The 57671-nt window shown below is 56.4% G+C and carries 48 protein-coding genes and 1 pseudogene (2 of these 49 running past the window's edge); 36 read left to right on the top strand and 13 right to left on the bottom strand.

Translation table 11 applies throughout. From position 1 onward, the window contains the following. Nucleotides 1-103 carry the 3' end of a lysophospholipid acyltransferase family protein gene (locus tag H8F21_RS01795; protein WP_203477085.1) on the top strand. The gene continues 668 nt to the left of window position 1, outside the view, so the window shows 103 of its 771 coding nt (coding positions 669-771); the start codon falls outside the window, past its left edge; the stop codon is at nt 101-103. A gap of 172 nt (nt 104-275) precedes the next feature. Here the strand turns inward: H8F21_RS01795 and H8F21_RS01790 are convergent, their stop codons facing one another. Next, complete coding sequence (locus H8F21_RS01790; RefSeq protein ID WP_203477087.1) at nt 276-1898, bottom strand: MFS transporter; 1623 nt, start codon at nt 1896-1898, stop codon at nt 276-278. Between the two features lie 102 nt (nt 1899-2000). Continuing rightward, nucleotides 2001-3650 (bottom strand): GMC family oxidoreductase, encoded by a 1650-nt coding sequence (locus H8F21_RS01785; RefSeq protein ID WP_203477089.1) that lies wholly within the window; start codon nt 3648-3650, stop codon nt 2001-2003. 137 nt (nt 3651-3787) lie between these two features. On the opposite strand from H8F21_RS01785, the gene H8F21_RS01780 reads away from it, so the two are divergent. Continuing rightward, nucleotides 3788-4675: a LysR family transcriptional regulator gene (locus H8F21_RS01780; RefSeq protein WP_203477091.1), complete on the top strand. Its 888-nt coding sequence runs from the start codon at nt 3788-3790 to the stop codon at nt 4673-4675. Between the two features lie 5 nt (nt 4676-4680). On the opposite strand, the gene H8F21_RS01775 is transcribed toward H8F21_RS01780, so the two are convergent. Genes H8F21_RS01775 through H8F21_RS01765 form a run of 3 tightly spaced genes read right to left on the bottom strand, consistent with a single transcriptional unit; the run spans nt 4681 to nt 7689 of the window. Continuing rightward, nucleotides 4681-5499 (bottom strand): sulfite exporter TauE/SafE family protein, encoded by an 819-nt coding sequence (locus tag H8F21_RS01775; RefSeq protein WP_203477092.1) that lies wholly within the window; start codon nt 5497-5499, stop codon nt 4681-4683. Continuing rightward, the gene (locus tag H8F21_RS01770) at nt 5496-6767 is read right to left on the bottom strand and encodes an NAD(P)/FAD-dependent oxidoreductase (protein WP_203477093.1); all 1272 of its coding nucleotides are present in this window, start codon (nt 6765-6767) and stop codon (nt 5496-5498) included. The genes H8F21_RS01775 and H8F21_RS01770 overlap by 4 nt, the downstream gene beginning before the upstream one ends. Nucleotides 6768-6804: 37 nt before the next feature. Next, nucleotides 6805-7689, bottom strand: a complete 885-nt coding sequence (locus H8F21_RS01765) for an MBL fold metallo-hydrolase (protein ID WP_203477095.1) — start codon at nt 7687-7689, stop codon at nt 6805-6807. A 248-nt stretch (nt 7690-7937) separates the two neighbouring features. Here H8F21_RS01765 and H8F21_RS01760 point away from each other — a divergent pair, with 248 nt between their 5' ends. The 3 genes from H8F21_RS01760 to H8F21_RS01750 all read left to right on the top strand — a co-directional run bounded on the left by H8F21_RS01760 (nt 7938) and on the right by H8F21_RS01750 (nt 11919). Next, nucleotides 7938-9254 carry a sigma-54 interaction domain-containing protein gene (locus H8F21_RS01760; RefSeq protein ID WP_203477097.1) on the top strand — a complete coding sequence of 439 codons (1317 nt, stop codon included), beginning with the start codon at nt 7938-7940 and terminating at the stop codon, nt 9252-9254. Between the two features lie 236 nt (nt 9255-9490). Next, nucleotides 9491-11014, top strand: a complete 1524-nt coding sequence (locus H8F21_RS01755; protein ID WP_203477098.1) for a DUF3300 domain-containing protein — start codon at nt 9491-9493, stop codon at nt 11012-11014. 14 nt (nt 11015-11028) lie between these two features. Beyond that, nucleotides 11029-11919, top strand: a complete 891-nt coding sequence (locus H8F21_RS01750; protein ID WP_203477103.1) for a DUF2950 domain-containing protein — start codon at nt 11029-11031, stop codon at nt 11917-11919. Between the two features lie 139 nt (nt 11920-12058). On the opposite strand, the gene gyrB is transcribed toward H8F21_RS01750, so the two are convergent. The 4 genes from gyrB to dnaA are packed head-to-tail and all read right to left on the bottom strand — an operon-like array spanning nt 12059 to nt 18261. Then, complete coding sequence (gyrB, locus tag H8F21_RS01745) at nt 12059-14476, bottom strand: DNA topoisomerase (ATP-hydrolyzing) subunit B (RefSeq protein WP_203477105.1); 2418 nt, start codon at nt 14474-14476, stop codon at nt 12059-12061. Nucleotides 14477-14480: 4 nt separating this feature from the next. Continuing rightward, nucleotides 14481-15584, bottom strand: coding sequence for a DNA replication/repair protein RecF (gene recF, locus H8F21_RS01740; RefSeq protein ID WP_203477106.1), 1104 nt, complete (start codon nt 15582-15584; stop codon nt 14481-14483). 19 nt (nt 15585-15603) lie between these two features. Further along, a complete protein-coding gene (dnaN, locus tag H8F21_RS01735) occupies nt 15604-16707 on the bottom strand; it encodes a DNA polymerase III subunit beta (protein WP_136473823.1) in 1104 nt (367 codons plus the stop codon). Nucleotides 16708-16746: 39 nt separating this feature from the next. Further along, a complete protein-coding gene (gene dnaA, locus H8F21_RS01730; protein WP_203477107.1) occupies nt 16747-18261 on the bottom strand; it encodes a chromosomal replication initiator protein DnaA in 1515 nt (504 codons plus the stop codon). Between the two features lie 580 nt (nt 18262-18841). On the opposite strand from dnaA, the gene rpmH reads away from it, so the two are divergent. From rpmH to H8F21_RS29910, 24 genes and pseudogenes are all read left to right on the top strand, one after another. Next, nucleotides 18842-18976 carry a 50S ribosomal protein L34 gene (gene rpmH / locus H8F21_RS01725; protein WP_002551315.1) on the top strand — a complete coding sequence of 45 codons (135 nt, stop codon included), beginning with the start codon at nt 18842-18844 and terminating at the stop codon, nt 18974-18976. Nucleotides 18977-18989: 13 nt separating this feature from the next. Further along, nucleotides 18990-19394 (top strand): ribonuclease P protein component, encoded by a 405-nt coding sequence (gene rnpA, locus H8F21_RS01720; RefSeq protein WP_045186563.1) that lies wholly within the window; start codon nt 18990-18992, stop codon nt 19392-19394. Further along, the gene (yidD, locus tag H8F21_RS01715; protein WP_082071379.1) at nt 19387-19632 is read left to right on the top strand and encodes a membrane protein insertion efficiency factor YidD; all 246 of its coding nucleotides are present in this window, start codon (nt 19387-19389) and stop codon (nt 19630-19632) included. The genes rnpA and yidD overlap by 8 nt, the downstream gene beginning before the upstream one ends. A gap of 2 nt (nt 19633-19634) precedes the next feature. Next, nucleotides 19635-21317, top strand: coding sequence for a membrane protein insertase YidC (gene yidC, locus H8F21_RS01710; protein ID WP_203477109.1), 1683 nt, complete (start codon nt 19635-19637; stop codon nt 21315-21317). 84 nt (nt 21318-21401) lie between these two features. Beyond that, nucleotides 21402-22772, top strand: coding sequence for a tRNA uridine-5-carboxymethylaminomethyl(34) synthesis GTPase MnmE (gene mnmE, locus H8F21_RS01705; protein WP_203477111.1), 1371 nt, complete (start codon nt 21402-21404; stop codon nt 22770-22772). Between the two features lie 515 nt (nt 22773-23287). Further along, nucleotides 23288-25180, top strand: a complete 1893-nt coding sequence (gene mnmG / locus H8F21_RS01700) for a tRNA uridine-5-carboxymethylaminomethyl(34) synthesis enzyme MnmG (protein ID WP_203477112.1) — start codon at nt 23288-23290, stop codon at nt 25178-25180. Continuing rightward, a complete protein-coding gene (gene rsmG / locus H8F21_RS01695) occupies nt 25177-25821 on the top strand; it encodes a 16S rRNA (guanine(527)-N(7))-methyltransferase RsmG (protein ID WP_203477113.1) in 645 nt (214 codons plus the stop codon). Before mnmG ends, rsmG begins: the two co-directional genes overlap by 4 nt. 18 nt (nt 25822-25839) lie before the next feature. Then, complete coding sequence (locus H8F21_RS01690) at nt 25840-26631, top strand: ParA family protein (protein ID WP_045186348.1); 792 nt, start codon at nt 25840-25842, stop codon at nt 26629-26631. 9 nt (nt 26632-26640) lie between these two features. Beyond that, nucleotides 26641-27513, top strand: a complete 873-nt coding sequence (locus H8F21_RS01685; protein ID WP_203477116.1) for a ParB/RepB/Spo0J family partition protein — start codon at nt 26641-26643, stop codon at nt 27511-27513. Nucleotides 27514-27662: 149 nt separating this feature from the next. Beyond that, complete coding sequence (locus H8F21_RS01680) at nt 27663-28070, top strand: F0F1 ATP synthase subunit I (protein ID WP_203477117.1); 408 nt, start codon at nt 27663-27665, stop codon at nt 28068-28070. A gap of 16 nt (nt 28071-28086) precedes the next feature. Next, nucleotides 28087-28956 carry a F0F1 ATP synthase subunit A gene (atpB, locus tag H8F21_RS01675; RefSeq protein WP_136478847.1) on the top strand — a complete coding sequence of 290 codons (870 nt, stop codon included), beginning with the start codon at nt 28087-28089 and terminating at the stop codon, nt 28954-28956. A 143-nt stretch (nt 28957-29099) separates the two neighbouring features. Continuing rightward, the gene (gene atpE, locus H8F21_RS01670) at nt 29100-29357 is read left to right on the top strand and encodes a F0F1 ATP synthase subunit C (RefSeq protein ID WP_002555987.1); all 258 of its coding nucleotides are present in this window, start codon (nt 29100-29102) and stop codon (nt 29355-29357) included. Between the two features lie 57 nt (nt 29358-29414). After that, nucleotides 29415-29885 carry a F0F1 ATP synthase subunit B gene (locus H8F21_RS01665; RefSeq protein ID WP_136478846.1) on the top strand — a complete coding sequence of 157 codons (471 nt, stop codon included), beginning with the start codon at nt 29415-29417 and terminating at the stop codon, nt 29883-29885. 12 nt (nt 29886-29897) lie between these two features. Beyond that, nucleotides 29898-30434, top strand: coding sequence for a F0F1 ATP synthase subunit delta (locus H8F21_RS01660; RefSeq protein WP_136478845.1), 537 nt, complete (start codon nt 29898-29900; stop codon nt 30432-30434). 21 nt (nt 30435-30455) lie between these two features. Further along, entirely contained in the window at nt 30456-32000 is a 1545-nt protein-coding gene (gene atpA, locus H8F21_RS01655) for a F0F1 ATP synthase subunit alpha (protein ID WP_136478844.1), read from the top strand. A gap of 50 nt (nt 32001-32050) precedes the next feature. Beyond that, entirely contained in the window at nt 32051-32911 is an 861-nt protein-coding gene (atpG, locus tag H8F21_RS01650) for a F0F1 ATP synthase subunit gamma (RefSeq protein ID WP_136478843.1), read from the top strand. Nucleotides 32912-32938: 27 nt separating this feature from the next. Then, nucleotides 32939-34315, top strand: a complete 1377-nt coding sequence (gene atpD, locus H8F21_RS01645; protein ID WP_203477119.1) for a F0F1 ATP synthase subunit beta — start codon at nt 32939-32941, stop codon at nt 34313-34315. A gap of 44 nt (nt 34316-34359) precedes the next feature. Next, on the top strand, nt 34360-34779 hold the full coding sequence (locus H8F21_RS01640) for a F0F1 ATP synthase subunit epsilon (protein WP_045186333.1): 420 nt from the start codon (nt 34360-34362) through the stop codon (nt 34777-34779). A 123-nt stretch (nt 34780-34902) separates the two neighbouring features. After that, nucleotides 34903-36270, top strand: a complete 1368-nt coding sequence (gene glmU / locus H8F21_RS01635; protein WP_203477121.1) for a bifunctional UDP-N-acetylglucosamine diphosphorylase/glucosamine-1-phosphate N-acetyltransferase GlmU — start codon at nt 34903-34905, stop codon at nt 36268-36270. A 186-nt stretch (nt 36271-36456) separates the two neighbouring features. Next, nucleotides 36457-37236: a DeoR/GlpR family DNA-binding transcription regulator gene (locus H8F21_RS01630; protein WP_136478840.1), complete on the top strand. Its 780-nt coding sequence runs from the start codon at nt 36457-36459 to the stop codon at nt 37234-37236. After that, nucleotides 37236-39071, top strand: coding sequence for a glutamine--fructose-6-phosphate transaminase (isomerizing) (gene glmS, locus H8F21_RS01625; RefSeq protein WP_203477123.1), 1836 nt, complete (start codon nt 37236-37238; stop codon nt 39069-39071). The genes H8F21_RS01630 and glmS overlap by 1 nt, the downstream gene beginning before the upstream one ends. Before the next feature lie 448 nt (nt 39072-39519). Continuing rightward, nucleotides 39520-39858, top strand: a complete 339-nt coding sequence (locus H8F21_RS01620; RefSeq protein ID WP_203541764.1) for a hypothetical protein — start codon at nt 39520-39522, stop codon at nt 39856-39858. 412 nt (nt 39859-40270) lie between these two features. Continuing rightward, nucleotides 40271-41287: pseudogene (locus H8F21_RS29915) on the top strand (cache domain-containing protein); the annotation flags it as partial. A 93-nt stretch (nt 41288-41380) separates the two neighbouring features. Then, nucleotides 41381-42145, top strand: coding sequence for a methyl-accepting chemotaxis protein (locus tag H8F21_RS29910; protein WP_413243025.1), 765 nt, complete (start codon nt 41381-41383; stop codon nt 42143-42145). A 215-nt stretch (nt 42146-42360) separates the two neighbouring features. On the opposite strand, the gene H8F21_RS01610 is transcribed toward H8F21_RS29910, so the two are convergent. The 3 genes from H8F21_RS01610 to H8F21_RS01600 form a co-directional block, all read right to left on the bottom strand. Further along, nucleotides 42361-45516: a CusA/CzcA family heavy metal efflux RND transporter gene (locus H8F21_RS01610; RefSeq protein ID WP_203583914.1), complete on the bottom strand. Its 3156-nt coding sequence runs from the start codon at nt 45514-45516 to the stop codon at nt 42361-42363. A 24-nt stretch (nt 45517-45540) separates the two neighbouring features. Next, nucleotides 45541-46779 carry an efflux RND transporter periplasmic adaptor subunit gene (locus H8F21_RS01605; protein ID WP_203477201.1) on the bottom strand — a complete coding sequence of 413 codons (1239 nt, stop codon included), beginning with the start codon at nt 46777-46779 and terminating at the stop codon, nt 45541-45543. Between the two features lie 68 nt (nt 46780-46847). Then, entirely contained in the window at nt 46848-48119 is a 1272-nt protein-coding gene (locus tag H8F21_RS01600; RefSeq protein ID WP_203477203.1) for a TolC family protein, read from the bottom strand. A gap of 338 nt (nt 48120-48457) precedes the next feature. Between H8F21_RS01600 and H8F21_RS01595 the strand changes: the two genes are divergently transcribed. From H8F21_RS01595 to hcnC, 4 genes are all read left to right on the top strand, one after another. Next, nucleotides 48458-49768: an OprD family porin gene (locus H8F21_RS01595; protein WP_236042846.1), complete on the top strand. Its 1311-nt coding sequence runs from the start codon at nt 48458-48460 to the stop codon at nt 49766-49768. A gap of 438 nt (nt 49769-50206) precedes the next feature. Continuing rightward, nucleotides 50207-50521, top strand: a complete 315-nt coding sequence (gene hcnA, locus H8F21_RS01590; protein ID WP_203477206.1) for a (2Fe-2S)-binding protein — start codon at nt 50207-50209, stop codon at nt 50519-50521. Next, on the top strand, nt 50518-51912 hold the full coding sequence (gene hcnB, locus H8F21_RS01585) for an NAD(P)/FAD-dependent oxidoreductase (protein WP_203477208.1): 1395 nt from the start codon (nt 50518-50520) through the stop codon (nt 51910-51912). Before hcnA ends, hcnB begins: the two co-directional genes overlap by 4 nt. A 2-nt stretch (nt 51913-51914) precedes the next feature. Beyond that, complete coding sequence (gene hcnC, locus H8F21_RS01580; RefSeq protein ID WP_203477210.1) at nt 51915-53168, top strand: NAD(P)/FAD-dependent oxidoreductase; 1254 nt, start codon at nt 51915-51917, stop codon at nt 53166-53168. A gap of 16 nt (nt 53169-53184) precedes the next feature. Here hcnC and H8F21_RS01575 read toward each other — a convergent pair whose 3' ends face one another. Further along, nucleotides 53185-54060 (bottom strand): LysR family transcriptional regulator, encoded by an 876-nt coding sequence (locus tag H8F21_RS01575; protein ID WP_203477212.1) that lies wholly within the window; start codon nt 54058-54060, stop codon nt 53185-53187. 124 nt (nt 54061-54184) lie between these two features. Between H8F21_RS01575 and H8F21_RS01570 the strand changes: the two genes are divergently transcribed. The 3 genes from H8F21_RS01570 to H8F21_RS01560 form a co-directional block, all read left to right on the top strand. Beyond that, nucleotides 54185-55141, top strand: a complete 957-nt coding sequence (locus H8F21_RS01570) for an AraC family transcriptional regulator (protein ID WP_203477215.1) — start codon at nt 54185-54187, stop codon at nt 55139-55141. Between the two features lie 147 nt (nt 55142-55288). Continuing rightward, nucleotides 55289-56620 (top strand): aromatic acid/H+ symport family MFS transporter, encoded by a 1332-nt coding sequence (locus H8F21_RS01565; RefSeq protein ID WP_203477218.1) that lies wholly within the window; start codon nt 55289-55291, stop codon nt 56618-56620. 117 nt (nt 56621-56737) lie between these two features. Beyond that, nucleotides 56738-57671, top strand: partial view of an OprD family porin gene (locus tag H8F21_RS01560; protein WP_203477221.1) — the 5' portion only. Its footprint extends 320 nt past the window's final position; 934 of the gene's 1254 nt are visible here — the first part of the coding sequence; it begins with the start codon at nt 56738-56740; the stop codon falls past the right edge of the window.

Genomic DNA, 57671 nt, shown 5'->3' with positions numbered 1-57671 from the left:
TGCCGAGCTGAATGACCGCGCCGCGGCCTGGAACGAACAAACCCAACGCGCTATGGGGTCATTGCCAGCACCGGCCTCTGATGCGGCCCAGAGCATCGCCTGACGATCTGTGGATAACTTGTGTACAGTATTTGGATTTTTCGCTAAAAACTTTTCTAAGTTATTAATTTAATTACTTATTTTCTTGTATGACTGTTTTTTGAAAATCGTGCATAAGTTTATCCGTGGCATAAAAAAACCGGCGCTTAGCCGGTTTTTTTATGCGCGTGGCAACGTCAGACCTTATCGATGTCCACATCTCGGGTTTCTTTCAGGCAAAACAACCCGACCACCAGGCTGATACCCGTGATCAGCACCGGGTACCACAAGCCGTAGAAGATATCACCGGTATACACCACCAAGGCGAACGATACAGTAGGCAGAAAGCCGCCGAACCAACCATTGCCGATGTGATAGGGCAGCGACATCGAGGTGTAGCGAATGCGCGTTGGGAACAGCTCGACCATCACCGCGGCCAACGGACCATAGGTCATGGTGGCAATCAGTATCATCGCTACGATCAGCACCACCACCATCGTTTCGTTCACGCTGGCTGGGTCAGCCTTGGCCGGATAACCCGCCTTATCGATCGCAGCTCGCAAAGCCACCTCATCGAAGCCATTGATGCGCTGATCACCCACAGTCACAACAACTTCGCTACCGGCAGCCACAGATTCCGAACTGTACGGCAGACCTTGTTTGACCAGGAATGTCTTCACCTTGTCGCACGGGCTATCGAATCGAGCCTTACCTACCGGGTCGAATTGGAACGTGCAGCTTTGCGGGTCGGCCATGACCACAATAGGTGCCTGGCGGCTGGCCATATCAATCTGCGGGTTGGCGTAGTGACTCAGGGCTTTGAACAGTGGGAAGTACAGCACAGTCGCCAGAAGCAGGCCGAGCATCAGGATAGGCTTGCGCCCGATTCGGTCCGATAGCCAGCCGAAAAATACAAAGAACGGGGCGCCGATTACCACGCTGATGATCAGCAAGGTGTTGGCCTGGGCCGGGTCCATCTTCAACATCTGGGTAAGGAAGAACAGTACATAGAATTGAGCGGTGTAGAAGGTCACCGCTTGCCCGGCGTTGATACTGAACAGTGCAGTAAGAACGACCTTCAGGTTAGCCCAGGAGCCAAAGGATTCGCGAATGGGCGCCTTACTGGTTTTGCCTTGTGCCTTCATTTTCACGAAAGCCGGCGATTCATGCATGCTCATGCGGATCCAGGTTGAGATCGCCAACAACACGATCGACAACAGGAATGGCAGGCGCCAGCCCCAAACTTCAAACTGATCGCCGCTGATATAGCGGCTCCCCAACACAACCAGCAGCGACAACAACAAACCAAGTGTCGCAGTGGACTGGATGAAGCCTGTGTGGAAACCGCGCTTGCCGGGTGGCGCATGCTCAGCTACGTAAGTTGCCGCGCCGCCATATTCACCGCCCAGAGCCAGGCCTTGCAGCATCCGCAGAATCACCAGGATGATCGGTGCGGCAATACCAATGCTGGCGTACGTCGGTAACAGGCCTACAGCAAAGGTCGACAACCCCATCAGCACGATGGTCACCAGGAAGGTGTACTTGCGCCCAATCATGTCGCCCAGGCGACCGAACACCAGCGCCCCGAATGGTCGGACCAAAAAGCCCGCAGCAAAGGCCATCAAGGCGAAGATAAAGGCAGTGGTATCGTTCACCCCGGCAAAGAACTGCTTGCTGATGACCGCGGCCAGTGCCCCATAAAGAAAAAAGTCATACCACTCAAAAACCGTCCCGAGGGATGACGCGAAAATGATCTTGCGCTCTTCACGGCGACTATTACTTACCGTTGCGGCGCCCTGCTCCTGAATGTAATCCGACATCGTTGCTGTCCTCGGCCTCAAGGCCCCAGTGATTATTCTTGTTGTTCCACTGTCGACACAGGCAGACCGCGGCCCGCGTCGTTATTGCTACGCACCCTTGGGTCAGGGCGTCGGTATTGCGTTTTCTTCGCCGATCCGCGTTGTGGATAACTTCCCCCGTATAATCAGTTGCGCCGCTTTCTCGGCGATCATCAAGGTGGGTGAACAGGTATTGCCGGAAACAATCTGCGGCATGATCGAGGCATCAGCGATGCGCAGCCCCGGTACGCCGTGAACGCGTAGTTGCTCGTCCACCACATCCAACGCCCCGTTGCCCATCCGGCAGGTACCCGCCGGGTGAAAAATGGTGGTACCAATTTGCCCGGCAGCTTCCTGCAGCTGTTCTTCGCTGTGCAAATCAGCCCCAGGCAAGTATTCACGAGGATTGAACGCAGCCAGGGCAGGGGCTTGGACGATCTTGCGAGTGATGCGTATGGCTTGGGCGGCAACCCGTAGATCCTCAGGGTCACTCAGGTAATTAGGATCGATCAACGGTGCATCGTCAGGGTTGGCCGAGCGGATATCGATACGTCCACGGCTGGCCGGACGCAGATTGCAGACCGAAGCCGTGAACGCCGGGAACCGGTGCAAGGGCTCACCAAAACGCTCAAGTGAAAGCGGTTGGACATGGTATTGCAGGTTGGCGGAGGCTTGTTCCGGGCCAGAGCGCACAAATGCACCCAACTGACTGGGTGCCATGGCCAACGGGCCGCTGCGGTCGTACATGTAGCGCAAGCCCATGCCCAGCTTGCCCCAGGCACTATTGGCGACCTGGTTAAGTGTGCGCGCGCCACTGACCTGATAGATCAGGCGAAGTTGCAGATGGTCCTGCAGGTTGCCGCCAACGCCCGGTAATTCATGACGTACCGTTATCCCCAGGCTTTCAAGCAACGTCCGCGGGCCAATGCCTGAACGTTGCAGGATGCCAGGAGAACCCACGGACCCTGCACACAGGATGATCTCGCGACGGGCATTGAAATGCTGCCACTCACCGCGCCAGCGCGCTTTTACCGCAGAGGCGCGACCTGCGTCGAGAACCACCTGATCGACCAATACATCGGTTAATACAGTCAGGTTGGGGCGAGTCAGTATCGGACGTAGAAACGCCTTGGCAGAGTTCCAGCGCACACCGGCACGCTGATTGACCTGGAAGTATCCACATCCTTGGTTATCGCCACCGTTGAAGTCGGCCACACTCTCAATGCCACTTTGCGCCGCCGCCTGACGAAAGGCATCCAGAATCGGCCAGGAATAACGTTGTTGCTCGACGCGCCACTCGCCTTCATCGCCATGCACTTCACTGGCACCGGCAAAGTGTTTTTCGCTGGCCTTGAACAGCGGCAGCACATCTTTCCACGCCCACCCGGCATTGCCTTGCTCAGCCCAGCGATCATAGTCACCGGCCTGGCCACGCATGTAGATCATGCCGTTGATCGAGGAACAGCCACCCAGCACCTTGCCCCTTGGGTAGCCCAAGGAACGCCCTTGCAGGCCAGGCTGCGCTTCGGTCTTAAAGCACCAATCGGTACGGGGATTGCCAATACAGTACAGATAGCCCACTGGAATGTGGATCCAGGGATAGTTGTCTTTACCTCCCGCCTCCAGCAACAAAACTCGGCAGGTCGGATCAGCAGACAAACGATTGGCCAGAAGGCATCCGGCAGGACCAGCACCCACGACTACATAGTCGTAGAGAGAATCGGCAGATGGCATGGGCAACCTCGCGCCTGATTATTATTCTTGTCTCAGCCCATGTTATTGATTAATTTCGAGATGAAAACGTTAGATTTCACTCAAGTGCTGTGCGTTTTAACACAACGTTCGTGAACACATGATTCACAAGGAAAAGCATGTTCGACTGGAATGATCTGCGGTTTTTTCTCGAGTTGCAGCGAAGCGGGCGCCTGCTGACAGCAGCCAAGCGCCTAAATACAACCCACAGTACGGTCGCTCGGCATATCGACAACATTGAGCAGAGCCTGGGCACGGCGCTGTTCGTCCAGCACGCTCAAGGCTACGAACTCACCCCCTCCGGACAGGCCTTGCTCAAGCATGCCGAAGCCATGGAAAACGTTGCACTCCTGGCGCAGGAAGAGATCACTCAAGCCATCACGCCACTGGGGAAAATCCGCCTGGGTGTTACTGAAGGCATCGGCATTATGTTCTTCACCCCACGCATGGGCAGCCTGTTCGAGCGCTACCCGGGACTGGAGGTTGAACTGGTTGCGGTGCCAAGATTTGTCAGCATCCTTAACCGAGAAGCTGAAATCAGCATTCATCTGGAACGACCCAACGCCGATCTGCTGATCACTCGCAAACTCACCGACTACCGCCTGGCGCTCTATGCCAGCCCTGAATACCTGGCCCAGGCACCAGCTCTGCACCACCGTGAAGACCTGGCCAAACACAGCTGGATCGGTTACGTCGATGACCTGCTGTTCAGCCAGGAACTGTTGTTTCTAAACAGTTTCTGCCGAGCACCGAACGTGGTGTTTCGCAGCACCAGCGTGATCGCTCAGCAGCAAGCTGCCCGTGCGGGGTTGGGCATTGCCGTGCTACCCAACTATATGGCCCAGCAAGACCCGTCACTGGTACGCGTGCTGCCCAGCGAAACCATCCAACGCAGCTATTGGATCTGTACCCGCCGCGAGTTGCACAAGTCCGTTCGCCTGCGCGTAGTCTGGGATTTTCTTCTGGCGTTGTGTGCACAGGAGCAGGACACTTTACTGGCGGAGTAGGGGGCTTAGCCCCCCAGCGTTTTGATTGCTAGAAGCAACGCCGCGCAGATCCCGACACCCGCAAACAGTTGCTGCAAGCGTGGTCCCGCCAGACGACTGGCGAACTGGCGGGCAACCAACAGCCCTGCGATTGCACCGGCGGCAAAGGGTGCACCGACGCTCCAATGCATTACACCAGCCACACTGGCACTGATCACGCTCCCCGTAGACACCAGAGCAATCACGGCGAGCGAAGTGGCGACAATGCTTTTCATATCCAGATTGGTGTAGCGACTCAATGCAGGGATGATTACAAAGCCTCCGCCGACCCCAAGCAAACCGGAAAGCAGACCAGACAACACGCCGGTGACGGCCAATGCCCGGGCACAGGGCAGGGTCCAGCGCAGTCGCCCTTGCAAGGGGTTGAGCACACACGGCATGACCGTACGCTTGCCCAATGGCGGCTCACCACGCAATTGACGACAAGCCTTGAGCATCATGCGCCCGCAGGCGTAAATCAGCACTGCAGCAAAGGCCAGGGACAGCGGTGCATTGGGAAGCTGATGCGCCAGCATCAAGCCCAGCGGTGCAGCGGCAACTCCGATAGCCGCCACAAACGCTGCCGCCCGGTAGCGCACCACGCCTTGGCGCAGCCCCAATACGGCACCCACAGCAGCAGCCATGCCGACGGCGAGCAACCCAACTGGCGCAGCCTCCACCATAGTCAGCCCCAGGCCAAAAACCAGCAGAGGAACGGCCAGAATTCCGCCTCCAGCACCGGTCAATGCCAACACAGCGCCAATGGTCGCTCCCAATCCAACAGCGAGGAATGGTTGCTCGATCACTGCCTGGCCTCTAGCGGTGCCGCAGGAGGTTTGGCCAGCCACTCACGACCTTTGAGCATGCAGCGCCAGTACAGAGGTGGCAGGATCTGCGCCTTGAGCAACCAGGCCAGACGGGTAGGGCGGCGACCATCAAGCAGCCAGCGCGGGAAGCTCGGCGACAGTTTGCCCCCATAGGTGAACTCCGCCAGCACGATCTTGCCACGCTCAACCGTGAGCGGGCAGGAACCATAGCCATCGTAGTGCGCCAGCCTCGACAGGCGGCCAAGGGCAACCAATACGTTGTTGGCAACTACCGGGGCCTGCTTGCGCGCGGCCGCTGCGGTCTTGGCGTTAGTGGTATTGATACCATCGCCCAGAGCGTGAATGTTGGAGAACTTGCGGTGACACAGCGTTACCGGATCAACGTCAATCCAGCCTGCGGTGTCGGCCAGGGGACTGTTGCGAATGAAGTCGGCAGGGACTTGCGGCGGTACGACATGCAGCATGTCGTACGGCTGGGTCAGGGTTTCGCTGCTGCCATCGGGCAGGGTGCGTTCAAAGGTGGCTTGCCGGGCAGGGCCATCGACGGCAACCAGACGATGGGAGTATTGGAGATCCACGCCGTACTTATCGATGTACTCCATCAGGGCAGGCACATAATCGGCGACGCCAAAAAGCACCGCGCCTGCGTTGAAGAACTTCGCCTGTACGTCTCCAAGGCAGCCTTTACGCAGCCAGTGGTCACACGAAAGGTACAAGGCTTTCTGTGGCGCGCCGGCACATTTGATAGGCATTGGTGGCTGGCTGAATATCGCTCGACCTTTGCGCAGGTTTTGCACCAGTTGCCAGGTATAAGGGGCCAGATCATAGCGATAGTTGGAGGTTACTCCATTGCGGCCCAGGGTCTGGGCCAGGCCATCTATGGCATCCCACTCAAGCTTTAAGCCGGGGCAAACTACCAACTGTTCGTAGCTCAGCAATCGACCGTCACTCAAGATTACGGTCTGCGCATGCGGGTCGAAGCGTTCTACCCGCGCCTTGATCCAGTGAACACCGGACGGAATCGTCGACTCCATGCTCCTGGCAGTGCTCGGCGCGTTGAAGACACCAGCGCCGACCATGGTCCAACCGGGCTGATAATAGTGGGTGTCGCTCGGATCGACTAGGGCAATATCCAACGAGGGATCGCGGCACATCAGGCTTGCGGCCACAGCGACGCCGGCGGCCCCTGCACCAACAATCAGGACCTTGTGATGATCGCCTTTCGGCGATGTGGTTTGTGCAGGCATGGCAAGGTGTTCCTTTAATAATAATTCTGGGTACTGCTCAGAGTGCGTTGAGCGGAATTTTCAAATAACGCACTCCGTTTTCTTCCGGATCAGGCAGTTGGCCACTGCGCATGTTGATCTGTACCGAAGGCAGGATCAGCACGGGCATGTCGAGCGTGGCATCGCGAGCTTCGCGCATGGACACGAAGCTATCCTCGCTGATGCCTTCTTTCACATGGATGTTGCTGGCACGTTGCTCAGCCACGGTGGTCATGTAACGAAGCTCACGCCCTCCCGGCAGATAGTCGTGGCACATGAACAACCGCGTCTCAGCGGGGAGGGCGAGAATGCGCTGGATCGAGCGATACAAAGTCCGAGCACTTGCCCCCGGGAAGTCACAACGGGCTGTTCCGTAATCCGGCATGAACAGGGTGTCACCGACAAAGGCGATAGCTTGCCCCTCAATTTCGACCACGTAGGTCATGCATGCCGGCGTATGCCCTGGGGTGTGCAAGGCGCGGGCGCGCAGGTTGCCAATTGCAAAGTGCTGCTCGTCGTCGAACAGCACATCGAATTGGCTGCCATCGCGAGCGAAGCGGCTGTCAGCATTGAACAGGGTGCCGAAGACTTTTTGCACTTGAGTAATCTGGCTGCCAATTGCAATTCGCCCTCCCAAGGCCTCCTTGAGATACGCCGCGGCAGACAGATGATCGGCATGTACATGGGTTTCGAGAATCCACTGAACCGTACCCCCCAGCTCTTTCACCCGAGCGATCAACTTGTCCGCTGAACAACTGCTGGTGCGTCCGGATTTTGGATCGTAGTCCAGCACGCTATCGACCAACGCACATTGGCTACTGCCACGGTCCATCACCAGATAGCTGATGGTTGAGGTGACACTGTCGAACAGGGCCTCCACATACAAATTGCCGCCGATGATCATTACCACTCTCCAGATAATTCGTGTGCCTGGGCGTTGAGCCAAGTGCGCATTGGCAAAGCTGCCATCAAGATGCATGCCACCGTTAACAAGCCAATTTTCCGAGGCCAAACGCCGCTTTTATTGAATGACATAGACTTCGTCCCCTACCAACTGCCGAAGTTTCTGCCAACTATTGGCAGACAATGGCAGTTTTTGGCAGACGGGCTCGCCTTTCAGTTAAGCTGCTCACGTGCTTTTCCTGGTGCCTTATGTCTTATTCCTCGCGAAAATTCCCCGCCCCCGCAGTTCAAGCGCTGGTGTCGTACCTTGAACACGACGCCCATCCGTCAATCGTGCTGGATACCGACTACAACATTCTCGCGGCCAACGCTGCCTACCAGCGCCAGTTTGGCGTTGAAGGCCAACCTCCCATCGGCGATAAATGTCACAGGGTTTCCCATCATTACGCCGTACCATGCGACCAGGCCGGTGAACTATGTCCGATGCGCAAGGCATGGAGCAGTCGAGCGCCTGAGCGCGTGCTACACGTACACCACACCCCGCGCGGCCCCGAACATGTTGATGTGGAGTTGCGTCCGATCCTTGATCAACAAGGTGAAGTGATTGCCTTTGTCGAACGACTTACCAGCATCGCGGTAGCTTCTGCTCAGCCTCAGCAACAAGGGTTGGTCGGACGCGCGCCAGCCTTCACGGACGCGTTGGCAAGTCTGCAGCGTGCAGCACCTGCGCAGATTCCGGTGCTGCTCCAAGGGGAATCCGGAACAGGTAAGGAGCTTTTCGCCCGAGCCTTGCACTTGGGCAGTCCGCGCAACTCCGGTCCACTGGTGGTCGTTGACTGCACCGGCCTGACCGAGTCACTGTTCGAAAGCGAGCTTTTCGGGTACGAGAAAGGCGCTTTCACCGGCGCCCTGCAACGCAAGATAGGACTCGCTGAAGCCGCTCACGGCGGAACACTGTTTCTGGATGAAATCGGCGAAGTACCGCTCGCCATGCAAGTAAAGCTGTTACGCATGATCGAGTCGGGCAGCTTTCGTCCGGTTGGAAGCTTGCGAACAGTCCATTCGGATTTCAGGCTTGTTTCAGCCACCCATAAGCCTCTCAAGGAAATGGTCGCTGCAGGTACCTTTCGAGAAGACCTGTATTACCGAATCAGTGGCTTTCCAATTCGTCTGCCTTCACTTCGTGAGCGCGCGGACGATTTGCCCTTACTGATCGAAAGCCTGCTGCAACGGATGGCGGGAAAATCCGCGCCTCATGTCGATAGCGAAACACTGAAGCTACTCAGCCTGCACAGCTTTCCAGGAAACATTCGTGAGCTGCGCAACATTCTCGAGCGAGCAAGGCTATTCGCCGACGACGGCGTTATCCGTGCCGAACATTTACCGAGCGACTTGCGCACCGCCCTGGACAGGACTCCACCCCCTTTGCGGCGCCGGCACAAAGAAAGTTTTGCGCAACTGGCGCAGGCACTGGATAACTTTTCCGGTTCCCGCACTGAACTCGCCAGGCATCTGGGATTGAGTGAACGTACGTTGTACCGACGCTTGCGTGAACTGGGATTGTAAATATCCGCAGTGCTTAAAGTTGGATAGGTTCCACGTGGAACATCCGATGTTGAGAACGGGCTCACAGGAAGCAGTCCGTTGCATGCGATTGTGGTCATTCGACAGCGCTTTTTTCTTCTACGCTGATACTGCTCACCCGCTGCGGAGAGCTGTCCAAGCGTCGATTGTCGGTCGGAAACCACTAGGGCCAACCGCCTGACGTTCCGCTCTGTTTTTTCTGCCACAGGAGCATCGTCATGTCTGCCTGTCTTCACCGGGCGATCTTGCTAGCCATCGCCATGTTTGCGCTCTCAGGCTGTTCCGATAAGGATGAACCACCCAAGGCAACGACCGCGTCACCCGCATCGACTGTAGCGTCCGCTCCTGAATCTGCAGCCGCGCCAAACGCCCCAACAGCGCCAAATGCGGCAGTGTTCAGCACCGAACAGCTCGATCAAATGCTGGCACCGTTGGCGTTGTATCCGGACGCGTTACTGGCCCAGGTACTGATGGCCACCACCTATCCAGGCAATGTCGCTGACGCCGTCGTCTGGTCCAAGGCGCATCCCAAGGTCAGCGGTGATGCCGCCGTCCAGCAGGTCGCCGACCAACCGTGGGATCCCAGCGTGCAATCGTTGGTGGCTTTTCCACAGGTACTGGCTACCCTCGGACAGGACCCGGTCTGGGTGCAACGAGTCGGCGATGCCTTTCTTGCCCAGCCCGATGCAGTCATGAACTCGGTGCAGCGCCTGCGTGCCAAAGCCAAAGCCGCAGGCCATCTGGAGTCCAACGAACAGCAGACTGTCACAGTACAACCGGCAAGTGCCTCCGCAGGCGGCACAACCACAGCGGTGCAAGGTAGCGCACCGGCACAAACCATTGTCATCCAACCGACCAACCCGCAGATTGTCTACGTGCCCAGTTACAACCCCTCTGTGGTGTACGGCAATTGGTCATCCCCGTCCTATCCACCAGCGTATTATCCACCCCCACCGGAGTATCCCATCGCTACGGCGTTGGCCACGGGCCTGGCTTTCGGTGCCGGCATAGCGATCGTCAATTCCCTGTGGGGTGATTGCGACTGGGACGATCACGACGTCGATATCAATGTAAATCGCTACAACAACATCAACAACGTCAATCGAAGGCTCGATGCCAACCAGAACAACTGGCGTCACAATCCTGCGTACCGCGACGGCGTTCCCTACCGCGACCAAGCCAGCAGAGCCCAGTTCGACCGGCGTTTACCCGGCAGCGAACAACGTACGGCCTACCGCGGTGACACGCCGGCCCGTGTCGAGGACCGCGCGCGAGCCCGAGAAAGCCTCGCGCAGCATGGCATAGAAGCACCGGCAACCAGCAACCTTGAAGCCCGCCAAAGGGTGCAGAGTGCCGACCGCGAGCGCGCCCAACAAACCCTTGAAAAACAGGGTATCAGCCAGACCGGTAGCGCACGCGAACGCGCCCAGGTTGCCGACCGCCAACTAAAAAGTGATGCTCACACCCGACAGCGTGCTCAGGCCCCGCAACAGAACCGCCAGCATCAGCAGCCCGTGCGCAATCAACAGGTACGCCAACAAGTACGCCAGCAGCATGCGAGCGCGCAGGCACCACGCAATAATGCCTTGGCAGGTGTGCGCAACCCTTCGCAGTCACGCATCGCCAGCAATCGTGGCCAGGTCAGTCAACGGAGCGCCAGCCGACCCTCCGTGGCGTCTGCGGGCCACCAAGTGCAACGACCCGTACGGATGCATTCCAGCGGTGGCGGCCGTCGCCGTTGAGAGGAGAGTCAGTCATGAATACTACAAGTCGATTTACGCTTGCTTTGCTCCTGCTGTGGGCGTCCAGCAGTTACGCTCAAAAACATTTCCCAGATGCGCAGGCTGCCGGTGAAGCGTTGGTACTGGCGCTGGGTAGTGAAAAAGCCGATAGCCAACAGCTGGCTAACCTGCTCGGCAACGACTGGCAAAGCTACATCCCAACCAAGAACGTTGACCGAAAAGATGTCGACGCCTTTCTTTCCCTGTACAAGCAAAAGCATAAAATACAGGCTGACAGTCCGGAGCGAGCGCATCTGGTTGTCGGTGACGCGTCCTGGGTGTTTCCAATCCCCGTCAGACACAGTGCTAGCGGTTGGTCATTCGATACCAAAGCGGGCGCCAAGGAGATCCGCCTACGCCGTATCGGACGCAACGAACTGGCGACCATTGAAGCGGTGCGCGCCTACCACGACGCCCAGATGGATTACGCCGAAGTCGATCGCAATAGCGACGGAGTCCTGGAGTACGCCCAGAAATTCATCAGTAGCGACGGTCAGTTCGACGGTCTGTACTGGCCGGAGGAGGAAGGTATCGAGGAAAGTCCGCTTGGACCGCTTTTTGGTGATGCTGCAGTTGGCGATGACTGGCATGGCTATCACTATCGTATCCTCACTGCGCAAGGCCCTTCGGCACCGGGCGGCGCCTATGACTACAAGATCGGCGATCGCATGACTCGTGGCTTTGCCGTAATTGCCTGGCCGACGACCTACGGTGACACGGGCGTGATGAGCTTCATGATCAGCCATGACGGCGAATTGTTCGAGAAAGACCTCGGCCAAGACAGTGCAAAACAAGCTGCCGAGATCACACGTTTCGACCCTGACAGCAGTTGGAACGAAGTGAAGGACGAGGAGGGCGTGCGCTGAAGCAATCAGCTCGACTCATGAAATCAACGCAAAAAAAACCCGCGTTAGCGGGTTTGGTAATGACCGACCAGCCCTGCTTTCAGGTTCCGGCCGGTCATTAATTTTTTTACGTTGCTGCTATACGTGAACCTACACCTGATCAGAAATCCAGGTTAGACACTGCCAAGGCGTTGCTTTCAATGAATTCGCGACGCGGTTCAACGGCATCACCCATCAACGTGTTGAAGATCTGATCAGCAGCGATCGCATCTTCAATAGTCACCTTGAGCATACGGCGCACGGTTGGGTCCATCGTGGTTTCCCACAGCTGATCCGGGTTCATCTCACCCAGACCTTTGTATCGCTGAATGGTGTGACGCTTGGTGCTCTCTGTCATCAGCCAGTCGAGCGCTTCCTTGAACTCTGTGATCGCCTTCTTGCGTTCACCACGCTGCACATAGGCACCGTCGCCGAGCAGAGTGCTCAGTTGCGCGCCCAAGGCAGTAACGGTGCGATAGTCGTTACTACCGAAGAAGTCACGGTTGAAAGTAACGTAGCTGGCAAGACCGTGGGAGGTGATTTCCACTTCCGGCAACCAAACATTGCGCTCTTTGTCTTCACGCAGGCTGGCTTTGTAGAGCAGGCCCGACTTCTCGCTGGTACGCAGACGCTCTTCAAACTTGCCCAACCATTCCTGCATTGCAGCATGGTCACCCAGTTGCTCAAGAGATACGGCCGGCAAGTAAACGAAGTGCTCGGTCAGTTCCTGTGGGTAAAGGCGCGACAGGCGCTTGAGGGTCTTCATCACCGTACGGAACTCGTTTACCAGACGCTCAAGCTCAACGCCGGAAACAGGAGGTGCCGATTCGTCCAGGTGCAAGCTGGCATCTTCCAGAGCCGATTGGGTCATGTACTCTTCCATGGCCTCGTCGTCTTTGATGTACTGCTCTTGCTTGCCCTTTTTGACCTTGTACAGGGGCGGCTGAGCAATGTAGATATAACCACGCTCGACCAGTTCAGGCAGCTGACGGAAGAAGAAGGTCAGCAGCAGAGTACGAATGTGCGAACCGTCGACGTCAGCATCGGTCATGATGATGATGTTGTGATAGCGCAGCTTGTCGATGTTGTACTCTTCGCGGCCGATACCGCAACCCAGCGCGGTGATCAGTGTGCCAACTTCCTGGGACGAGATCATCTTGTCGAAACGCGCTTTCTCGACGTTCAGGATCTTACCTTTAAGCGGCAGGATAGCCTGAGTCTTGCGGTTGCGGCCTTGCTTGGCCGAACCGCCTGCGGAGTCACCCTCCACCAGGTACAGTTCGGAAAGGGCAGGGTCCTTTTCTTGGCAGTCAGCTAGTTTTCCTGGCAGACCGGCGATGTCCAGCGCGCCTTTACGGCGGGTCATTTCTCGCGCCTTGCGCGCTGCTTCACGAGCACGTGCGGCATCAATCATCTTGCCGACAACTGCTTTGGCTTCGTTCGGGTTTTCCAGCAGGAAGTCAGAGAAGTATTTACCCATCTCTTGTTCAACGGCTGTTTTGACCTCCGAAGATACGAGCTTGTCTTTGGTCTGCGAGCTGAACTTGGGATCCGGCACCTTCACCGAGATGATCGCGGTCAGACCTTCGCGGGCATCATCGCCGGTGGTCGAAACCTTGTTCTTCTTCGCCAAGCCTTCCTGCTCAATGTAGTTGTTCAGGTTACGCGTCAACGCCGAGCGGAAGCCGACCAGGTGAGTACCGCCATCACGCTGCGGAATGTTGTTAGTGAAGCACAACAGGTTTTCGTTGAAGCTATCGTTCCACTGCAGGGCAATTTCAACGCCCACACCGTCTTCGCGCTGAACGCTGAAGTGGAACACTTGGTTGACCGGAGTCTTATTGGTGTTCAGGAACTCAACGAAGGCGCGCAGACCACCTTCGTACTTGAAGTACTCTTCTTTGCCCGAACGTTCATCCTTAAGCAGGATGCCAACGCCAGAGTTGAGGAAGGACAGTTCGCGAATCCGCTTGGCCAAGATATCCCAGCTGAAGTGGATGTTCTTGAACGTCTCGCTCGAAGGCTTAAAGTGAATCTGGGTACCCGTAGTTTCGCTGTCGCCGACAATAGCCATCGGCGCCTGGGGAACACCGTGAACATAGGTCTGTTCCCAGATCTTACCGCTACGACGAACTGTCAGGAGCAACTGCTCAGAAAGGGCGTTAACTACAGAAACACCTACACCGTGCAGACCGCCGGATACTTTGTAGGAGTTATCGTCAAACTTACCACCTGCGTGCAAGACGGTCATGATGACCTCGGCGGCAGATACGCCTTCCTCTTTATGCACGTCGACTGGAATGCCGCGACCGTTATCGCGAACACTGACGGATTCGTCCGGGTGGATAGTTACGGTGATGTCATCGCAATGGCCGGCGAGTGCTTCGTCGATCGAGTTATCGAGCACCTCGAACACCATGTGGTGCAGACCGCTACCATCATCGGTGTCGCCAATGTACATACCGGGACGCTTGCGCACGGCATCTAGCCCTTTCAGCACTTTAATGCTGGAGGAGTCGTACGTTTGATTTTCGCTCATGCCTTCACTCCCGATGGTCGTGGGTCTGGGTGATACGGCCTTGTTCCACGTGGAACAAAGCAACTGGCGTTTCCGTCTGCCAGCCTTCCCTCAATAATTCATGATCTACACAGGTGATAAACACCTGGCAGCGTAAGTCTTCCAACAAGCGACAAAGTGAGTGGCGGTGCTGCTCGTCCAACTCGGACGGCAAATCATCCACAAGATAAATACATTGGCCACGTCGAGCCTGGCTAACCAAATGCCCTTGGGCAATGCGCAGTGCACAGACCACTAGCTTTTGCTGCCCCCGAGACAATATGTCGGCGGCATTATGTGCGCCGAGTCTCAGGCGCAAATCAGCTCGTTGTGGTCCAGCCTGGGTATGGCCCATTTGCTGATCGCGTTGCAAGGACGAAGCGAGTACTTCGCTAAGCTCTCGTTCCTTGTCCCAGCCCCGGTAATAACTCAGGGTCAGTCCGTCGAGTTCGACCAAATCGCTCAGGGTTTTCTCAAAGACGGGCTTTAAGGCCTTGATGTAATTTCGGCGGTATTCATCTATTTCTGCGCTGGCCAGGCATAGTTCCCGGTCCCAGGCCGCTTGCGAAACAGCGTCAAGTGTACCATGCCGCAACCATGAGTTCCGCTGCCGCAAAGCCTTCTGTAGGCGTTGCCACGTAGCCATGAAGCGGGGTTCCACGTGGAACACGCCCCAATCAAGGAACTGGCGACGTATTTTTGGTGCTCCTTCCAACAAGCGAAAGCTGTCAGGGTTGATCAACTGCAGGGGCAGAATCTCCGCCAACTGCGCGGCGCTACGAGCGTTTTGCCCGTCTATACGAATGGTGAACTCACCTTGCCGGTCCCGCGAAATGCCCAGGTTACTTGATCCACCTTCACTTAACTCGACTTGGCCGAATACCGTACAAGCTAACTGCTCGTATTGAATAACAGGCGTTAGACGGGTGCTGCGAAAGGATCGGGCCAGGCCCAACAAATGCACCGCTTCCAACACACTGGTTTTCCCACTGCCATTGGCGCCGTACAGGATATTGATGCGGGGGGAGGGAGAGAAGGTCACCGGGTGCAGGTTACGCACCGCGGTGACAGAAACGCGACTGAGGGACATCTAGAGTCTGCTGGACAAATTACAGACGCATTGGCATGACTACGTAAGCGGAGTCGTCGTTATCAGCTTCCTGCAGCAGGGCGCTGCTGTTGGAATCCGAAAGGATCAGGCGAACTTGCTCAGTAGTCATGACACCCAGTACGTCTAGCAGATAGCTGACGTTGAAGCCGATTTCCAGCGAGCTACCGTTGTAGTCGACGCTGATTTCTTCTTCAGCCTCTTCCTGCTCAGGGTTGTTCGCCTGGATTTTGAGCTGACCGTTGGCCAGTTGCAGTCGAATCCCTCGATACTTCTCGTTGGATAGAATGGCGGTACGGCTAAATGCCTCGCGCAGCGCCTGACGGTCACCAATCACCAGCTTGTCACCACCCTTGGGCAGCACTCGCTCGTAGTCTGGGAATTTGCCATCGACCAACTTAGAGGTGAAGGTGAACTCACCTGTGGTGGCACGAATGTGATGTTGACCCAGTACGATGCTGACCATGCCATCAGGCTCGGTCAGCAGGCGGGCCAATTCCAGGATGCCTTTACGCGGCACGATAACTTGATGACGGTCGGCATGGCCGATGTCTGCGCGCATAGAACACATGGCCAGACGGTGACCATCGGTGGCTACGGCGCGCAAGGTGTCTGCAGAAACTTCAAGCAACATGCCGTTGAGGTAATAACGCACATCCTGCTGGGCCATGGCGAAGCTGGTGCGCTCGATCAAGCGACGAAGACGGCTCTGCTCAAGGTTGCAAGTCAGCGAACCAGGACCTTCCTCTACAGTTGGGAAGTCGTTGGCTGGCAAGGTCGACAGGGTGAATCGGCTCCGTCCGGCCTTTACGATAATCTTCTGCTCATCGAGCTTGATGTCGATCAGTGCATCGTTGGGCAAGCTTTTGCAGATATCCATCAGCTTGCGCGCAGGTACGGTGATCTCGCCTGGCTCGGCAGGCTCTTCGAGCTGCACACGGCCAACCAGTTCCACTTCCAGATCGGTACCGGTAAGTGAAAGTTGTTGTCCCTGAACAACCAGCAGTACGTTGGACAGTACTGGCAAGGTCTGGCGGCGCTCAACGACGCCTGCGACCAGTTGCAGGGGTTTCAACAGGGCTTCGCGTTGAATGGTGAAGTGCATGGTCTAGTCCCTTGCCTTAATAAGCTGCGCTGACGTCAATCACGTCGTCAGAGTCCGCAGCAGGTTCTTGTAGTCCTCGCGGATATCCGCGTCGGATTCCTTGAGTTCATTGATCTTGCGGCATGCGTGCAACACCGTAGTGTGGTCGCGGCCGCCGAAAACATCACCGATTTCCGGCAAGCTGTGGTTAGTCAGTTCCTTGGACAAGGCCATGGCAACCTGACGCGGTCGAGCAACCGAACGAGACCGGCGCTTGGACAACAAGTCGGAAATCTTGATCTTGTAGTACTCGGCAACGGTGCGCTGGATGTTATCCACACTCACCAGTTTGTCCTGTAGCGCCAGAAGATCTTTCAGCGATTCACGGATCAGCTCGATGGTGATGTCACGTCCCATAAAGTGCGAGTGAGCGATGACTCGCTTCAGAGCACCTTCGAGTTCACGCACGTTGGAGCGAATGCGCTGGGCAATGAAGAACGCAGCATCATGAGGTAGATCAACCTTTGCCTGGTCGGCCTTCTTCATGAGGATGGCCACGCGAGTTTCCAGTTCAGGAGGTTCGACAGCCACAGTCAAACCCCAACCGAAGCGCGACTTTAGCCGCTCTTCCAACCCTTCGATCTCTTTCGGATAGCGGTCGCTAGTCAAAATTACTTGCTGACCACCTTCGAGCAAGGCGTTGAAGGTGTGGAAAAACTCTTCCTGCGATCGCTCCTTACGAGCGAAGAACTGAATGTCATCGATCAGCAACGCATCAACCGAACGGTAGAAACGTTTGAATTCATTGATCGCGTTGAGCTGCAGTGCCTTGACCATATCAGCAACGAAGCGCTCCGAATGCAGGTAGACAACCTTGGCATTCGGATTCTTCTTGAGCAGATGGTTACCCACAGCATGCATCAAGTGCGTTTTACCCAGACCTACACCACCGTAAAGAAACAACGGATTGTAGCCGTGCTTGGGATTGTCAGCGACTTGCCAGGCAGCTGCGCGAGCAAGCTGGTTGGATTTACCTTCGACGAAATTCTCGAAGGTAAAGGTTCGGTTCAAGTAACTGGTGTGCTTGAGCGCGCCTTCAACCTGAACGGTGCGCTGCTCGGTACGGCTACTTGGCGCTTGTGCAGTATTGGAGTCGCCCATCGAATCGAAGCTGTCTCGTGATGGCGCTTGCTCGACTTCAGCAACAGCCATCGCTGCAACAGGCTTGGAGACAGGTTCATTAACCACTGCGACTTGCGCGGCCTGCGCTTGGGAGGCGGCGACGGCGGCGGCCAACGGTGCGTTGGGGGCGGCCCGAGGAGCCGAACTGCGTCTGCTACCTATTAATAAGGAAAGCGCAGGTGCAATGCCGTTGCCATGTTCACCCAAAAGCTCAAGCAGTCGGCTCAGGTACTTTTCGTTGACCCAGTCGAGAACAAAACGATTAGGCGCGTAGACGCGCAACTCGTCGCCTTCGGCTTCGACCTGTAGCGGACGGATCCAGGTGTTGAATTGCTGGGCAGGCAGTTCATCGCGCAGAAGCTCCACGCACTGCTGCCAAAGTTCCACTGACACGGATATCCCCTGAGTTGAAAGCCGGTGAGGCAAAAACAAGCGGCCATTGTACCGACCACCAGCGCAGTTATCCACATGCACCTGCTACGCGGACTACGATAAATCAGCAGTTTACTGGCAAAAATGACCTTTTGGCCTTGTGCATAAGCCCTGTGGATAACCGTGCCTGAGGTCTATGCACAACTGGGGGTTGAAATTTGTGGATAACGCCGCTGTGGATAACAGGCTATTTAATCCACAGCTTTTGCGCCCCTACAGCACAGCTAAAACACCCCTTCTCGACAAGGTTTCAATTCCTTGTACATGAGGTGTTACAAGGCCTGTAGCGTTCTATCCACAGATTTTTTCTGCTTAAGCTTTATAAGATTTACAGAAAAGCTTTAAATAATTCCTCTCTTTTTTTTTATGTTTAAGCGTTCGATGGTTTTGTCCGTTCACACCCTTCACCGCAACGAAGGATTTCCCGTCTATAAGGAAAAGCTGGTTGGAAATTGACCTACGGCCGCGCTTTCTCTAGAATCGCCGGTCTCTTAAAACGGGGGCCATTCCGGCCCGTAGTCGACGAACCAGGTAACACGCCATGAAACGTACTTTCCAACCAAGCACCATCAAGCGCGCTCGCACTCACGGTTTCCGTGCCCGTATGGCCACCAAGAACGGTCGTGCCGTTCTGTCGCGTCGCCGTGCCAAAGGCCGTAAGCGCCTGGCAGTTTGATTTTTCGGCACTGGTGGTGAGTCAGGACTTCAGTCGGGAAAAGCGTCTGCTTATTCCCCGACACTTCAAAGCGGTCTTCGACTCCCCAACCGGCAAGGTTCCAGGGAAAAACCTCCTGCTCCTTGCTCGCGAGAACGGTCTGGATCATCCCCGCCTGGGGCTTGTGATCGGGAAAAAGAGCGTCAAGCTCTCCGTTCAACGCAATCGCCTGAAACGCCTGATGCGCGATTCGTTTCGCCTGAACCAGCACTTGCTTGCAGGTTGGGATATCGTGATCGTCGCGCGCAAAGGGTTGGGCGAGATTGAAAACCCAGAATTGCACCAACATTTTGGCAAGCTCTGGAAGCGCCTCGCACGTAGTCGGCCCGCTCCAGTGGTTAACACCGACTCTGTGGGGGTAGACAGTCAAGATGCGTAAACTGGCACTCGTTCCGATCCAGTTTTACCGCTATGCCATTAGTCCTCTGATGGCCAGTCACTGTCGTTTCTACCCCAGTTGCTCCTGCTACGCGTTAGAAGCCATCGAAAACCATGGTCTTTTACGTGGCGGGTGGCTTACCGTTCGTCGTCTGGGGCGTTGTCATCCGTGGAATGCCGGCGGTTTTGACCCGGTTCCGCCTGCTCCCTCTTCCCGTTCTTCTTCGATAGCCGAGTAATCATGGATATTAAACGCACGATCCTGATCGTCGCCCTGGCAATCGTGTCTTATGTCATGGTCCTTAACTGGAACCAGGACTACGGCCAAGCTGCCTTGCCGACTCAGAATACTGCTGCCAGCAACGTTGCCCCGGCGTTGCCGGATACCGCGCAGGCCGGAAACACTGGCGCTAGCGCCGATGTGCCGAGCGCCAACGCTGAATCCAGCCCTGCCGAACTGGCTCCGGTTGCCGTTAGCAAAGACCTGATTCGGGTCAAAACTGACGTCCTCGACCTGGCTATCGATCCAAACGGTGGTGACATCGCCCAGTTGATGCTGCCCAAGTATCCGCGCCGTCAGGATCATCCGGACATTCCGTTCCAGCTGTTCGATAACGGCGGTGAGCGTACTTACCTGGCACAAAGCGGTCTGACCGGCACCAACGGTCCAGATGCTCGCTCGTCGGGTCGTCCGCTTTACGCCGCTGATCAAAAAAGTTATCAACTGGCTGATGGCCAGGATCAGTTGGTTGTCGATCTGAAATTCAGCGATAACGGCGTCAACTACATCAAGCGCTTCAGCTTCAAGCGCGGTGAATATGACCTGACCGTTACCTACTTGATCGACAACCAGAGCGCACAGCCTTGGACCGGTAACCTGTTTGCGCAATTGAAGCGTGACGCAAGCTCGGATCCATCCTCGAGCACTGCGACGGGTACCGCGACTTATCTGGGTGCGGCCCTGTGGACAAGTTCAGAACCCTACAAAAAAGTGTCGATGAAAGACATCGACAAGGGAAATCTGAAAGAAAATGTTACCGGTGGTTGGGTAGCCTGGCTCCAGCACTACTTCGTTACTGCCTGGATTCCGAACAAGTCTGAAAACAACATCGTTCAGACGCGTAAGGACAGCCAAGGTAACTACATCATCGGTTTCACTGGCCCAGCGTTGAATGTTGCTCCTGGCGCCACTGGCGAAACCAGTGCCATGTTGTACGCGGGTCCCAAGCTTCAGGACAAACTCAAAGAGTTGTCCCCAGGTCTGGAACTGACTGTCGACTACGGCATTCTGTGGTTCATCGCCCAGCCAATCTTCTGGTTGCTGCAACATATCCACAGCCTGCTCGGCAACTGGGGTTGGTCGATCATCGTCCTGACCATGCTGATCAAGCTGCTGTTCTTCCCACTGTCGGCTGCCAGCTACAAATCGATGGCGCGCATGCGTGCCGTTGCACCAAAATTGGCTGCCCTGAAAGAACAGCATGGCGATGACCGGCAGAAAATGTCGCAGGCCATGATGGAGCTGTACAAGAAAGAGAAGATCAACCCGTTGGGTGGCTGTCTGCCAATTCTGGTGCAGATGCCGGTCTTCCTTTCGCTGTATTGGGTACTGCTTGAAAGCGTAGAGATGCGTCAAGCACCTTGGATGTTCTGGATTACCGACCTGTCGATCAAGGATCCGTTCTTCATCCTCCCGATCATCATGGGCGCAACCATGTTCATCCAGCAGCAGTTGAACCCGACGCCTCCGGATCCGATGCAGGCCAAGGTGATGAAAATGATGCCAATCATCTTCACCTTCTTCTTCCTGTGGTTCCCCGCAGGTCTGGTGCTGTACTGGGTTGTGAACAACTGCTTGTCGATCGCGCAGCAGTGGTACATCACTCGTAGCATCGAGAAGGCTACCAAGAAAGCCGCTGCATAACGGGTTAGCCAGCTAACCTGTGGATAAACGCCCCCTCGTGGGGCGTTTTGCTATCTGTCGTTTTTTGTCGTGAGGCCTTCGAGCATGAATACTGTTCGTGAAACCATTGCCGCCATTGCTACCGCCCAGGGGCGCGGTGGCGTCGGAATCGTACGACTCTCCGGACATTTGGCGCAGCAAGCCGGGCTCGCCATCTGCGGAAAATCGCTCACCCCTCGGCATGCACACTATGGACCGTTTCGCGCTGATGACGGCTTGGTAATCGATGAAGGCATTGCCCTATTTTTCCCCGGCCCGAACTCATTCACCGGCGAAGATGTGTTGGAGTTGCAGGGGCACGGCGGCCCTGTAGTGCTCGATATGCTCCTGCAGCGCTGTGTACAACTGGGTTGTCGACTGGCTCGCCCAGGTGAGTTCAGTGAACGTGCGTTCCTCAATGACAAACTCGACCTGGCTCAGGCCGAGGCGATTGCCGACTTGATCGAAGCCAGTTCTGCACAGGCCGCGCGCAACGCCTTGCGTTCATTGCAGGGTGAGTTTTCCCGTCGTGTGGATAACCTTACGGAAAAATTGATCAGCTTGCGGATTTACGTCGAGGCAGCAATCGACTTCCCTGAAGAAGAAATCGATTTTCTTGCCGATGGCCATGTTCTGGGCATGCTCGATGATGTCCGCACCCACTTATCCACCGTACAGCGAGAGGCAGGGCAGGGTGCGTTGCTGCGCGACGGCATGACTGTTGTGATTGCAGGGCGCCCCAACGCCGGAAAATCCAGCCTGCTTAACGTGCTAGCCGGTCGCGAGGCCGCCATTGTTACTGACATTGCTGGTACCACCAGAGACATTTTGCGCGAACATATCCACATCGATGGTATGCCGCTGCACGTCGTCGACACCGCAGGGCTGCGCGATACCGATGATCATGTGGAAAAGATCGGCGTTGAACGGGCGCTAAAGGCCATCAGTGAAGCTGATCGCGTGTTATTGGTAGTCGACTCGACAGCGCCCGAGGCAAGCTATCCTTTTGCCCTGTGGCCAGAATTTCTCGATCTGCGTCCAGATCCTGCAAAGGTCACGCTGATACGCAACAAGGCTGACTTGAGCGGTGAGAACATCACTATGGAAAAAAGTGACGACGGCCACATCACCATTACCCTGAGTGCCAAGGATTGCGACCAGGGGCTTGAGCTGCTGCGCGATCATCTAAAGGCGTGCATGGGCTATGAGCAGACATCCGAGAGTAGCTTTAGCGCCCGCAGACGCCATTTGGAGGCGCTGCAACGGGCTAGCGCACACCTGGAACACGGACGTGCTCAATTGACCTTGGCAGGAGCCGGTGAACTGCTGGCAGAGGACCTGCGTCAGGCCCAGCAAGCGCTGGGCGAAATAACGGGAGCATTCAGTTCCGACGACTTGCTTGGGCGCATTTTTTCCAGTTTTTGCATCGGTAAGTAATTTTCTTATCCACAGCCGGGGCCGCAATGGACCCGGTCGCTGCACTTTTTCTCACCTATCCTTCTTTCAACAGGGTTGCCTTTGGCACGAACTCTGCGCGCCCGCGTGTGTGCCGTGCCTTAATTTGCAAAAATAAGCCCTGTGGAAAACCCACCTTTAGCTCCGTTGATAACTAGCCCTCAGAGCTGGAGATAACTTCACCTGTGGGTAAGTGGTCGTTTAATCCACAGGCTTAAGGCGCTTATCCAGAGTGCTCATGGTCGGTAGACCACAGGGTTATAAATCTCTCTACATGATGAAAACAAAGGCTTGTAGAGCTTTATCCACAGAAAAGGCGCTCTATAGAAATAAACATAAAAACAAAGCTTTAATAACTTTCTCTCTTTTAATTTCTATTGCTCGCCATTCATCCACAGCCTGGTTAAATTTTGTGCAAAAGGTTCCTTTAGAGGGGGGTAAGTCCCTATACTTGTGCGTTATCCCTATCTATTCCCGAAACAGGCACGAGGTGCGTGGTGGATTTCCCTTCCCGTTTTGAAGTGATCGTCATCGGCGGCGGCCATGCCGGTACCGAGGCTGCGCTTGCGTCTGCACGCATGGGCGTAAAAACCCTGCTGCTGACCCACAACGTGGAAACCCTCGGTCATATGAGTTGCAACCCGGCCATTGGTGGTATCGGCAAAAGCCACCTGGTTAAGGAAATCGATGCGCTCGGCGGCGTCATGGCATTGGCCACTGACAAGAGCGGTATCCAATTCCGTGTTTTGAACAACCGCAAAGGCCCAGCTGTACGGGCTACGCGCGCACAAACCGACCGCGCTATCTACAAGGCGGTGGTACGTGAAATTCTTGAGAGCCAACCCAACCTGTGGATATTTCAGCAGTCGTGCGATGACTTGATCGTCGAGCAGGACCAGGTACGCGGCGTGGTGACGCAAATGGGTCTGCGTTTCCTCGCCGACTCCGTAGTGCTGACGACCGGGACCTTCCTGGGTGGACTTATCCACATTGGATTGCAGAACTATTCCGGCGGTCGTGCTGGCGATCCACCAGCGATTGCCCTGGCGCATCGCCTGCGCGAGCTTCCGTTACGTGTTGGCCGCCTGAAGACCGGTACACCGCCGCGTATCGATGGCCGCTCTGTGGATTTCTCGGTGATGACCGAGCAACCGGGCGACACGCCGATTCCGGTTATGTCTTTCATGGGCTCCAAGGAACAGCACCCACGCCAGGTCAGTTGCTGGATTACCCACACCAATGCCCGCACCCACGAAATCATTGCCTCGAACCTTGACCGTTCGCCGATGTATTCCGGGGTTATCGAAGGCATTGGTCCGCGTTATTGCCCGTCGATCGAAGACAAGATCCATCGCTTTGCCGATAAGGAAAGCCACCAGGTATTCATCGAGCCTGAAGGCCTGAATACCCACGAGCTTTACCCCAACGGTATATCCACATCGTTGCCGTTCGATGTGCAATTGCAGATCGTCCGTTCGATTCGCGGCATGGAAAACGCCCACATCGTGCGCCCGGGCTATGCCATCGAATACGACTACTTCGATCCGCGTGATCTGAAGTACAGCCTTGAAACCAAGGTCATTGGTGGTTTGTTCTTTGCCGGGCAAATCAACGGCACGACGGGCTACGAAGAAGCCGGTGCCCAAGGTTTGCTGGCTGGAACCAACGCTGCATTGCGTGCTCAGGGCCGCGAAAGCTGGTGCCCACGTCGTGACGAGGCGTATATCGGCGTGCTGGTCGACGACCTGATTACCCTGGGTACCCAGGAGCCGTACCGAATGTTCACTTCGCGCGCCGAATACCGGTTGATCCTGCGCGAGGACAACGCTGATTTGCGCCTGACCGAAAAAGGTCGTGAGCTGGGTCTTGTCGATGATCAACGTTGGGCTGCCTTCAGCGCCAAGCGCGAAGGCATTGCCCTGGAAGAGCAACGACTGAAATCGACCTGGGTTCGCCCGGACACAACGCAGGGTCAAGCGATTGCTGAGAAGTTCGGCACGCCGTTGAGCCATGAGTACAACTTGCTCAACCTGCTGACCCGCCCGGAAATCGACTACGCTGGCCTGATGGAAGTGACGGGTGGCAGCGATGTCGATCCGCAAGTCGCCGAGCAAGTTGAGATCAAGACCAAATACGCCGGTTACATCGACCGGCAACAGGAAGAAATCGCCCGGCTGCGTGCCAGTGAAGACACCCGGCTGCCCGACGATATCGATTACAGCGGTATTCCCGGCCTGTCCAAGGAAATTCAGAGCAAGCTCGGTCAAACCCGTCCTGAAACTCTGGGTCAGGCATCGCGTATTCCTGGTGTGACCCCGGCAGCTATTTCCCTGTTGCTGATTCATCTGAAAAAACGCGGCGCAAGCCGTGAGTTGGAGCAAAGCGCTTGAGTTCTCAGGTCACCCCTCAACACGCCGAAGAGTTGTCCACAGGTGCCCGCCAGCTCGGCGTCGAGTTGAGCGAAACGCATCACGCGCAACTGCTGGCTTACCTGGCCCTGCTGATCAAGTGGAACAAGGCATACAACCTGACCGCCGTGCGCAATCCGGACGAGATGGTTTCCCGGCATCTGCTGGACAGCTTGAGCGTCATGCCATTTATCCACAGCCCGCGCTGGCTCGACGTCGGCAGCGGTGGTGGGATGCCTGGCATTCCGCTGGCTATTCTGCATCCGGACAAACAAGTCACGGTTCTGGATAGCAATGGCAAAAAGACTCGTTTTTTGACCCAGGTAAAACTGGAATTGAAGTTGGACAACCTCACAGTTATCCACAGCCGGGTCGAAGAGTTTCAACCTGCGATGCCTTTCACTGGAATTGTTTCTCGTGCTTTCAGCAGCATGGAGAATTTTACCAACTGGACTCGCCACCTTGGCGATACGCAGACGCAGTGGTTGGCAATGAAAGGGCTGCATCCTGCCGATGAGCTGGTAGCATTGCCGGCAGATTTCAGAGTAGATAGCGAGCAGGCCTTGACCGTACCGGGTTGCCAAGGCCAGCGCCATCTGCTGATACTGCGCCGCACGGCATGATTGGGAACACAAGCAAGAATGGCTAAGGTATTCGCTATTGCGAACCAGAAAGGTGGTGTGGGTAAGACCACCACCTGTATCAACCTCGCAGCTTCACTGGTCGCGACCAAGCGCCGGGTGCTGCTGATCGATCTCGATCCACAGGGCAACGCCACCATGGGTAGCGGTGTGGATAAACACGTCCTGGAACATTCGGTCTACGACCTGCTGATTGGCGAATGCGATCTGGCCCAGGCCATGCACTTCTCCGAGCACGGTGGTTACCAGCTATTGCCGGCCAACCGCGACCTGACTGCGGCGGAGGTCGTGCTGCTGGAAATGCAGATGAAGGAAAGTCGGCTGCGCACGGCGCTGGCGCCTATCCGCGAAAACTACGATTACATCCTGATCGACTGTCCGCCATCGCTGTCGATGCTGACCCTCAATGCCCTGGTTGCGGCCGATGGCGTGATCATTCCGATGCAATGTGAGTACTTTGCGCTGGAAGGCTTGAGCGACCTTGTGGATAACATCAAGCGAATTGGCGAACGTCTGAACCCGCAGCTCAAGGTTGAAGGCCTGCTACGGACCATGTACGACCCGCGCCTGAGTCTGATCAACGATGTGTCAGCGCAACTCAAGGAGCACTTCGGCGACCAGCTCTACGATACGGTGATTCCACGCAATATCCGTCTCGCCGAGGCGCCGAGCTTTGGCATGCCGGCGCTGGCTTACGACAAGCAATCTCGTGGCGCGCTGGCCTATCTGGCTCTGGCAGGGGAACTCGTACGCCGTCAGCGCCGTCCATCACGCACTGCACAAACAACTTAAGGAATCCGTATGGCCGTTAAGAAACGGGGTCTCGGACGTGGGTTGGATGCACTGCTCAGTGGTCCCACCGTCAGTGCGCTCGAAGAGCAGGCTGTCAAGGTCGACCAGAAAGAACTGCAACACCTGCCGCTCGACCTGATCGAGCGCGGAAAATACCAGCCTCGTCGGGACATGGACCCGCAAGCGCTGGAAGAACTGGCCAATTCGATCAAGAGCCAGGGCGTGATGCAGCCTATCGTGGTCCGCCCGATTGCTGAAAACCGCTACGAGATCATTGCCGGTGAGCGCCGTTGGCGTGCCAGTCAACAGGCCGGCATGGAAACTATCCCGGCTATGGTCCGCGATGTGCCCGACGAAGCGGCGATTGCCATGGCCCTGATCGAGAACATTCAGCGCGAAGACCTCAATCCAGTGGAAGAGGCGATTGCGCTGCAGCGCCTGCAAGTGGAATTTCAGCTCACCCAGCAGCAAGTTGCTGACGCTGTGGGTAAGTCGCGGGTGACCGTGGCCAACCTGCTGCGACTGATTTCGCTACCGGATGTGATCAAAACCATGCTGTCCCACGGTGATCTGGAAATGGGGCATGCGCGCGCACTTCTGGGTTTGCCGGAAGAACAGCAGGTTGATGGGGCGCGTCATGTTGTCGCACGTGGACTGACAGTTCGTCAGACTGAAGCACTGGTCCGTCAGTGGCTCAATGGCAAGCCGGAGCCGGTCGAACCGGCTAAACCAGACCCGGATATCACCCGCCTTGAACAGCGTCTGGCAGAGCGTTTGGGCTCGGCTGTGCAGATACGTCACGGTAACAAGGGTAAAGGTCAGTTAGTTATCCGTTATAACTCGCTAGATGAGTTGCAAGGTGTGCTGGCTCACATCCGCTGAAACAATTCGTTTTGTAGCGCATAGTCGGAAATCACTACCCAGCAGTTGAATAGGGGTTAAACCGCCCCTATACTCTGCGCGCATTTTGTCGGCACAAATTATGCCAAGTCATAGCTGACTGGCTGGTCGACTTTTGAGGAGCAGTTGTGATGGAAACCCGCACGCCAAACCGCTTGCCTTTCCATCGCTGGGCGGTTTTTCCGGTACTGTTGGCTCAATGCGTAGTGTTTTTGCTGGCAACTTTAGCGTTGTGGCAATGGCATGGGGCAGTTACTGGATATTCAGCACTCTGCGGAGGGTTGATTGCCTGGCTGCCAAATGTGTATTTCGCCTGGAAGGCTTTTCGTTACACGGGAGCCAGGGCAGCGCAGGCTATCGTCAAGTCGTTTTACGCTGGCGAAGCAGGCAAATTGATTTTGACGGCAGTGCTGTTTGCACTGACGTTTGCAGGAGTGAAGCCATTGGCGCCGTTAGCAGTCTTCGGTGTCTTTCTGCTGACCCAGTTGGTCAGCTGGTTCGCGCCCCTGCTGATGAATATAAGACTTTCGAGACCTTAGGGCGTTTGAGGCAACCATGGCAGCAGAAACCGCTTCGGGCTATATCCAGCACCACTTGCAGAACCTGACCTTCGGTCAACTACCAGACGGCGGTTGGGGCTTTGCCCATTCCGCAGCAGAAGCCAAGGCAATGGGCTTCTGGGCTTTCCACCTGGATACTCTGGGTTGGTCGGTCGCACTGGGTCTGCTTTTCGTATTCCTGTTCCGTATGGCAGCCAAGAAGGCAACTTCCGGCCAGCCTGGCGGCCTGCAGAACTTCGTTGAAGTGATGGTGGAATTCGTCGACGGCAGCGTCAAGGACAGCTTCCACGGTCGCAGCCCAGTGATCGCCCCACTGGCGCTGACCATTTTCGTCTGGGTTTTCCTGATGAACGCCATCGACCTGATCCCGGTCGACTGGATTCCTCAGCTGGCCATGTGGATCTCCGGTGATCCGCACATTCCATTCCGTGCGGTCTCGACTACCGATCCGAACGCTACCCTGGCCATGGCCTTCAGCGTTTTCGCCCTGATCATTTTCTACAGCATCAAGGTCAAGGGTATTGGCGGTTTCCTCGGCGAACTGACCCTGCACCCGTTCGGCAGCAAGAACATTTTCGTTCAGATCCTGCTGATCCCGGTCAACTTCCTGCTCGAATTCGTCACCTTGATCGCCAAGCCGATCTCGCTGGCCCTGCGTCTGTTCGGCAACATGTATGCCGGCGAGCTGGTGTTCATCCTGATCGCTGTAATGTTCGGCAGCGGCCTGTTGTGGCTGAGCGGCCTCGGTGTGGTGCTGCAATGGGCGTGGGCTGTATTCCACATCCTGATCATCACCCTGCAAGCGTTCATCTTCATGATGCTTACCATCGTCTACCTGTCGATGGCTCACGAAGATAACCATTAAGACCGCCTGGCGTGTCTGATGACCCTTTCGCAGGTTTTGGGGAGGGTCGAAAAAGTCCGCAAGGGCAGCTGTACGAAACGATTTTGTTTTACCGCTTCAAACTAAAAAACCTAACCAATACGACGTAAAAGTCGGGAGGAAAGATGGAAACTGTAGTTGGTCTTACCGCTATCGCTGTTGCTCTGCTGATCGGCCTGGGTGCCCTGGGTACCGCCATTGGTTTCGGCCTGCTGGGCGGCAAGTTCCTGGAAGGCGCTGCTCGCCAGCCAGAAATGGTTCCAATGCTGCAAGTTAAAATGTTCATCGTTGCCGGTCTGCTCGACGCCGTAACCATGATCGGTGTTGGTATCGCACTGTTCTTCACCTTCGCTAATCCTTTCGTTGGTCAACTCGCCGGCTAATCACTCGAATTCTCGAGTGGTTTGGTGTGATGGACAAAGAACGAGCGAGGTGTTGGCGTGAACATTAATGCAACCCTGATTGGTCAGTCCGTTGCGTTCTTCATTTTTGTGCTGTTCTGCATGAAGTTCGTGTGGCCTCCGGTCATCGCGGCATTGCAAGAACGTCAGAAGAAGATCGCGGATGGACTGGACGCTGCCAACCGAGCAGCTCGCGACCTGGAGTTGGCCCAAGATAAAGCGGGTCAGCAACTGCGCGAAGCGAAAGCTCAGGCAGCCGAAATCATTGAGCAAGCCAAGAAACGCGGTACACAGATCGTCGAGGAAGCCCGTGACCAGGCCCGCGTCGAAGCTGACCGTGTGAAGGCTCAGGCTCAAGCCGAGATCGAACAGGAAATTAACAGTGTCAAAGACGCGCTGCGTGCCCAAGTGGGTAGCCTGGCCGTTGACGGTGCTGAAAAAATCCTTGGCGCCACAATCGATCAAAACGCGCATGCGGAGCTGGTTAATAAACTGGCCGCTGAAATTTAAGCGAGGGCGATCATGGCAGAACTGACCACGTTGGCCCGACCTTACGCTAAGGCGGCCTTTGAGCACGCACAGGCCCATCAGCAACTGGCCAATTGGTCAGCCATGCTCGGCCTGGCTGCTGCAGTGTCGGAAGACGACACTATGCAGCGCCTGCTCAAGGCCCCGCGACTGACGAGCGCAGAAAAGGCCGCCACGTTCATTGACGTGTGCGGTGACAAGTTCGATGCACAGGCACAGAATTTCATTCATGTCGCCGCGGAAAACGATCGTCTCCTGCTTTTGCCGGAGATTTCGGCCCTGTTCGAGCTGTACAAAGCCGAACAAGAGAAATCCGTGGACGTGGAAGTCACTAGTGCTTTTGCGTTGAACCAAGAACAGCAAGACAAACTCGCCAAGGTTCTCAGTGCACGGCTCAGCCGGGAAGTGCGCCTGCATGCGACGGAGGATGCCTCCCTAATCGGTGGTGTCGTAATCCGCGCAGGCGACCTGGTAATCGATGGCTCGGTTCGCGGCAAAATCGCGAAACTGGCTGAAGCATTGAAATCTTGAGTTTGAAGGGGCAGCAGAGCAATGCAGCAACTCAATCCTTCCGAAATAAGTGAAATCATCAAGGGCCGCATCGAGAACCTCGATGTAGCCTCTCAAGCCCGCAACGAGGGTACCGTCGTCAGCGTTTCTGACGGTATCGTGCGGATTCACGGTCTGGCCGACGTAATGTACGGCGAAATGATCGAGTTTCCAGGCGGCGTGTACGGTATGGCCCTCAACCTGGAGCAAGACTCCGTTGGTGCGGTAGTACTGGGCGCGTACGACTCCCTCGCTGAAGGCATGAGCGCCAAGTGCACCGGCCGCATCCTCGAAGTTCCAGTTGGTAAGGAACTGCTGGGTCGCGTTGTTGACGCACTGGGCAACCCAATTGATGGCAAGGGCCCACTGGGCAACACCGAGACCGACGCGGTCGAGAAAGTTGCTCCGGGCGTTATCTGGCGTAAGTCGGTAGACCAGCCTGTACAGACTGGCTACAAATCCGTCGACGCCATGATCCCTGTCGGCCGTGGCCAGCGTGAGCTGATCATCGGTGACCGTCAGATCGGTAAGACCGCCATGGCGATCGACGCCATCATCAACCAGAAAGACTCCGGTATTTTCTGTGTTTATGTCGCTGTCGGCCAAAAGCGTTCCACCGTTGCCAACATCGTTCGCAAGCTGGAAGAAAACGGCGCCCTGGCCAACACCATCGTGGTTGTTGCCAGTGCTTCGGAATCCGCCGCACTGCAATTCCTGGCGCCATACGCCGGTTGCACCATGGGCGAGTTCTTCCGTGACCGCGGTGAAGACGCTCTGATCGTTTACGATGACCTGTCCAAGCAGGCTGTTGCTTACCGTCAGATCTCCCTGCTGCTGCGCCGTCCACCAGGACGTGAAGCGTACCCAGGTGACGTGTTCTATCTCCACTCCCGTCTGCTGGAGCGTGCTTCGCGCGTTTCTGAAGAGTACGTTGAGAAGTTCACCAACGGTGCTGTAACTGGCAAGACCGGTTCCCTGACCGCACTGCCGATCATCGAAACCCAGGCTGGCGACGTTTCCGCGTTTGTTCCGACCAACGTGATTTCCATCACCGACGGTCAGATCTTCCTGGAATCGGCCATGTTCAACTCGGGCATCCGTCCTGCAGTTAACGCCGGTGTTTCGGTATCCCGTGTGGGTGGTGCCGCTCAGACCAAGATCATCAAGAAGCTCTCCGGTGGTATCCGTACCGCTCTGGCTCAGTACCGTGAACTGGCGGCATTCGCCCAGTTCGCTTCTGACCTGGACGAAGCCACCCGTAAGCAACTCGAACACGGTCAACGTGTTACCGAGCTGATGAAGCAGAAGCAATACGCTCCAATGTCCATCGCGGACATGGCGCTGTCGCTGTATGCCGCTGAGCGTGGGTTCCTGACCGACGTTGAAATCCCTAAGATCGGTAGCTTCGAACAAGCGCTGATCTCTTACTTCAACCGTGATCACGCCGAACTGATGGCGAAGATCAACGTGAAGGGTGACTTCAACGACGAAATCGACGCTGGCATCAAAGCCGGTATCGAGAAGTTCAAGGCCACCCAAACCTGGTAAGCCGCAGCGGGGGCTTTGCAGCCCCCGCTTGCTAACCTGATAGGTGTTACATGGCAGGCGCAAAAGAGATTCGCAGTAAGATTGCGAGCATCAAAAGCACGCAAAAAATTACCAGCGCCATGGAAAAAGTGGCGGTCAGCAAGATGCGCAAGGCTCAAATGCGCATGGCTGCTAGCCGTCCTTACGCGGAGCGTATCCGCCAGGTTATTGGTCATCTGGCCAACGCCAACCCGGAATACCGCCACCCCTTCATGATCGATCGCCCTGTAAAGCGCGTCGGTTATGTTGTTGTGAGCAGTGACCGTGGTTTGTGCGGTGGCTTGAACACCAACCTGTTCAAGGCTCTGGTCAAGGACATGGCGGTCAACCGCGAGCAAAGTATCGAGATCGATCTTTGCGTGGTTGGCAGCAAAGGTGCGGCGTTTTTCCGCAGCTTCGGCGGTAACGTCGTTGCAGCGATCAGCCACCTGGGCGAAGAGCCGTCGATCAACGATCTGATCGGCAGCGTCAAGGTTATGCTGGACGCTTTCCTGGATGGTCGTATCGATCGTCTGTCCGTGGTATCGAACAAGTTCGTCAATACCATGACGCAAACTCCAACGGTCGAGCAGTTGATTCCGTTGGTTGCAACCCCGGATCAAGAACTCAAGCACCACTGGGACTACCTCTACGAACCTGACGCCAAAGAGCTGCTGGACGGCCTGATGGTGCGTTACGTGGAGTCGCAGGTCTACCAGGCGGTGGTCGAGAACAACGCAGCTGAACAAGCTGCCCGGATGATCGCAATGAAGAACGCCACCGACAACGCCGGTGATTTGATCAGCGAATTGCAGCTGATCTACAACAAGGCGCGTCAGGCTGCGATCACCCAAGAGATCTCGGAAATCGTCGGCGGCGCTGCCGCGGTTTAACGGTTCAAATATTCAGAGGATCCAGCTATGAGTAGCGGACGTATCGTTCAAATCATCGGCGCCGTCATCGACGTGGAATTTCCACGTGACAGCGTTCCGAGTGTGTATAACGCACTGAAAGTACAAGGCGCGGAAACTACCCTGGAAGTTCAGCAGCAGCTGGGCGACGGCGTAGTCCGTACCATCGCGATGGGCTCGACCGAAGGCTTGAAGCGCGGTCTGGAAGTTGCCGACACTGGCGCAGCCATCTCCGTACCTGTCGGTAAAGCGACCCTGGGCCGGATCATGGACGTCCTGGGTAACCCAATCGACGAAGCTGGTCCTATCGGTGAAGAAGAGCGCTGGGGCATCCACCGCGACGCTCCTTCGTTCGCTGACCAGGCAGGCGGCAACGACCTGCTGGAAACCGGCATCAAGGTTATCGACCTGGTTTGCCCGTTCGCCAAGGGTGGTAAAGTCGGTCTGTTCGGTGGTGCCGGTGTAGGCAAAACCGTAAACATGATGGAACTGATCCGTAACATCGCCATCGAGCACAGCGGTTATTCCGTTTTCGCCGGTGTGGGTGAGCGTACTCGTGAGGGTAACGACTTCTACCACGAGATGAAGGATTCCAACGTACTGGACAAGGTTGCTCTGGTATACGGCCAAATGAACGAGCCACCAGGAAACCGTCTGCGCGTAGCGCTGACCGGCCTGACCATGGCTGAGAAGTTCCGTGACGAAGGTAACGACGTTCTGCTGTTCGTCGACAACATCTATCGTTACACCTTGGCCGGTACTGAAGTATCCGCACTGCTGGGCCGTATGCCTTCGGCAGTAGGTTACCAGCCGACCCTGGCTGAAGAGATGGGCGTTCTGCAAGAGCGTATCACTTCGACCAAGGAAGGTTCGATCACCTCGATCCAGGCCGTTTACGTTCCTGCGGACGACTTGACCGACCCGTCGCCAGCGACCACCTTCGCCCACTTGGACGCCACCGTCGTACTGTCTCGTGACATCGCCTCCCTGGGTATCTACCCAGCGGTCGATCCACTGGACTCGACTTCGCGCCAGCTGGACCCGAACGTCATCGGCAACGAGCACTACGATACCGCTCGCGGTGTTCAGTACGTGCTGCAGCGTTACAAAGAGCTGAAGGACATCATTGCTATTCTGGGTATGGACGAACTGTCCGAAACCGACAAGCAGCTGGTATCCCGTGCTCGTAAGATCCAGCGCTTCCTGTCCCAGCCGTTCTTCGTGGCAGAAGTCTTCACTGGTTCTCCAGGCAAATACGTTTCCCTGAAAGACACCATTGCTGGCTTCAGCGGCATCCTCAAAGGTGACTACGACCACTTGCCAGAACAAGCGTTCTACATGGTCGGCGGCATCGAAGAAGCGGTCGAGAAAGCCAAGAAACTGTAATCCCGGCGCCCCGCAAGGGGCGCTAATCAGGTTGAGGCAAGCAGATGGCTATGACAGTCCATTGCGATATCGTCAGCGCGGAAGGAGAGATTTTCTCCGGTCTGGTCGAGATGGTGGTTGCGCACGGTAACCTGGGTGATCTTGGTATCGCTCCAGGCCACGCGCCGCTGATCACTAATCTGAAGCCAGGTCCGATCACGCTGACCAAGCAGGGTGGCGCCCAAGAGGTGTTCTACATCTCTGGTGGTTTCCTCGAGGTCCAGCCGAACATGGTCAAGGTGCTTGCCGATACCGTGCAACGTGCTGCTGACCTGGACGAAGCTCAGGCTCAGGATGCCCTCAAGGCTGCTGAGAACGCCCTGCACGAAAAAGGCGCGGAGTTCGATTACGGCGCCGCAGCCGCTCGTCTGGCCGAGGCCGCAGCCCAGCTGCGTACCGTCCAGCAAATGCGCAAAGGCAAGTAATCTGGTTTAGGCCGATCACTTCCGCTGCGATTGAGTTAAAGGGTAGCCTCGGCTACCCTTTTTCTTTTTCAGCGTTTCATATTCTGGTCACATCACTGGCCTTTTAGGATTGGTAGCCCGTCAATGTCTCTCGATATCGTTATTCTCGCCGCAGGCCAAGGTACCCGCATGCGCTCTGCGCTGCCCAAGGTGCTGCACCCGGTTGCTGGCGACTCCATGCTCGGCCATGTTATCCACAGCGCCCGGCAGCTACAGCCTCAAGGGATTCATGTGGTGATCGGTCACGGTGCGGAGCTGGTACGCGAGCGTTTGGCGGCTGATGACCTGAACTTCGTCCTTCAGGACAAGCAGCTGGGCACGGGCCATGCCGTGGCCCAGGCGTTGCCGGCATTGACTGCCGAAACCGTGCTGATTCTCTACGGTGATGTGCCACTGATTGAAGTCGACACCCTCAACCGACTATTGTCCAAAGTTACGCCTCAGCAACTTGGTTTGCTGACGGTCACGCTGGAAGATCCAACCGGTTACGGGCGCATCGTGCGAGATGCCCAAGGGCAAGTCGCGGCTATCGTCGAACACAAGGATGCCAGCGACGCCCAGAAAGCAATCAAGGAAGGCAACACCGGAATTCTCGCAGTGCCTGGCGCGCGTTTGGCTGAGTGGCTGGGCCGCTTGTCGAACAACAACGCCCAGGGTGAGTACTACCTCACTGATGTTATTGCCATGGCCGTTGATGATGGCTTGGTCGTTGCCACCGAGCAGCCGCTTGACCCGATGGAAGTGCAGGGCGCCAATGACCGTCGCCAACTGTCAGAACTCGAGCGTCATTATCAACTGCGTGAGGGCCGTCGCCTGATGGCCCAGGGTGTAACGTTGCGTGACCCGGCGCGTTTCGATGTGCGCGGTGAAGTGACCGTTGGTCGCGATGTACTCATCGATATCAACGTTATTCTCGAAGGCCGTGTGGTCATCGAAGACGACGTGGTGATTGGCCCGAACTGCGTAATCAAGAACACTACCCTGCGCAAAGGCGCTGTGGTTAAAGCCAACAGCCATCTTGAAGGCGCGATCATGGGCGAAGGGAGCGATGCCGGTCCTTTTGCCCGCCTGCGTCCTGGTAGCGTGCTGGAGGCCCGTGCCCATGTGGGTAACTTTGTCGAACTGAAGAACACCCACCTCGGTGAAGGCGCCAAGGCCGGTCATCTGACCTACTTGGGCGATGCTGAAGTCGGCGCCCGCACCAACATTGGTGCCGGCACCATCACCTGCAATTACGATGGTGCGAACAAGTTCAAGACGGTTCTCGGCGAAGACGTGTTCATCGGCTCCAACAACTCATTGGTTGCGCCTGTGGATATCCTTGATGGCGCCACCACGGCTGCCGGTTCGACTATCACCCAGAACGTCGAAGCGGCACAACTGGCGGTTGGCCGTGCGCGCCAGCGCAACATCGATGGCTGGAAACGGCCGGAGAAGCTCAAGAAGAGCTGAGTTATGCACAGCTGAATAGGAAGGCCGACTGGATTGTGTATAAGTCGGCCTTTTTTATTCTGTGGATAAATAGCCGGATCGACTCAGGTTACTCACAGATGGAAATTTCATCTCTGTGCTTGACGCATTTCATCCTTTAGGTTTTGATTGGCATTACTAACTTTCGAAACGAAACTTAAGCACGCCATGTCGAAACGTAATACCCCCCAGCGTCGACACAATATCCTCGCCTTGCTTAACGAGCAGGGGGAAGTGAGCGTTGATGCCCTGGCCAAGCGTTTCGAAACATCGGAAGTCACCATTCGTAAGGATCTGGCGGCCCTGGAAGCCAACGGCTTGCTCCTGCGCCGCTACGGGGGGGCGGTAACCATGCCGCAGGAGCTGATCGCCGATCAGAGTCAGCCCGTCTCCCTTTATAAGCAGGCTATCGCCCGGGCCGCCGTCGAACGTATCCGTGAACACGCGCGCATCATTATCGACAGCGGTAGCACTACGGCGGCGATGATCCCCGAGCTCGGCCACCAGCCTGGCCTGGTGGTGATGACCAACTCGCTGAATGTCGCACGCGCCTTGAGTGAGCTTGAACACGAACCGGTGTTGTTGATGACCGGCGGCACCTGGGACCCGCATTCCGAGTCGTTCCAGGGGCAGGTAGCCGAGCAGGTTCTGCGTTCTTACGATTTCGACCAGCTTTTCATTGGTGCTGATGGCATCGATCTGGCGCGCGGCACCACCACCTTCAATGAGCTGCTCGGTCTGAGCCGGGTAATGGCTGAAGTGGCCCGAGAAGTGATCGTGATGGTGGAGTCGGACAAGGTTGGGCGCAAGATTCCCAATCTCGAGCTGCCGTGGAGCAGCGTCAGTACCCTTATTACCGATGAGCGCCTTTGCGATGAGGCGCGTAAACAAATTGAAGCCCGCGGCGTCCATGTGATTTGTGCCGCACTCTCCAAGGAGCAAAACTAATGTGTGGAATCGTTGGCGCCGTCGCTGAACGCAACATCACCACTATCCTGATCGAAGGGCTCAAGCGCCTGGAATATCGCGGCTATGACAGCGCAGGTCTGGCGGTTCTCACCCAGCAAGGGGTTCTCGAGCGCCGCCGCCGTATCGGTAAGGTCAGTGAACTTGAAGCCGCTGTAGCCGCTGAACCGCTGGCCGGTACGTTGGGTATTGCCCATACCCGTTGGGCGACGCACGGCGCGCCTACCGAGGGCAATGCGCACCCGCATTTTTCCGGTCATGAATTGGCTGTAGTACATAATGGCATCATCGAAAACCACGAAGCGCTGCGTGAGCAGCTCAAGGGCATGGGCTACGTATTCAGCTCCGAGACCGACACTGAGGTCATCGTCCACCTGTTGCACCACACCCTGAAGACCATTCCAGATCTGGCCGACGCCCTGAAAGCGACCGTAAAGCAATTGCACGGTGCCTACGGCCTGGCAGTGATCAGCGCGCATCAGCCTGATCGCCTGTTGGCTGCTCGTAGTGGCAGCCCGTTGGTCATTGGCTTGGGTCATGGCGAGAACTTCCTGGCTTCGGATCAACTGGCCCTGCGTCAGGTCACTGACCGTTTCATGTACCTGGAAGAAGGCGACATCGCCGAGATTCGCCGTGACCAGGTAACCATCTGGGATTTGTCCGGTAAACAGGTGCAGCGCGAGACCGTGCAGTACCACGAAGGCGCCGAGGCTGCTGATAAGGGCACGTATCGCCACTTCATGCTCAAGGAAATCCACGAGCAACCGACTGTCGTCCAACGCACCCTGGAAGGGCGCTTGGGCAAGGACCACGTTATGGTCCAGGCTTTCGGTCCACAGGCCGCAGAACTGTTCGCCAAAGTGCGCAACGTACAGATTGTTGCTTGCGGCACCAGCTACCACGCCGGCATGGTTGCGCGTTACTGGTTGGAAGAACTGGCCGGTATTCCTTGCCAGGTCGAAGTAGCCAGCGAGTTCCGCTACCGCAAAGTGGTGGTACAGCCCGATACCCTGTTCGTTTCCATCTCCCAGTCGGGCGAAACTGCAGACACCCTGGCAGCCTTGCGCAACGCCAAGGAGCTTGGCTTCCTCGGCAGCCTGGCGATCTGCAACGTTGGCATCAGCTCGCTGGTACGTGAGTCAGACCTGACGCTGCTGACCCAGGCCGGTCCGGAAATTGGCGTGGCATCGACCAAAGCCTTCACCACCCAGTTGGTATCGCTGATGCTGCTGACCCTGTCCTTGGGCCAGGTTCGTGGAAGCTTGGCTGCTGGTGTCGAGGCCGAACTGGTCGAAGAACTGCGCCGCTTGCCAACTCGCCTGGGTGAAGCCTTGGCCATGGATGCCATCGTCGAGAAAACCGCTGAGCTGTTTGCCGACAAACACCACACCTTGTTTCTTGGCCGGGGCGCGCAGTTCCCAGTCGCGATGGAGGGAGCACTCAAGCTCAAGGAAATCTCCTATATCCACGCAGAAGCCTACCCAGCCGGTGAGCTCAAGCATGGTCCGCTGGCGTTGGTAGACAACGACATGCCCGTGGTCACTGTGGCACCGAACAATGAACTGCTGGAAAAGCTCAAGTCCAACCTGCAGGAAGTCCGCGCCCGTGGCGGTCAACTGATCGTCTTCGCTGATGAGGCCGCCGGAATGAGCAATGGTGAAGGTACTCACGTAATTGCCGTACCGCACATCATCGATGCCTTGGCGCCGATTCTGTACACCATTCCCCTGCAACTGCTGTCGTACTACGTGGCCGTACTCAAAGGCACCGACGTCGACCAGCCGCGTAACTTGGCCAAATCTGTAACGGTTGAGTGACGACTGTGGCTGTTTTAGGCACATTGGTTTTAGAGAATTAAAGCTGTAGCAGGAGCCGGTGAGGTCCATCTCATCGCCTCCTGCGATGCTCCCGACCCTTTGCCCGGCTCTCGACTCCCTCACCCTTCCTGCACCCTGGGGACCGGCAACTCATGCTGTTGCGAATCCAACTCCTATAAATACACGGATGGCAGGAGGTTCTTACCGACAATGCGCTTGATCGGCTGGGGATGTACTAGCGAAACGGCAGGCATGGTGTCGAGGAAAGTTTGAAGCTATGCAGCCACTACGAGGTCGGGTTTTTAGTACCTTTTCATGGTCAATTTAACCTCGGCAGAGGACGGTAAATTCTACCCAGCGGCAATCTATGCATTGATTTAAAAAGGGTTTTTTCTGGCATGGTTTTTGAGGAGCGTAGTCTGCTTTTTAAAGTCCATTGGAGAAACCTATGCGTGAAGTAATTGCATTCTGCTGCATGTTGCTATGTGCGTCGGCCTTGGCTGACGAAGTTATTTCTGAGGTACCCGACAATACTGTAGGTGGTGGTTTCGGCGCCGGGTCAGGAGTGTTACTTGGAGGGGCGCTTGGAGGGCCAATTGGCGCTCTGGTCGGTGCAGGGATCGGGGCCTTGGGCGGTGCTGAGGTTCAAGAGGTGACCGGTGCCAGCGGCCGTGCTTATGTTGTGCGCGACGAGCAGGGGCACGAGCGAACTGTGCGCTCGCCAAATGGCAGATTCCAGATCGGCCAGCAAGTAAGTGTCAGAGGCAACCGTCTCAAGCCCCTCTAACGTGATAGATAGACAAGAGTGCATGGATGCTGGCTACAGGATCGTCATTATCTGCCGACGACGGTGCTGCGTTTTTCCTCGATCAGTCGGCGACTTGCTCGGGGGCGAGGTCGATAGGTCGGAACACCTTCGCATTTCATCCCCGGTCAAAAATGGCGTGATTGAGTTCGAGCGCAATCGAAGGATTTACTCATGTTTCTGCCTTTCGGGCCGGCTACCTTTGTCGACATGACGTTGATGCTGTGTAACGCACCGCTAGCTTGGCTGATTAGTGCCGCAGGGACGGTATTCAATCAGCGGGTCCTTGGTCTTGACCTTGAGTGGCAAATAGCCATCATGGTGCGCTCAAGATGTGCCCCCTCACGGCCGATACCGTGCAAACGCCCCGCAAAGACGAGTGAACTCACGCCCCATGAACAGAAGTCTTCGTTTCAGTCACAAAATTTTGATTGCCGCGTCATTGATCGTAATGCTCGCTTTCGCCCTTTTCACTTTGTACAACGACTACCTGCAGCGTAATGCCACTCGCACCAGCCTGGAAAATTACCTGGCTGAAATGGGCGAATCGACCTCTACTAACATCCGCAATCTGTTGGAAGGGCGGATCAGTCTGGTGGAAAACCTGGGGCAGAATATTGCCCAGGATCCCACTGATGCTGAAACCCTGATGGGTCAGAAAGCCCTGATTTCGAGCTTCCTCACCGTGTACCTGGGTAAGGTTGACGGTGGCTTTAGCGTTCGGCCGGATTCCACGATGCCTGAGGGTTACGATCCGCGGACGCGGCCTTGGTACAAGGATGGGATGGCTGCCAGTGGTGCCGTGCTCACTGAACCTTACATTGACCTGACCACCAACAAGATGGTCATTGGCATCTTGAGCAAAGTGTCCAGTAGCGTTGGTGTGGTTGGTGGCGACCTGTCGCTGGACGGCCTGGTGCAAATCATCAACTCGCTGAAATTTGGCGGCATGGGATACGCCTTCCTGGTTAACGACCAAGGCAAGATTCTGGTCCATCCGGATCAATCACTGGTGATGAAGTCGTTAGCGGATCTGTACCCAGGACGCACACCTAAACTGTCCGCTGAGCTGACTGAGGTTCAGGTAGACGGCCAGGACCGTCTGCTGACCTTCACGCCGATCACAGGCCTGCCGTCGGCCAACTGGTACATTGGCTTGTCCATCGATAAGGACAAGGCCTACGCAATGCTCAGTGAGTTTCGCACCTCTGCAATCATTGCCACTGTGATCGCGCTGGCCATCATTATCGGCCTGCTTGGCTTGCTGATTCGAGTATTGCTGCAACCGCTGCTGACCATGACCCGCGCCATGGAGGACATCGCCGAAGGTGAAGGTGATCTAACCAAGCGCCTGGCCATTCACAGTCAGGACGAATTCGGTGACCTGGGTAAGGCGTTCAACCGTTTTGTCGAACGTATTCACACCTCGATCCGTGAGGTTTCCTCGGCTACCGAACAAGTCAATGAAGTCGCGCTGCGCGTGGTCAGTGCCTCGAACTCTTCGATGGTCAATTCTGACGAGCAATCCAATCGTACCAACAGCGTGGCGGCCGCGATCAATGAGCTTGGCGCTGCGGCGCAGGAAATTGCCCACAACGCTGCCCAGGCTTCGCAGCAAGCAAGTTCGGCACGTCACCTGGCAGAAGAAGGTCAGCAGGTGGTCGATCGCAGCATCGCCGCCATGAACCGTCTCTCGGACCTGATCTGCACCTCGAGCTCGCACATCGAAACGCTCAACAACAAGACGGTGAATATCGGCCAGATACTCGAAGTGATCACCAGCATTTCCCAGCAAACCAACCTGCTGGCGCTCAACGCCGCGATCGAAGCTGCTCGGGCGGGCGAAGCCGGTCGCGGTTTTGCTGTGGTCGCCGATGAAGTGCGCAACCTTGCGCATCGCACCCAGGAGTCTGCACAGCAGGTGCAGAACATGATCGAGGAGCTGCAGGTAGGCGCTCGCGAGTCAGTTGACACTATGGGGCAGAGCCAGCGCCACAGCCAGGACAGTGTCGAAATCGCCAATCAGGCGGGCGAGCGTCTTGGCAGCGTAACCCTGCGCATTGGCGAAATCGATGGTATGAACCAGTCTGTTGCTACCGCCACTGAAGAACAAACCGCCGTGGTTGAGTCGATCAACATGGACATCAACGAAATCAACATGCTGAACCAGGAAGGCGTGGAGAACCTGCAGTCGACCCTGCGCGCCTGCGCTGACCTTGAGCAACAGGCTACACGCTTGAAGCATCTGGTTGGCAGTTTCCGTATCTAAGCCGTTTCAGTGCCAAATACCCACGCCTTTTACTTCCAGTAACAGGCGTGGGTCATGCGGTTTCTTCAGCTTCAGGGTACTGCGTTCACCGATGGTGCGGGTCAGCAGATCATCTCATCAAGCGAGCGGATGCGTTTGTGTAGTGTCGGCTGCACCAGGATCTTTCCCGGCCAAAGCCCACAACAGGCGTTGTGGGCGCTCATTTCAAGCAGGCATCAAGGTATTGCTTGTTCGCCGTCCTCGTCCTTGCGATGTGCCCAGTGATAAAGAGCCGGTAGTACCAGCAAGGTCAGTGCGGTGGATGACAGGATGCCGCCAATGACCACGGTCGCCAGCGGGCGTTGAACTTCAGCGCCGGTGCCGGTGGCCAATGCCATCGGGATGAAGCCAAGCGAGGCGACCAGCGCGGTCATCAATACAGGCCGCAGTCGAGTGAGCGCACCCTCATCAACGGCGACGCGCAGGGTGCGGCCTTCTTCGCGCAGGTTGCGGATAAAGGAAATCATCACTAAGCCGTTGAGCACCGCAACACCCGACAGGGCGATGAATCCAACTCCGGCAGAGATCGACAGTGGGATGTCGCGCAGCCACAGTGCGAGCACACCTCCCGTCAACGCAAAGGGAATGCTGGTGAACACCAACATGCCGTCCTTGAGGTTGTTGAACATCAGGAACAACAAGGTCATGACCAGCAGCAGGGCGACGGGTACGACGATCTGCAGGCGTTTGGCTGCAGATTGCAGCTGTTCAAACTGACCGCCCCACGTGGTCCAGTAACCAGCAGGAATCTCGACGCTCGAAGCGAGGGTTTCGCTGGCTTGCTCGACGAACGAACCCAGATCGCGGCCGCGAACGTTCGCGCTGACTACCACGACACGTTTGCCGTTTTCCCGACTGATCTGGTTTGGCCCCAGTTGCAGGTCGAGATTGGCCACCTGGGACAGTGGGATGAAGCCGATTTGACCGGCACCCTGAGCGGCATTCGCTGGCACCGGTATCAGCAGGCTCGACAGTCCATTGACGTCGGTGCGCAGCGTTTCTGAAAGTCGTACGACCATGTCGAAGCGCCGGTCGCCCTCATACAGCGTGCCAGCCTGACGCCCACCTACGGCGATGGCCACAGCATCTTGTACGGCACCAATGTTCAGGCCATAGCGAGCCGCTTTCTCACGGTCGATGTTGATGGTCAGGACGGGCAAGCCGGTGGTCTGCTCCACCTTCACCTCGGAGGCACCCTCGACCCCTTGCAGTGCGGAAGCAATTTTCGCGGCGGTACGGTTGAGCACCTCCATGTCATCACCGAAGATTTTCACCGCCACGTCACTTCGCACACCGGAAATCAGTTCGTTGAAGCGCAGTTGAATCGGCTGTGACATCTCGTAGTTGCTGCCTGGCACGCTGGCGGCGGCCTTTTGCACGTCGGCAATCAGTTCATCGCGCGACTTCTTCGGATTTGCCCACTGATCCTTGGGCTTGAGCATGACGTAGGCATCGGAAATGTTGGGTGGCATCGGATCAGATGCAATTTCTGCGGTACCGGTACGGGCGAACACACGTTCAACCTCGGGGACTTGCTCTATCAGCGCTTTTTCCAAGCGCTGTTGCATATCGACCGATTGCGTCAGGCTTGTTCCAGGCACACGTAACGCCTGCAAGGCGAAGTCGCCCTCGCTAAGGCTGGGTATGAACTCGCTGCCCATTCGGCTTGCCATCACACCGGTGAGCAGTACCAGGCCAACGGCTGCCGAAAACGCCAGATTGCGGTGGCTGAGTACCCAACGCAGGATCGGCGCGTAGCGCAGACGAGCGTGGCGCATTACCAGGCCTTCCTCTTCCTTGACCTTGCCAGTCACGAACATGGCAATCGCAGCCGGCACGAAGGTGACGGAAAGAATCATCGCGCCAAGCAGCGCGATCGCCACGGTGAAGGCCATCGGGTGGAACATCTTGCCTTCGACACCGGTGAGGGCAAAGATCGGCAGGTACACCACCATAATGATCAACTGACCGAAGATCAGCGGTCGTCGAGCTTCGCCGGCAGCGGCGAACACTTCATGGAACCGCTCTGCCTTAGTCAGTAGGCGCCCGTGTTTATGCTGGGCCTGGGCGAGGCGGCGGACCGCGTTTTCAACGATTACCACCGCGCCGTCAACGATGATGCCGAAGTCCAATGCGCCAAGGCTCATCAGGTTGGCGCTGACTTTGTTGGTATACATGCCCGTGAACGTAAACAGCATCGACAGCGGAATCACCATGGCGGTGATCAGGGCTGCACGGATGTTGCCAAGGAACAGGAAGAGGATGGCGATGACCAGAATCGCCCCTTCGATCAGGTTCTTTTTGACCGTCGCAATCGCTTTTTCAACCAGATTGGTGCGGTCATACACGGTAATGGCGACCACGCCCTTGGGCAACGTGCGGTTGATCTCGGCGAGCTTGGCCGCTACCGCCTGGGATACTGTCCGGCTGTTCTCGCCAATCAGCATGAACACCGTTCCCAGCACTACTTCGCGACCGTTTTCGGTTGCGGCGCCGGAGCGCAACTCCTTGCCGATACCAACTTCTGCAACGTTGCTGACCCGAATAGGCGTGCCATCGACGCTGGAAATCACGATGTTGGCAATGTCTTCGATGCTACCGACCTGGCCCGGGGCGCGAATCAGCAATTGCTCGCCGCTGCGTTCCACATAGCCGGCGCCGACGTTGGCATTGTTGCTTTCCAGGGCCGCAACCAGATCGTTGAGGGTCAGTTTATAGGCGGCCAGACGCTTGGGGTCCGGTGCAATCAGGTACTGTTTGGCATAGCCGCCGATGGTGTTGATCTCGGCCACACCCGGCACGTTGCGCAACTGCGGCTTGATGATCCAATCCTGGATTACGCGCAGGTCCGTGGGTGTGTAGGGCGAGCCATCTTCCTTGACCGCGCCTTCCTCGGTTTCGACGGTCCATAGGAAAATTTCACCCAAGCCAGTGGACACCGGGCCCATCAAGGCTTCGACACCTTCGGGCAGTTGCTCCTTCGCCACTTGCAAGCGTTCGTTGACCAATTGGCGCGCAAAGAAAATGTCGGTGCCATCTTCGAAGATGACTGTTACCTGGGACAATCCGGAGCGCGACAAGGAGCGGGTTTGCTTGAGCCCAGGCAGGCCGGCCATTGCCGTTTCAACGGGAAAAGTAATGCGCTGCTCGGTTTCAAGCGGCGTATAGCCAGGCGCTGCGGCGTTGATCTGCACCTGGACGTTGGTGATATCCGGCACTGCGTCGATGGGCAGCTTTTGATAGCTGTAAATGCCGATGCCAGCCATTAGCAGCACCGCGATCATTACGACGATGCGCTGCTCGATGGCAAACCTGATGAGACGTTCAAACATGGGTAGTCACCTCTTCCATTCGCATCAGTGGCTGTGCTCGGCGGACGCTTTGCCAAGCTCGGACTTGAGCGTGAAGCTGCCACTTGCTGCTACTTGGGTACCGGGCGCGAGGCCCTCGGTGATTTCCACAAAGCCTTCATCACGACGACCCAGTTTCACTGGGAGGGTGTCGAAGCCGTCGGATGTACGGGCAAATACAGAAGGTTTTTCCTCTACGGTTTGCACCGCAGACTCCGGAACGGCGACCGCTGCGCGCGTGGTCTGTACCGTGACGGCAATGTTCACGAACAAGCCCGGGCGCCAGGCACCGTTTGGATTAGTCAACGTCACCCGCACGGTGGCAGCGCGATTCTGCTCGCCGAGCAAACTGCCGACGTAGCCAATCCTGCCATCCACCTGGGCATTCATATCGGGTGAAGAGACTCTGACTTCGCGCCCACTCACGACCTTGCTCAGTTCGCCAGGAGGAACGGCAAAGGTGGCCCACACCTGGCTCAGGTCGGACAGAATGAAGGCATTGGTGGCTTCGCTGACCACTTCGCCAATGGCCAGATGCTTTTCAACGACAACAGCGTTGAAGGGCGCGCGTAGCTCGTAGCGATTACCACCTGCAGAACTGACTGAGGCGCCGATGGCCGCCACTTTTTGTCGCGCATTGGCCAGGGAAATTTCCGCTTCCTGCATCGCTTGGCGTGCTTGCAGGTAGTCTTGCTCAGCAGAGATCTTGTCCTGCCAAAGTTGTTTCTCGCGCTCGAAGGTCAGGCGTGCCAGTTCCATTCGACGCTGGGCTGCTTGCTGTTCGCTACGCAAATCGGAAATCTGCTGACTGGCAATCACCGCAAGCAGTTGGCCTTTTTTGACCGACTCTCCCAGATTGGCATGAACGCTTTCTACAACCCCTGGAACCCGCGGAACGATGTGTGCGGTGAGGTCTTCGTTGAAGCGAATTTCGCCAGGAAAGCTGGCAATCATACCCAGCTCCCTGGGCGCGGCAACGACCAGTTCGATCCCGGCAGTCTTGATCTGCTCGGCACTGAGCGTCAGCTTGCCTTCCTCGTCATGCCCAGCTTCTCGGTGAGCATCTTCATCGCCCTGCTGGCCTGCGCTTGGCAAAGCTTTTGGGTCATGGTCATGACCATCTTCCTCGCCGTGCTCGGCACTGCCGGGGACCTGCTGCTTGGCGTTGGAATCCCAGGCTAGGCTGCCAAACCCCAGGGCTGCCACCACGGCAACGGCAAGGGCGAACTTGCGTTTCGTATCCATTGTTACTCCTGCTGATCGTAGGCATGGATGCGTTCAGGCGCGCATGCCGAAGAAAATGTCTGGTCTGCTCAACGGCTGACGGCAAGCGCCCCGAGGTCGCCAAAAACCCTTTCCACCTGAGCACGAGCGTTGGTTGCAGCTTCCAGGGAGCCGAGGTACTGGCTGCGAGCGGTGATCAACGTGCGCTGGGCATCCAGTACTTCGATAAAACCGAATTTGCCCATCTCAAAGCCGCGGGTTGCGGTGTCGACTGCTTGCTGGGCCGAGGGCAGGATGCTCTTGTCGTAGGACTCAACCTCCTGCATGGCGGTGGTCCATTGGTTAAGCGCTGTCTGGGTTTCGCTGCGCAGCCTCAACTCCACAGCGTTTCGTTGGTCGCGGGCCTGATCGGCGCGGCGCGCAGCAGAAAGAATGTTGCCTTGGTTACGATCGAACAGCGGTAGGGGCATCGACAGTCCGACGACGTTGACCTGCTCGCGAACCGAGCGGTCATATTGGCTGCCCACGCTCACCGTTAAATTTGGGATGCGCTGGGCCTTTTCCGAACCCAGCGAGGCGTCGCTTTGGTCGATCTGCGCAAGTGCTTGGCGCATCTCGGCGGTTTGCTCAAGCGTGCTCAACAACGTTGCCGAGCGTGGTGGCATACCCGGGGACAAGGAGGGAGAGTCGAGCCGGTCGAATACGGTAACGGCATTTCCGGTCACTTGGGCCAACTGTTGATAGGCATTGGCTTTATCTGTTTGCGCACGGCGCAGTTGCAGCTTGGCTTCCGCCAGTTGCACCTGGGCCCTAGTCGCCTCTACCGGTGACGATTTCCCAGAACTGACGCGACCGTCGACAATGCGCAATCCACGTTCTGTAAGCGCTAGCGACTGATTGGCCAACTCGACACCGGCTTGCGCACGCAGGGCGGCGTAGAACGCTTGCACGACGTCTGCTCGCAGGCTGTTCACACTGCGTTCCAATGCCATCTGAGCGATGCTCTGGCCAAACGTCGCCACTTCGATTCGGGCAGACCGCTTACCGCCCAGTTCCAGCGGTTGGGCGAGGGTGACGGTAGTGGTACTGGTGTCACGATCGGTGTCCTCGACCTCGTATGAAAGCTCGGGGTTGGGGATAAGTCCTGCTTGCTGGCGAGCGCCCTGGGCGATGCCTATTTCCTGACGCGCTGCCGCCAGATCGGGATTTGCCTCCATGGCAGTGGTCAGTGCCTCGGACAGGCTGATGGTCTGCTGAGCGAATGCTGTCGGGGTGATTGCCCCAACTACGAGTGTGCAGAGCGCGGCGCACTTCCAGGAAACAGGGATCTTGAACAAGGCATTTCGGCTGTACCAGGGCACTAGTAGGGTCCTCGAGCGCAAACTTTCGAGAGCTTGGCGAGAACGCCGGGACAACAGCCAAGCCCAACGGAATAGGTGCTGGCACTCTAATAAGCGCTAGCTATCACAGGCGTGGCTGGAACATTACAATTCTGTAATCAATGGTGGCGGGTGCAGGTGACAAAACTGTAATGCTCTTATCACTCTCCCGTTATCTATCGGCTGTCACTTTTGTTCAGGCGCTGTGCTTGGCGTACGTTTCGGATAGAACAAATCAATACCGGGCCGAAAATATAATAAAAGCTGCCGTATTAAAGGAGCATTGAATGAGCCGTAAACTCTCGTTTTATCTCGCAGCAATGTCTGCTTTATCTGCAAGTTACGCTGTTTCAGCTCAAGCTGAAGAACAAGCGGAAGGGTTCATTGAAGGCAGTAGCCTGACGGTACTGAACCGAAATTTTTATTTCAATCGTGATAACCGTGATGGCGCTGCCGCAACTTACAACAGCGGCAAGGGCGACACGAATGGCTATTCCGAAACATGGGCGCATGCGATCATCACCCACTTCAACTCGGGTTTTACCCAAGGCACAGTTGGCTTTGGTGTGGATGCCTTTGCAATGATCGGCTTGAAGCTCGATACGGGTGATGGCAGGAACGGTGGGCGCAGCTCGTTCGACGTCTTGCCCGTCAATCACGATGGTGAGGCACGTGACGAGTACACCAAGATCGGTGGGGCAGCCAAGGTCCGCTTGCTCGACACCGTGGTCAAAGTCGGTGACGTTTTCCCTGCCAACCCGGTTGTCGCGGCGGGGGACTCACGCCTGCTGCCAGAAAGCTTTCGTGGTGTGACGGCTGAAAATACCAGTATTGAAGGCCTTACCCTGCAGGGCGGGCGTTTGCACTCGATGAGCCAGCCCGTTTCCAGTGACATGCGCGAAAATTTTGCGACGTTCTACGCAGGTGCAGTTAATTCGCCTTGGATTGCTTATGGCGGTGGAGACTATGAAATCAACGATAGGGTTACCGTCAGCCTGTTCAGCAGTCGCCTGAAGGATGTCTGGAATCAATATTATGCAGGCACCAGCCTTACCTATCCATTGAGCGATGACCTGGCACTGATCGGTGGCTTTAACTATTACAAAGCTGTTGATGAGGGCAAACAACTGCTAGGCGAGTTCAACAACAGCATCTGGAGTGGCAAGATTGGTGTTAGTTATGGCGGCCATACCCTGGCACTGTCACATCAGCAGAACAACGGTGATGACGACTTCGACTACTTGCGCCAATCCGATTCGATATTCTTGGATAACTCGATTCAGTACAGCGACTTCAACTCGCCAAAAGAGCGCTCGTGGATGCTTCGCTATGACTTGAACATGGCCGCCTACGGGATTCCCGGTCTGTCATTCATGACCCGTTACGCCAAGGGTACCGATGCTGACTATTCGAACGCTAACCAGTTCTATATGCGCACGGACGACAACGGCAATCCGCTGACTGACCAAAAACGCTGGGAGCGCGACATCGAAGCTAAATACGTCGTTCAGACAGGCCCGGCGAAGGATCTTTCATTTAGGGTACGCCAGGCCAATACGCGCGCCACAGCCTTCGAGTCCGATCTGGATGAAGTGCGGCTAATTGTCGAGTATCCACTGTCGATACTGTAAGTCTCGGTAAATAGGTTTCCTCAGGGTGCCGATTTACTTCAGCTGTCCAATAGTGGCAGCTCAATGTATTCACCCATTGCTCCTTTGGTAAACGGTGAATTTTTGGCGCCCTTAATGGCGCCTTTTTTTGCCGATCCAAACAGCGATGTATTTTATCCTTTCGATATAAAATTGATTATACCCTTATAGGTTCGCGACGGACGTGAAAAGCGCCGACAGATGTTGTGGGTTTTTTACAAAACTGTTTGGAAACCAATATGAAAAAGTAGTATTGAATTGCTATCAAGCTTCGTTCAATTGGATCCGATAAACCGTTAATCGAGCAACTTTGAAAGATCAACAGGAAAGTTGGTTGAAAACTGGCCTGGATCAATAGATTTGCAGTGCGCTTGGCATAGGGTGAAAAGACCACTTAACTTTTCACGGATGAAAGGCACTATGAAAACACTGGATCGAACACTCGACATTCAGCCTCTGGCGGGGGCAAACATCACTATTTATCTCAACGGACAAGCGGTCGAAGTTGCTTTTGGCGAAACTGTGCTTACCGTTCTTAACGCCGTGGGTCTGCGTCAGGTTGCGCGTAACGACCATGCTCAGACGACAGGGGCCTTTTGTGGCATGGGTGTGTGCCACTGCTGCCTGGTTTCAATCAATGGCCGGCTCAAGCGCCGTGCCTGCCAGACAGTCGTGCAGCCGGGTATGCAGGTTGAGACCCTCAGCAACCGCTTGAACGAAGAGGAGGCCCCATGAGCATACGACCTGTAATTGTCGGTGGTGGCTCGGCGGGTATGGCCGCTGCCATTGAATTGGCTCGCCACGGTGTAGCCAGCACAGTGTTCGATGAAGCATCGCGGCCGGGTGGAGTGGTGTATCGCGGACCGCTACGTGACGGTGTCGATCCGGGCTACCTGGGGTCACGCTACAGCAAGGCTCTGGCGAACTTGCACAACGAGTTCGCAGGCTGCGCCGAGCGTATTGATTTGCACTTGAACAATCGAATAGTAGGGGGTGATCAGCAGCGCTTGATGGTTCTCGATGACCAGGAGCGCCTTAAGGAAGTGGGCTACTCGCATTTGCTGCTGTCGGCCGGTTGCCATGAGCGCAATGTACCATTTCCTGGCTGGACCCTGCCCGGTGTCCAGCTTTTAGGCGGATTGCAACTGCAGATCAAGAGCGGGGTGGTCAAACCATCAGGTGCAACGTTGATTGCCGGTACCGGCCCATTGCTTCCACTGGTGGCCTGTCAATTACATGCGGCGGGAGCAAAAGTTGCCGGGGTATACGAAGCCTGTGCCTTCGGCAAGATCGCCAAGGAAAGCCTGGCATTGCTGAACAAGCCGCAACTCTTCCTCAACGGCTTGAGCATGCTTGGCTACATGAAGCTCAACGGCATTCCACTTTACTATGGCTGGGGCGTGGTTGAGGCGAAAGGCAAGGGTGAACTTGCTGAAGTGATTCTGGCGCCTTATGACAAAAACTGGCAGCCCGACCATTGCCGCGCTCAGCGCGAGCATGTGCAAACCCTTGCGGTTGGCTATGGATTTATCCCGCGGACGCAGTTGAGTCAGCAGTTGGGTCTGGAGCATTGCTTCCATGACGATGGCTACCTGCATGCACGAAGCAACGGATGGCAGCAAAGCAGCCAGCAGCACATTCATCTGGCGGGTGACATGGTTGGAATACGGGGTGGCGAGGCGGCGATGCTCACCGGCCGCATCGCTGCGGTGTCAATTTTGCTCCAGCGCGGTGTACTCAATGCCGAGCAAGCCATTGAACTGCGCGAGCAGTATCTGGGCCAGCTGGCGGCAATCAAACGTTTTCGCGCCGGTGTCGAGCGCTACACCGAGCGGGGAGCGCGGCAACTTGATCTGCCGCAGGCTGATACGGTGATCTGTCGCTGCGAACATGTGCACCGCAGTGATATCGACCTGGCCTTGGAGCAGGGTGTGGAAGACATGGCCGGATTGAAAATGCGCACCCGGGTGAGCATGGGCGATTGTCAGGGGCGCATGTGCGTTGGTTACTGCAGTGATCGCTTGCGCGAAGCGACCGGGCGTGCCGATGTGGGATGGCTGCGCCCGCGATTTCCCATCGATCCGATTCCGTTCTCGGCATTTCAGAAGTCTGGCGCGGAGGTTTGAACATGAACAAAATCTACGACGTGGTGATCGCTGGCGGGGGTGTCATTGGTGCTTCCTGTGCCTATCAATTGTCCAAACGCAAAAACCTCAGAATCGCCCTGATCGATGCCAAGCGCCCCGGCAATGCCACACGCGCTTCAGCTGGCGGGCTGTGGGCCATAGGTGAGTCGGTTGGTCTGGGCTGCGGGGTCATTTTCTTTCGCATGATGTCAACGCAGCGCAAGCGCGAGGCTCAAGGCTCTGCCGTTGTGGTGGATGCCAACACCCCGCACATCCTGCCGCAGTCATTCTTCGACTTTGCCTTGCAGTCGAATGCACTTTATCCACAGCTGCATCGTGAGCTGATCGATCGCCACGGTATGGACTTCAAGTTCGAGCGCACGGGTCTCAAGTATGTGATCTACGACGACGAAGACCAGCTATACGCCGAGCACATCGTTGCGCAGATTCCACACCTGGCCGAGCAGGTGCGCTGGCTCGATCAACACGCTCTGCGTCAGGCGGAGCCAGCTGTCAGTTATCTGGCACGCGGGGCCCTGGAGTTTCTTTGCGATCATCAGGTCAGCCCGTTCCGATTGGCCGACGCGTATATGGAAGCGGCACGACAGAATGGCGTAGACCTGTTCCACAACACCAATGTCACAGGTGTGCTGCATCAGGGGTCGCGGATCAGTGCCGTGCAAACTGCCGAAGAGGGTACGTTTTACTGCCAGACGCTTATCAATGCCGCTGGCGCTTGGGCGGCCGATCTTAGCGAACAGGCCACCGGCCTGCGCATTCCGGTCAATCCGGTTAAAGGTCAGATTATCCTCACTGAACGCCTGCCCAAACTGTTGCACGGCTGCCTCACCACCAGTGACTGCTACATGGCGCAGAAGGACAACGGCGAAATTCTCATTGGCAGCACGACTGAAGATAAAGGCTTCGACGTGAGTAACACCTTGCCCGAAATCAGTGGCCTGGTGCAGGGCGCGATCCGCTGTATTCCTGAGCTGGCGCAGATCAACCTGAAGCGAACCTGGGCAGGATTGCGCCCTGGATCACCGGACGAACTACCGATACTGGGCCCGGTGCCGGAAGTTTCCGGTTATCTAAATGCCTGTGGACACTTTCGCACCGGCATCCTCACGTCGGCTATTACCGGAGTGATGATCGATAAGGTCCTGCATGGAGAAACCTCGCCTGTGGATATCACCCCGTTCCTGGCTGAACGTTTTTATAAAGCACCTGTGGATAATATTTATTCTTTGGGATAAGTACCGGATGACCGGCTCAAGGGCCGGCCATTTGCGCGATCAGGTCCAGGCAATACCTGACCTGTGCAGAGTTATCCCCAACCCTACGGCTAAGAATGATGGGAGAAACTGCCGCGGTCTCAATCAAGGGGGCGAAAACGATATCGTCGCGTTGCTGGCGTTTCACGGAGCCGGGAACCAAAGTTATCCCCAGGCCAGCTGCTACCAATCCCAGCGCGGTCTGTAATTCGTTGGTCCACTGGATAACCTGCACGCTCAGACCCTGGCTGGCAAACAACCCCATGATGTGGTCTGCATAACTCGGGCGTGGCGTTGCGGGATAAAGGACAAACGGTTCAAAAGCCAGGCGAGCAAGGTCAATGGGCTGGCCAATCAATGGATGACCGCAGGGTAGCGCGACAACCAGTGGGTCTTCGCGCAGCACCTGCTGCTCGATAGCGGGGTCATTGATGTGAATGCGTCCGAAGCCGACGTCGATGCGCCCAGCTTTCAGGGATTCGACCTGCTGCAAGGTAATCATCTCCTGCAAGCCCAGCTCTAGAGCCTCATTGCGCCGTAACTGCCGAATAAGATCGGGCAGCAGGTCGTAGAGCGTCGACGGCGCAAAACCGATCCGTAGCCATTGGCGTTCGTTATTGGCGATACGCCGGGTCCCTTCTCCTATCTGCTCAAGTTGCTCGAGCAGCATCGTGCTTTGTTCATAGAAATAGCGCCCAGCCTCAGTCAGACGCAGGGGCCGGCTGCGTTCCAGCAACTCGACGCCGAGGGTTTCTTCCAACTGACGAATTTGCCGGCTCAGCGGCGGCTGCGCAATGTGCAACTGCTCGGCTGCGCGGGTGAAGTTCAAGGTTTGCGCGAGCACCCGAAAGTAACGTAGATGGCGCAGCTCCATGATACCTCCTGGGTATTGTGTGTACTCAACAGATATTGGACTGCCTGTCAGTGCTAGCGCAAGCTCATCCGCTGTGGATAACCAGACCCTGTGGATATCGTCCAGAACAAGAAGAGGGCAGCCCATGAGCAGCCACCTGTTGAGCGAGCGCAGCAGTGTATTCCAGCGCGCCGACCCTTATGCCGTGTCCGAATACGTCAACCAGCATGTGGGAGGCCACCGCTTGCGCTTGCCGCGTACCGGCGACTTGCAAGCGAGCATCAACCATCGCAAGTTCGCCAGCCTCGATCTTTGCCGTCTGAGCTATGGCGGTAAAGCGCGGATTACCTCACCGGCGCTAGGTACCCTGTATCACCTGCAGATTCTGCTTAAAGGGCATTGCCAGTCCAGTTGCCGCGGCAACGAGCATCACTACGTGCCCGGGGAGCTGATGCTGATCAACCCGGACGATCCGGTTGATCTGACCTACTCGGCCGACTGCGAAAAATTCATTCTCAAATTGCCGGTCGGTCTGCTGGAGCAGGCTTGTGTAGACCAGCGCTGGCAGGTTCCCGAAGGAGGCATCCGCTTTAACAATGCTCGTCATGTGACGGGCGAGCTGGAAGGGTTTATCGGCCTGCTTGGGCTGATTTGCGAAGAGGCGGAATCTTCCCATTCACTGGCTCAAGTACAGGAGCACTACGGGCGTATCGTTGCCAGCAAATTGCTCAGCTTGCTGGGCAACAACGTCCAGCGTAGCGAGCCCGCACAGCATGCCCATTCATTCGAGCAACTGGCAGCCTATATCGACGCGCACCTCAATACCGACATCAATGTGGTGCAACTGATGAACGTCGCACGCGTGAGTGAGCGTTCTCTGTATTCACTGTTCGAACGTCATGCGGGTTTATCTCCCAAGGGGTACATTCGCCAGCGCAAACTTGACCGCATTCATGGTGCGCTTCAGGACCCGGCCAGCACCGTGCGCAATGTCACCGAAATTGCCTTGGACTATGGCTTTCTTCATCTGGGGCGATTCGCCGAAAGCTACCGCCAGCGTTTTGGTGAGCTGCCCTCAGTCACGTTCAAACGTCATCGCTGACCCCTGATCGGTCATTGCGCAAAGTGGATATCGATTCGCAGTAAACGGCTATTGGCCCTTTTGTCCTGCTCCTAACCTGAGGCTGCGAAGACTGCTTGGCAGATTCGCCCAAGGGTTTCGATAACAACAACAAAAGAGACACGCCTCATGCGAACGATCGATATCAATAGCCTGATCGATCAGGCGAAGTTCAATGTCTTCCACTGGCGTGTACTGTTCTGGTGCGCGTTGATCATTATCTTCGACGGTTACGACCTGGTCATTTATGGCGTGGTGTTGCCGGCGTTGATGCAGGAGTGGGGCATGACCCCGCTGCAGGCTGGCGCTCTGGGCAGCTACGCCTTGTTTGGCATGATGTTCGGCGCACTGCTTTTCGGGCCTTTGTCCGACCGCATCGGTCGTAAAAAAGCCATCATGATCTGCGTGATTCTGTTCAGCGGCTTCACCGTTCTGAACGGATTTGCCCGCAACCCTACTGAGTTTGGCATCTGTCGCTTCCTGGCGGGTTTGGGTATCGGTGGAGTGATGCCCAACGTGGTTGCGCTGATGAACGAGTACGCGCCAAAGCGTATGCGCAGCACGCTGGTCGCCATCATGTTCAGCGGCTATTCGGTGGGCGGCATGCTCTCGGCCGGCTTGGGCATTGTGTTGTTGCCGGCGTTTGGTTGGCAGTCGGTGTTCTATGTGGCAATCATTCCGTTGCTGCTGTTGCCATTGATTCTGCGTTTTTTGCCGGAGTCGCTGGGCTTTCTGGTCCGCCAGGGCCGCACCGAGCAGGCCAGCCAGTTATTGCAACGGGTTGAACCCAGTTACCAGCCACAAAGCGGTGATCGCCTGGAAGTGGTTACCGGCACGCAAGCAGGTGGCTCTGTTCCTCAATTGTTTCGAGAAGGCCGAGCGCTGAGCACCTTGATGCTCTGGGTCGCGTTTTTCTGCTGCCTGTTGATGGTTTACGCTCTCAATTCCTGGTTGCCAAAGCTGATGAGCAACGCAGGTTACGGCCTTGGCTCAAGCCTGGCGTTCCTGTTGGTCCTCAACTTTGGGGCGATCTTTGGCGCTGTTGGCGGTGGCTGGATTGGTGACCGATTCAAGCTCGATCGGGTGTTGGTGGTGTTCTTTGCCATCGCGGCATTGTCGATCAGTCTGCTCGGCTTCAAGAGTCCAACCCCGGTGCTGTACCTGTTGATCGCTGTCGCCGGGGCGACAACCATCGGTACCCAGATCCTCGCGTATGCCTGTGTTGCCCAGTTCTATCCAATGGGTATTCGCTCCACCGGCTTGGGTTGGGCCTCGGGTATTGGTCGTAGCGGAGCCATTGTCGGCCCGTTGCTGGGTGGGCTGTTGTTGGGGATTCAGCTGCCGCTGGCGCTGAACTTCATGGCCTTTGCCGTGCCCGGTGCGGTGGCTGCAGTGGCGATGATGGTGTTTGCCAGTCGTGGCACCGCCAAGCGTGGAGCGGCGTTGCAATCGGCGACCTAGCTGATTGCCGACAAGCACGCTGGGCCGCAGCGCTGACTACGTTGGTGGCTGCGGGCCGGCGCTGGAAACACCGCAGTTCTTGAATCGCAAACAACAATAAGAAAGAGCATGCCAATCATGAACAACCTCCGTGCAATCGGGTTGCTGTTTTCGTTCGCCCTGAGTTTTACCGCCCAAGCCGCTGAACCTGACTTCTTCAAGGACGCTACCGCCACCTTGCAAGCACGTAATTATTATTTCAGCCGCGATTTTTCCGACATTGTTGGTGCAAACAAACAATCCAAGGCCGAGGAGTGGGGACAAGGATTCATCTTCAACTTCAAGTCGGGCTACACCCCCGGAACCGTTGGCGTGGGCGTCGATGCCATTGGCTTGCTCGGGCTCAAGCTCGATAGCAGCCCGGATCGCACCGGTACCGGTCTTCTGCCGGTGCACGATGATGGCCGGGCTGCTGATGAATACAGTCGGGTGGGGGGAACACTGAAGCTGCGCTATTCGAAAACCGAGCTGAGAGTGGGTGAACTGCAGACCAATCTGCCGATCCTTCAGTACAACGATTCGCGCCTGCTGCCGCCTACCTACCAAGGCGCCAGCATCACTTCGGCTGAGATCAGTGGACTGACGCTGCAAGCGGGTCATTTGAGTTCGACCAGCCTGCGTAATGAATCAGGCGACGAGAAAATGATCGCCATGCTCGGACATCTGCCTCAGCGCCAGGCCGACAGCGACGCCTTCAACTTCGCGGGTGGCGACTACAGCTTCAACACCAATCGCAGCACCTTGAGCCTTTGGTATGGCCGCCTGGAGGACATCTATCAGCAGGGCTTTGTCGGTTTCAAGCACAACCAACCCGTGGGCGACTGGGTGCTGGGTGCCAACCTGGGCTATTTCAGCGCCAAGGAGCAAGGTGAAAGTCGCATCGGGGATATCGATAACCAGGCGTTCTACTCGTTGCTGTCTGCCAAGCGCGGCGGTCATACCTTCAGCGTCGGCTACCAAGGGATTTTTGGCGAGAACGCGTTTCCGCGGGTGTTTCCGAACATTTCGCCGT

The organism is Pseudomonas arcuscaelestis (assembly GCF_016881005.1).
GTDB lineage: Bacteria > Pseudomonadota > Gammaproteobacteria > Pseudomonadales > Pseudomonadaceae > Aquipseudomonas > Aquipseudomonas arcuscaelestis.
The sequence above is the reverse complement of the archived record's forward strand: the minus strand, read 5'-3'. Positions and strand labels throughout refer to the sequence as shown.

What these genes read in the sequence shown, in the direction of transcription:
- H8F21_RS01790 (WP_203477087.1), bottom strand. Translation starts at nt 1,898, where the DNA reads ATGTCGGATTACATTCAGGAGCAGGGCGCCGCAACGGTAAGTAATAGT.
- H8F21_RS01785 (WP_203477089.1), bottom strand. Translation starts at nt 3,650, where the DNA reads ATGCCATCTGCCGATTCTCTCTACGACTATGTAGTCGTGGGTGCTGGT.
- H8F21_RS01780 (WP_203477091.1), top strand. Translation starts at nt 3,788, where the DNA reads ATGTTCGACTGGAATGATCTGCGGTTTTTTCTCGAGTTGCAGCGAAGC.
- H8F21_RS01770 (WP_203477093.1), bottom strand. Translation starts at nt 6,767, where the DNA reads ATGCCTGCACAAACCACATCGCCGAAAGGCGATCATCACAAGGTCCTG.
- H8F21_RS01765 (WP_203477095.1), bottom strand. Translation starts at nt 7,689, where the DNA reads ATGATCATCGGCGGCAATTTGTATGTGGAGGCCCTGTTCGACAGTGTC.
- H8F21_RS01760 (WP_203477097.1), top strand. Translation starts at nt 7,938, where the DNA reads ATGTCTTATTCCTCGCGAAAATTCCCCGCCCCCGCAGTTCAAGCGCTG.
- H8F21_RS01755 (WP_203477098.1), top strand. Translation starts at nt 9,491, where the DNA reads ATGTCTGCCTGTCTTCACCGGGCGATCTTGCTAGCCATCGCCATGTTT.
- H8F21_RS01750 (WP_203477103.1), top strand. Translation starts at nt 11,029, where the DNA reads ATGAATACTACAAGTCGATTTACGCTTGCTTTGCTCCTGCTGTGGGCG.
- gyrB (WP_203477105.1), bottom strand. Translation starts at nt 14,476, where the DNA reads ATGAGCGAAAATCAAACGTACGACTCCTCCAGCATTAAAGTGCTGAAA.
- recF (WP_203477106.1), bottom strand. Translation starts at nt 15,584, where the DNA reads ATGTCCCTCAGTCGCGTTTCTGTCACCGCGGTGCGTAACCTGCACCCG.
- dnaN (WP_136473823.1), bottom strand. Translation starts at nt 16,707, where the DNA reads ATGCACTTCACCATTCAACGCGAAGCCCTGTTGAAACCCCTGCAACTG.
- rpmH (WP_002551315.1), top strand. Translation starts at nt 18,842, where the DNA reads ATGAAACGTACTTTCCAACCAAGCACCATCAAGCGCGCTCGCACTCAC.
- yidD (WP_082071379.1), top strand. Translation starts at nt 19,387, where the DNA reads ATGCGTAAACTGGCACTCGTTCCGATCCAGTTTTACCGCTATGCCATT.
- yidC (WP_203477109.1), top strand. Translation starts at nt 19,635, where the DNA reads ATGGATATTAAACGCACGATCCTGATCGTCGCCCTGGCAATCGTGTCT.
- mnmE (WP_203477111.1), top strand. Translation starts at nt 21,402, where the DNA reads ATGAATACTGTTCGTGAAACCATTGCCGCCATTGCTACCGCCCAGGGG.
- H8F21_RS01690 (WP_045186348.1), top strand. Translation starts at nt 25,840, where the DNA reads ATGGCTAAGGTATTCGCTATTGCGAACCAGAAAGGTGGTGTGGGTAAG.
- H8F21_RS01685 (WP_203477116.1), top strand. Translation starts at nt 26,641, where the DNA reads ATGGCCGTTAAGAAACGGGGTCTCGGACGTGGGTTGGATGCACTGCTC.
- H8F21_RS01680 (WP_203477117.1), top strand. Translation starts at nt 27,663, where the DNA reads ATGGAAACCCGCACGCCAAACCGCTTGCCTTTCCATCGCTGGGCGGTT.
- atpB (WP_136478847.1), top strand. Translation starts at nt 28,087, where the DNA reads ATGGCAGCAGAAACCGCTTCGGGCTATATCCAGCACCACTTGCAGAAC.
- atpE (WP_002555987.1), top strand. Translation starts at nt 29,100, where the DNA reads ATGGAAACTGTAGTTGGTCTTACCGCTATCGCTGTTGCTCTGCTGATC.
- H8F21_RS01660 (WP_136478845.1), top strand. Translation starts at nt 29,898, where the DNA reads ATGGCAGAACTGACCACGTTGGCCCGACCTTACGCTAAGGCGGCCTTT.
- atpA (WP_136478844.1), top strand. Translation starts at nt 30,456, where the DNA reads ATGCAGCAACTCAATCCTTCCGAAATAAGTGAAATCATCAAGGGCCGC.
- atpG (WP_136478843.1), top strand. Translation starts at nt 32,051, where the DNA reads ATGGCAGGCGCAAAAGAGATTCGCAGTAAGATTGCGAGCATCAAAAGC.
- atpD (WP_203477119.1), top strand. Translation starts at nt 32,939, where the DNA reads ATGAGTAGCGGACGTATCGTTCAAATCATCGGCGCCGTCATCGACGTG.
- H8F21_RS01640 (WP_045186333.1), top strand. Translation starts at nt 34,360, where the DNA reads ATGGCTATGACAGTCCATTGCGATATCGTCAGCGCGGAAGGAGAGATT.
- glmU (WP_203477121.1), top strand. Translation starts at nt 34,903, where the DNA reads ATGTCTCTCGATATCGTTATTCTCGCCGCAGGCCAAGGTACCCGCATG.
- H8F21_RS01630 (WP_136478840.1), top strand. Translation starts at nt 36,457, where the DNA reads ATGTCGAAACGTAATACCCCCCAGCGTCGACACAATATCCTCGCCTTG.
- glmS (WP_203477123.1), top strand. Translation starts at nt 37,236, where the DNA reads ATGTGTGGAATCGTTGGCGCCGTCGCTGAACGCAACATCACCACTATC.
- H8F21_RS01620 (WP_203541764.1), top strand. Translation starts at nt 39,520, where the DNA reads ATGCGTGAAGTAATTGCATTCTGCTGCATGTTGCTATGTGCGTCGGCC.
- H8F21_RS29910 (WP_413243025.1), top strand. Translation starts at nt 41,381, where the DNA reads ATGGTCAATTCTGACGAGCAATCCAATCGTACCAACAGCGTGGCGGCC.
- H8F21_RS01610 (WP_203583914.1), bottom strand. Translation starts at nt 45,516, where the DNA reads ATGTTTGAACGTCTCATCAGGTTTGCCATCGAGCAGCGCATCGTCGTA.
- H8F21_RS01605 (WP_203477201.1), bottom strand. Translation starts at nt 46,779, where the DNA reads ATGGATACGAAACGCAAGTTCGCCCTTGCCGTTGCCGTGGTGGCAGCC.
- H8F21_RS01595 (WP_236042846.1), top strand. Translation starts at nt 48,458, where the DNA reads ATGTCTGCTTTATCTGCAAGTTACGCTGTTTCAGCTCAAGCTGAAGAA.
- hcnA (WP_203477206.1), top strand. Translation starts at nt 50,207, where the DNA reads ATGAAAACACTGGATCGAACACTCGACATTCAGCCTCTGGCGGGGGCA.
- hcnB (WP_203477208.1), top strand. Translation starts at nt 50,518, where the DNA reads ATGAGCATACGACCTGTAATTGTCGGTGGTGGCTCGGCGGGTATGGCC.
- hcnC (WP_203477210.1), top strand. Translation starts at nt 51,915, where the DNA reads ATGAACAAAATCTACGACGTGGTGATCGCTGGCGGGGGTGTCATTGGT.
- H8F21_RS01575 (WP_203477212.1), bottom strand. Translation starts at nt 54,060, where the DNA reads ATGGAGCTGCGCCATCTACGTTACTTTCGGGTGCTCGCGCAAACCTTG.
- H8F21_RS01570 (WP_203477215.1), top strand. Translation starts at nt 54,185, where the DNA reads ATGAGCAGCCACCTGTTGAGCGAGCGCAGCAGTGTATTCCAGCGCGCC.
- H8F21_RS01565 (WP_203477218.1), top strand. Translation starts at nt 55,289, where the DNA reads ATGCGAACGATCGATATCAATAGCCTGATCGATCAGGCGAAGTTCAAT.